General features: G+C 63.5%; 63 protein-coding genes and 1 tRNA gene (2 of these 64 running past the window's edge). 28 read left to right on the top strand and 36 right to left on the bottom strand.

Annotated features, from left to right (window positions below):
- Positions 1-159 precede the first annotated feature (159 nt).
- From MB818_RS04205 to MB818_RS04215, 3 genes are all read left to right on the top strand, one after another.
- Positions 160-471 carry an ETC complex I subunit gene (locus tag MB818_RS04205; RefSeq protein WP_234137369.1) on the top strand — a complete coding sequence of 104 codons (312 nt, stop codon included), beginning with the start codon at positions 160-162 and terminating at the stop codon, positions 469-471.
- A 7-nt stretch (positions 472-478) separates the two neighbouring features.
- Positions 479-955, top strand: coding sequence for a GNAT family N-acetyltransferase (locus tag MB818_RS04210; RefSeq protein ID WP_234137368.1), 477 nt, complete (start codon positions 479-481; stop codon positions 953-955).
- A gap of 35 nt (positions 956-990) precedes the next feature.
- Positions 991-1,067, top strand: a tRNA-Arg gene (locus tag MB818_RS04215).
- Between the two features lie 59 nt (positions 1,068-1,126).
- Here MB818_RS04215 and MB818_RS04220 read toward each other — a convergent pair.
- Complete coding sequence (locus tag MB818_RS04220) at positions 1,127-1,378, bottom strand: hypothetical protein (protein WP_234176408.1); 252 nt, start codon at positions 1,376-1,378, stop codon at positions 1,127-1,129.
- Between the two features lie 176 nt (positions 1,379-1,554).
- Here MB818_RS04220 and MB818_RS04225 point away from each other — a divergent pair, with 176 nt between their 5' ends.
- The gene (locus MB818_RS04225; protein WP_234142709.1) at positions 1,555-1,968 is read left to right on the top strand and encodes an excalibur calcium-binding domain-containing protein; all 414 of its coding nucleotides are present in this window, start codon (positions 1,555-1,557) and stop codon (positions 1,966-1,968) included.
- Positions 1,969-1,972: 4 nt separating this feature from the next.
- Here MB818_RS04225 and MB818_RS04230 read toward each other — a convergent pair whose 3' ends face one another.
- Positions 1,973-3,115, bottom strand: a complete 1,143-nt coding sequence (locus tag MB818_RS04230) for an alpha-D-ribose 1-methylphosphonate 5-triphosphate diphosphatase (RefSeq protein WP_234184417.1) — start codon at positions 3,113-3,115, stop codon at positions 1,973-1,975.
- A gap of 53 nt (positions 3,116-3,168) precedes the next feature.
- On the opposite strand from MB818_RS04230, the gene MB818_RS04235 reads away from it, so the two are divergent.
- Positions 3,169-3,852, top strand: coding sequence for a DUF1045 domain-containing protein (locus MB818_RS04235; protein ID WP_238904098.1), 684 nt, complete (start codon positions 3,169-3,171; stop codon positions 3,850-3,852).
- Here the strand turns inward: MB818_RS04235 and phnN are convergent.
- The 7 genes from phnN to phnG form a co-directional block, all read right to left on the bottom strand.
- Positions 3,834-4,382, bottom strand: a complete 549-nt coding sequence (gene phnN / locus MB818_RS04240) for a phosphonate metabolism protein/1,5-bisphosphokinase (PRPP-forming) PhnN (RefSeq protein ID WP_234216057.1) — start codon at positions 4,380-4,382, stop codon at positions 3,834-3,836. The genes MB818_RS04235 and phnN overlap by 19 nt on opposite strands.
- On the bottom strand, positions 4,379-5,062 hold the full coding sequence (gene phnL / locus MB818_RS04245; protein WP_234216058.1) for a phosphonate C-P lyase system protein PhnL: 684 nt from the start codon (positions 5,060-5,062) through the stop codon (positions 4,379-4,381). The genes phnN and phnL overlap by 4 nt, the downstream gene beginning before the upstream one ends.
- 67 nt (positions 5,063-5,129) lie before the next feature.
- The gene (gene phnK / locus MB818_RS04250; protein WP_238904100.1) at positions 5,130-5,900 is read right to left on the bottom strand and encodes a phosphonate C-P lyase system protein PhnK; all 771 of its coding nucleotides are present in this window, start codon (positions 5,898-5,900) and stop codon (positions 5,130-5,132) included.
- Between the two features lie 85 nt (positions 5,901-5,985).
- A complete protein-coding gene (locus MB818_RS04255) occupies positions 5,986-6,822 on the bottom strand; it encodes an alpha-D-ribose 1-methylphosphonate 5-phosphate C-P-lyase PhnJ (RefSeq protein WP_234162765.1) in 837 nt (278 codons plus the stop codon).
- Positions 6,819-7,910, bottom strand: coding sequence for a carbon-phosphorus lyase complex subunit (locus tag MB818_RS04260; RefSeq protein ID WP_238904102.1), 1,092 nt, complete (start codon positions 7,908-7,910; stop codon positions 6,819-6,821). The genes MB818_RS04255 and MB818_RS04260 overlap by 4 nt, the downstream gene beginning before the upstream one ends.
- 3 nt (positions 7,911-7,913) lie before the next feature.
- Positions 7,914-8,489, bottom strand: coding sequence for a phosphonate C-P lyase system protein PhnH (gene phnH, locus MB818_RS04265; protein WP_238904104.1), 576 nt, complete (start codon positions 8,487-8,489; stop codon positions 7,914-7,916).
- Positions 8,489-8,944 carry a phosphonate C-P lyase system protein PhnG gene (phnG, locus tag MB818_RS04270; RefSeq protein ID WP_234216061.1) on the bottom strand — a complete coding sequence of 152 codons (456 nt, stop codon included), beginning with the start codon at positions 8,942-8,944 and terminating at the stop codon, positions 8,489-8,491. Before phnG ends, phnH begins: the two co-directional genes overlap by 1 nt.
- A gap of 103 nt (positions 8,945-9,047) precedes the next feature.
- On the opposite strand from phnG, the gene phnF reads away from it, so the two are divergent.
- Genes phnF through MB818_RS04285 form a run of 3 tightly spaced genes read left to right on the top strand, consistent with a single transcriptional unit; the run spans position 9,048 to position 11,087 of the window.
- Complete coding sequence (phnF, locus tag MB818_RS04275) at positions 9,048-9,758, top strand: phosphonate metabolism transcriptional regulator PhnF (RefSeq protein WP_234176400.1); 711 nt, start codon at positions 9,048-9,050, stop codon at positions 9,756-9,758.
- 57 nt (positions 9,759-9,815) lie between these two features.
- Positions 9,816-10,595: a formate/nitrite transporter family protein gene (locus MB818_RS04280; protein WP_238904105.1), complete on the top strand. Its 780-nt coding sequence runs from the start codon at positions 9,816-9,818 to the stop codon at positions 10,593-10,595.
- Positions 10,596-10,604: 9 nt separating this feature from the next.
- A complete protein-coding gene (locus MB818_RS04285; RefSeq protein WP_238904107.1) occupies positions 10,605-11,087 on the top strand; it encodes a HugZ family pyridoxamine 5'-phosphate oxidase in 483 nt (160 codons plus the stop codon).
- On the opposite strand, the gene MB818_RS04290 is transcribed toward MB818_RS04285, so the two are convergent.
- The 4 genes from MB818_RS04290 to parA all read right to left on the bottom strand — a co-directional run bounded on the left by MB818_RS04290 (position 11,084) and on the right by parA (position 13,220).
- The gene (locus MB818_RS04290) at positions 11,084-11,662 is read right to left on the bottom strand and encodes an NYN domain-containing protein (protein ID WP_238904110.1); all 579 of its coding nucleotides are present in this window, start codon (positions 11,660-11,662) and stop codon (positions 11,084-11,086) included. The two genes, MB818_RS04285 and MB818_RS04290, sit on opposite strands and share 4 nt — an antisense overlap.
- 67 nt (positions 11,663-11,729) lie before the next feature.
- Positions 11,730-12,137 carry a universal stress protein gene (locus MB818_RS04295; protein ID WP_234137352.1) on the bottom strand — a complete coding sequence of 136 codons (408 nt, stop codon included), beginning with the start codon at positions 12,135-12,137 and terminating at the stop codon, positions 11,730-11,732.
- Positions 12,138-12,214: 77 nt separating this feature from the next.
- Positions 12,215-12,541, bottom strand: a complete 327-nt coding sequence (locus MB818_RS04300; RefSeq protein ID WP_234137351.1) for an antibiotic biosynthesis monooxygenase family protein — start codon at positions 12,539-12,541, stop codon at positions 12,215-12,217.
- Positions 12,542-12,590: 49 nt separating this feature from the next.
- Positions 12,591-13,220, bottom strand: coding sequence for a ParA family partition ATPase (gene parA / locus MB818_RS04305; protein WP_234137350.1), 630 nt, complete (start codon positions 13,218-13,220; stop codon positions 12,591-12,593).
- On the opposite strand from parA, the gene MB818_RS04310 reads away from it, so the two are divergent.
- The gene (locus tag MB818_RS04310) at positions 13,212-14,024 is read left to right on the top strand and encodes a hypothetical protein (protein WP_238904112.1); all 813 of its coding nucleotides are present in this window, start codon (positions 13,212-13,214) and stop codon (positions 14,022-14,024) included. The two genes, parA and MB818_RS04310, sit on opposite strands and share 9 nt — an antisense overlap.
- A gap of 49 nt (positions 14,025-14,073) precedes the next feature.
- Here MB818_RS04310 and MB818_RS04315 read toward each other — a convergent pair whose 3' ends face one another.
- The 5 genes from MB818_RS04315 to MB818_RS04335 all read right to left on the bottom strand — a co-directional run bounded on the left by MB818_RS04315 (position 14,074) and on the right by MB818_RS04335 (position 19,930).
- Positions 14,074-16,359 (bottom strand): glycosyl hydrolase family 28-related protein, encoded by a 2,286-nt coding sequence (locus tag MB818_RS04315; protein WP_234137348.1) that lies wholly within the window; start codon positions 16,357-16,359, stop codon positions 14,074-14,076.
- A 140-nt stretch (positions 16,360-16,499) separates the two neighbouring features.
- Positions 16,500-16,901 carry a DUF4864 domain-containing protein gene (locus MB818_RS04320; RefSeq protein WP_234165675.1) on the bottom strand — a complete coding sequence of 134 codons (402 nt, stop codon included), beginning with the start codon at positions 16,899-16,901 and terminating at the stop codon, positions 16,500-16,502.
- A 52-nt stretch (positions 16,902-16,953) separates the two neighbouring features.
- Positions 16,954-17,274, bottom strand: coding sequence for a DUF4389 domain-containing protein (locus tag MB818_RS04325; RefSeq protein ID WP_234137346.1), 321 nt, complete (start codon positions 17,272-17,274; stop codon positions 16,954-16,956).
- A 98-nt stretch (positions 17,275-17,372) separates the two neighbouring features.
- Complete coding sequence (locus MB818_RS04330; RefSeq protein ID WP_238904114.1) at positions 17,373-18,947, bottom strand: lysine--tRNA ligase; 1,575 nt, start codon at positions 18,945-18,947, stop codon at positions 17,373-17,375.
- A gap of 101 nt (positions 18,948-19,048) precedes the next feature.
- Positions 19,049-19,930 carry a LysR family transcriptional regulator gene (locus MB818_RS04335; protein WP_234137344.1) on the bottom strand — a complete coding sequence of 294 codons (882 nt, stop codon included), beginning with the start codon at positions 19,928-19,930 and terminating at the stop codon, positions 19,049-19,051.
- Between the two features lie 93 nt (positions 19,931-20,023).
- Here MB818_RS04335 and MB818_RS04340 point away from each other — a divergent pair, with 93 nt between their 5' ends.
- Both MB818_RS04340 and MB818_RS04345 read left to right on the top strand, forming a co-directional pair.
- Complete coding sequence (locus MB818_RS04340) at positions 20,024-20,482, top strand: cupin domain-containing protein (protein WP_234137343.1); 459 nt, start codon at positions 20,024-20,026, stop codon at positions 20,480-20,482.
- Positions 20,483-20,574: 92 nt separating this feature from the next.
- Complete coding sequence (locus MB818_RS04345) at positions 20,575-20,997, top strand: tellurite resistance TerB family protein (RefSeq protein WP_234137342.1); 423 nt, start codon at positions 20,575-20,577, stop codon at positions 20,995-20,997.
- A 48-nt stretch (positions 20,998-21,045) separates the two neighbouring features.
- Here the strand turns inward: MB818_RS04345 and dacB are convergent, their stop codons facing one another.
- A complete protein-coding gene (gene dacB / locus MB818_RS04350) occupies positions 21,046-22,536 on the bottom strand; it encodes a D-alanyl-D-alanine carboxypeptidase/D-alanyl-D-alanine endopeptidase (protein ID WP_238904116.1) in 1,491 nt (496 codons plus the stop codon).
- A gap of 84 nt (positions 22,537-22,620) precedes the next feature.
- On the opposite strand from dacB, the gene MB818_RS04355 reads away from it, so the two are divergent.
- Entirely contained in the window at positions 22,621-23,448 is an 828-nt protein-coding gene (locus MB818_RS04355; protein WP_234142667.1) for a DMT family transporter, read from the top strand.
- Here MB818_RS04355 and MB818_RS04360 read toward each other — a convergent pair.
- Complete coding sequence (locus tag MB818_RS04360; protein WP_234171992.1) at positions 23,401-24,042, bottom strand: nicotinate-nucleotide adenylyltransferase; 642 nt, start codon at positions 24,040-24,042, stop codon at positions 23,401-23,403. The genes MB818_RS04355 and MB818_RS04360 overlap by 48 nt on opposite strands.
- 33 nt (positions 24,043-24,075) lie before the next feature.
- A complete protein-coding gene (locus tag MB818_RS04365; protein WP_238904117.1) occupies positions 24,076-24,546 on the bottom strand; it encodes an MOSC domain-containing protein in 471 nt (156 codons plus the stop codon).
- A 156-nt stretch (positions 24,547-24,702) separates the two neighbouring features.
- On the opposite strand from MB818_RS04365, the gene ettA reads away from it, so the two are divergent.
- Positions 24,703-26,358, top strand: a complete 1,656-nt coding sequence (ettA, locus tag MB818_RS04370; protein WP_234137337.1) for an energy-dependent translational throttle protein EttA — start codon at positions 24,703-24,705, stop codon at positions 26,356-26,358.
- Positions 26,359-26,815: 457 nt separating this feature from the next.
- Complete coding sequence (locus MB818_RS04375; RefSeq protein ID WP_234162771.1) at positions 26,816-27,031, top strand: hypothetical protein; 216 nt, start codon at positions 26,816-26,818, stop codon at positions 27,029-27,031.
- Between the two features lie 12 nt (positions 27,032-27,043).
- Here MB818_RS04375 and MB818_RS04380 read toward each other — a convergent pair whose 3' ends face one another.
- The 4 genes from MB818_RS04380 to MB818_RS04395 all read right to left on the bottom strand — a co-directional run bounded on the left by MB818_RS04380 (position 27,044) and on the right by MB818_RS04395 (position 28,702).
- Positions 27,044-27,244: a YgaP family membrane protein gene (locus MB818_RS04380; RefSeq protein ID WP_234137335.1), complete on the bottom strand. Its 201-nt coding sequence runs from the start codon at positions 27,242-27,244 to the stop codon at positions 27,044-27,046.
- Between the two features lie 92 nt (positions 27,245-27,336).
- The gene (locus MB818_RS04385) at positions 27,337-27,762 is read right to left on the bottom strand and encodes a thioredoxin domain-containing protein (protein ID WP_234137334.1); all 426 of its coding nucleotides are present in this window, start codon (positions 27,760-27,762) and stop codon (positions 27,337-27,339) included.
- Between the two features lie 71 nt (positions 27,763-27,833).
- On the bottom strand, positions 27,834-28,163 hold the full coding sequence (locus tag MB818_RS04390; RefSeq protein ID WP_234165667.1) for a hypothetical protein: 330 nt from the start codon (positions 28,161-28,163) through the stop codon (positions 27,834-27,836).
- Positions 28,164-28,309: 146 nt separating this feature from the next.
- Positions 28,310-28,702, bottom strand: a complete 393-nt coding sequence (locus MB818_RS04395) for an acyl-CoA thioesterase (protein ID WP_234176368.1) — start codon at positions 28,700-28,702, stop codon at positions 28,310-28,312.
- 129 nt (positions 28,703-28,831) lie between these two features.
- On the opposite strand from MB818_RS04395, the gene MB818_RS04400 reads away from it, so the two are divergent.
- From MB818_RS04400 to MB818_RS04410, 3 genes are all read left to right on the top strand, one after another.
- Positions 28,832-29,206, top strand: coding sequence for a hypothetical protein (locus MB818_RS04400; RefSeq protein WP_234176367.1), 375 nt, complete (start codon positions 28,832-28,834; stop codon positions 29,204-29,206).
- Between the two features lie 70 nt (positions 29,207-29,276).
- A complete protein-coding gene (locus MB818_RS04405) occupies positions 29,277-29,834 on the top strand; it encodes a L,D-transpeptidase (RefSeq protein WP_234137330.1) in 558 nt (185 codons plus the stop codon).
- Between the two features lie 202 nt (positions 29,835-30,036).
- Complete coding sequence (locus MB818_RS04410; protein ID WP_011046198.1) at positions 30,037-30,243, top strand: cold-shock protein; 207 nt, start codon at positions 30,037-30,039, stop codon at positions 30,241-30,243.
- A gap of 41 nt (positions 30,244-30,284) precedes the next feature.
- On the opposite strand, the gene MB818_RS21955 is transcribed toward MB818_RS04410, so the two are convergent.
- Positions 30,285-30,413, bottom strand: a complete 129-nt coding sequence (locus MB818_RS21955) for a hypothetical protein (protein ID WP_255699898.1) — start codon at positions 30,411-30,413, stop codon at positions 30,285-30,287.
- A 71-nt stretch (positions 30,414-30,484) separates the two neighbouring features.
- Complete coding sequence (locus MB818_RS04415) at positions 30,485-31,120, bottom strand: arylesterase (RefSeq protein WP_234142657.1); 636 nt, start codon at positions 31,118-31,120, stop codon at positions 30,485-30,487.
- Positions 31,121-31,168: 48 nt separating this feature from the next.
- Between MB818_RS04415 and MB818_RS04420 the strand changes: the two genes are divergently transcribed.
- Together MB818_RS04420 and MB818_RS04425 are read left to right on the top strand one after the other, a co-directional pair.
- Positions 31,169-31,864 (top strand): ABC transporter ATP-binding protein, encoded by a 696-nt coding sequence (locus tag MB818_RS04420; protein WP_238904119.1) that lies wholly within the window; start codon positions 31,169-31,171, stop codon positions 31,862-31,864.
- Positions 31,861-34,377 (top strand): ABC transporter permease, encoded by a 2,517-nt coding sequence (locus tag MB818_RS04425; protein ID WP_238904121.1) that lies wholly within the window; start codon positions 31,861-31,863, stop codon positions 34,375-34,377. Before MB818_RS04420 ends, MB818_RS04425 begins: the two co-directional genes overlap by 4 nt.
- Position 34,378: 1 nt before the next feature.
- Here MB818_RS04425 and MB818_RS04430 read toward each other — a convergent pair whose 3' ends face one another.
- Complete coding sequence (locus tag MB818_RS04430; RefSeq protein WP_234142653.1) at positions 34,379-34,846, bottom strand: RrF2 family transcriptional regulator; 468 nt, start codon at positions 34,844-34,846, stop codon at positions 34,379-34,381.
- A 105-nt stretch (positions 34,847-34,951) separates the two neighbouring features.
- Here MB818_RS04430 and MB818_RS04435 point away from each other — a divergent pair, with 105 nt between their 5' ends.
- Complete coding sequence (locus MB818_RS04435) at positions 34,952-35,521, top strand: gamma-glutamylcyclotransferase family protein (RefSeq protein ID WP_234165662.1); 570 nt, start codon at positions 34,952-34,954, stop codon at positions 35,519-35,521.
- 79 nt (positions 35,522-35,600) lie between these two features.
- Here the strand turns inward: MB818_RS04435 and gltX are convergent, their stop codons facing one another.
- On the bottom strand, positions 35,601-36,926 hold the full coding sequence (gene gltX, locus MB818_RS04440; protein WP_238904123.1) for a glutamate--tRNA ligase: 1,326 nt from the start codon (positions 36,924-36,926) through the stop codon (positions 35,601-35,603).
- A 229-nt stretch (positions 36,927-37,155) separates the two neighbouring features.
- Here gltX and MB818_RS04445 point away from each other — a divergent pair, with 229 nt between their 5' ends.
- A complete protein-coding gene (locus tag MB818_RS04445) occupies positions 37,156-38,088 on the top strand; it encodes an MBL fold metallo-hydrolase (RefSeq protein ID WP_234137323.1) in 933 nt (310 codons plus the stop codon).
- Positions 38,089-38,098: 10 nt separating this feature from the next.
- Here MB818_RS04445 and MB818_RS04450 read toward each other — a convergent pair whose 3' ends face one another.
- The 4 genes from MB818_RS04450 to MB818_RS04465 form a co-directional block, all read right to left on the bottom strand.
- Complete coding sequence (locus MB818_RS04450; RefSeq protein WP_238904124.1) at positions 38,099-39,430, bottom strand: NAD(P)/FAD-dependent oxidoreductase; 1,332 nt, start codon at positions 39,428-39,430, stop codon at positions 38,099-38,101.
- Positions 39,431-39,545: 115 nt separating this feature from the next.
- On the bottom strand, positions 39,546-40,166 hold the full coding sequence (locus tag MB818_RS04455; RefSeq protein ID WP_234137321.1) for a hypothetical protein: 621 nt from the start codon (positions 40,164-40,166) through the stop codon (positions 39,546-39,548).
- Between the two features lie 187 nt (positions 40,167-40,353).
- The gene (locus MB818_RS04460; protein ID WP_234137320.1) at positions 40,354-40,947 is read right to left on the bottom strand and encodes a hypothetical protein; all 594 of its coding nucleotides are present in this window, start codon (positions 40,945-40,947) and stop codon (positions 40,354-40,356) included.
- 200 nt (positions 40,948-41,147) lie between these two features.
- Positions 41,148-42,806 (bottom strand): NAD+ synthase, encoded by a 1,659-nt coding sequence (locus MB818_RS04465; RefSeq protein ID WP_234137319.1) that lies wholly within the window; start codon positions 42,804-42,806, stop codon positions 41,148-41,150.
- Between the two features lie 153 nt (positions 42,807-42,959).
- Between MB818_RS04465 and MB818_RS04470 the strand changes: the two genes are divergently transcribed.
- Positions 42,960-44,381, top strand: a complete 1,422-nt coding sequence (locus MB818_RS04470; RefSeq protein ID WP_439653273.1) for an MORN repeat-containing protein — start codon at positions 42,960-42,962, stop codon at positions 44,379-44,381.
- Here the strand turns inward: MB818_RS04470 and MB818_RS04475 are convergent.
- Together MB818_RS04475 and MB818_RS04480 are read right to left on the bottom strand one after the other, a co-directional pair.
- Positions 44,378-45,904 (bottom strand): cryptochrome/photolyase family protein, encoded by a 1,527-nt coding sequence (locus MB818_RS04475; protein WP_238904126.1) that lies wholly within the window; start codon positions 45,902-45,904, stop codon positions 44,378-44,380. The genes MB818_RS04470 and MB818_RS04475 overlap by 4 nt on opposite strands.
- Complete coding sequence (locus MB818_RS04480) at positions 45,901-46,566, bottom strand: SDR family NAD(P)-dependent oxidoreductase (RefSeq protein WP_238904128.1); 666 nt, start codon at positions 46,564-46,566, stop codon at positions 45,901-45,903. The genes MB818_RS04475 and MB818_RS04480 overlap by 4 nt, the downstream gene beginning before the upstream one ends.
- A gap of 271 nt (positions 46,567-46,837) precedes the next feature.
- On the opposite strand from MB818_RS04480, the gene MB818_RS04485 reads away from it, so the two are divergent.
- Positions 46,838-48,412, top strand: coding sequence for a 2-isopropylmalate synthase (locus tag MB818_RS04485; RefSeq protein WP_234216070.1), 1,575 nt, complete (start codon positions 46,838-46,840; stop codon positions 48,410-48,412).
- An 89-nt stretch (positions 48,413-48,501) separates the two neighbouring features.
- Here MB818_RS04485 and MB818_RS04490 read toward each other — a convergent pair whose 3' ends face one another.
- The gene (locus MB818_RS04490) at positions 48,502-49,287 is read right to left on the bottom strand and encodes a 23S rRNA (adenine(2030)-N(6))-methyltransferase RlmJ (protein WP_234162777.1); all 786 of its coding nucleotides are present in this window, start codon (positions 49,285-49,287) and stop codon (positions 48,502-48,504) included.
- A gap of 163 nt (positions 49,288-49,450) precedes the next feature.
- Between MB818_RS04490 and MB818_RS04495 the strand changes: the two genes are divergently transcribed.
- Entirely contained in the window at positions 49,451-50,497 is a 1,047-nt protein-coding gene (locus MB818_RS04495) for a rod shape-determining protein (protein ID WP_234137314.1), read from the top strand.
- 79 nt (positions 50,498-50,576) lie between these two features.
- A complete protein-coding gene (gene mreC / locus MB818_RS04500; RefSeq protein WP_234137313.1) occupies positions 50,577-51,494 on the top strand; it encodes a rod shape-determining protein MreC in 918 nt (305 codons plus the stop codon).
- Entirely contained in the window at positions 51,487-52,023 is a 537-nt protein-coding gene (locus tag MB818_RS04505) for a rod shape-determining protein MreD (protein ID WP_234137312.1), read from the top strand. The genes mreC and MB818_RS04505 overlap by 8 nt, the downstream gene beginning before the upstream one ends.
- A gap of 22 nt (positions 52,024-52,045) precedes the next feature.
- Positions 52,046-53,970, top strand: partial view of a penicillin-binding protein 2 gene (mrdA, locus tag MB818_RS04510; protein ID WP_439653274.1) — the 5' portion only. 1 nt of this gene lie beyond the right edge of the window; 1,925 of the gene's 1,926 nt are visible here — the first part of the coding sequence; the start codon lies at positions 52,046-52,048; only part of the stop codon is in view: it crosses the right edge, with 2 bases visible at positions 53,969-53,970.
- A protein-coding gene (rodA, locus tag MB818_RS04515) for a rod shape-determining protein RodA (RefSeq protein ID WP_234137310.1) crosses the window boundary here: on the top strand, positions 53,968-53,970 show its beginning. It continues 1,137 nt past the right edge of the window; only the first 3 of its 1,140 coding nucleotides appear in the window; the start codon lies at positions 53,968-53,970; its stop codon lies beyond the right edge, outside the window. Before mrdA ends, rodA begins: the two co-directional genes overlap by 4 nt.

A 53,970-nucleotide genomic window follows, 5' to 3' on the forward strand; every position in this document is an offset into this window, starting at 1 on the left:
CAAATCTATCCGAAGGAGGGTCGGGTCCGGGCTGCCATTCTCGGCGCGGTGCAAGGCGTTGGCGCCTAGCATCAGGCGACGAGCGGTCGCGGAAATCGGCCTTGCCCGAGCCCGTCGATGCGCGCATATAGGAACCAGCCGAAGACGACGGAGTACATGATGCGCGCACGGATCTACCAGCCCGCCCGGAATGCCATGACCTCGGGCATGGCCAAGACCCGCAAATGGGTTCTGGAATACGCCCCCGGTTCGGCACGTGAGGTCGATCCGCTGATGGGTTGGACCTCGTCCAGCGACACGCAGTCCCAAGTCCGGCTTCGGTTCGACACCAAGGAAGAGGCGCTGGATTACGCAAAGTCGCACGGGATCGAGGTTACTGTTACCGAGCCGCACAAGCGCAAGCCCAACCTGCGCGCACGCGGCTATGGCGAGAATTTCGCGACCGACCGGCGCGGCCCCTGGACCCACTGAGGGCGCTTTGTCCGAATTCACCATAGAGCGGGCCAGCCCATCCGCACCCGAGGCGGCGGCGCTGATCGCGCGGCACGTGGCGTTGATGGCGTCTCAATCACCCGAGGAAAGCTGTCATGTGCTGGATGGCAGTGGACTGGACAGCCCCGACGTGGCGTTTTTCCTGCTGCGCCAGGCGGGCCCCGCAATTGGAATGGGCGCGCTCAAAACCCTTTCGGGCGGCGCGTTGGAGCTGAAATCCATGCATACCCTGGTCGAGGCGCGCGGCACGGGCGCGGGACGCGCAATGCTCGAATTCCTGCTCGACCATGCCCGCAACCAAGGCGCCTCCGGCATCTATCTGGAAACCGGATCGACCGATGATTTCCTGCCGGCCCGGCGTCTTTATGAAACCTATGGTTTCGCCGAATGCGGCCCCTTCGAAGGGTATGCCGAGGATCCCTGGTCCACCTTCATGACCCTCGATCTGCGCGGGGCCGCTTGACCCCCCATGTCTGCGTGGCATAACAGGCGCCAAGTGGTCCCATAGCTCAACTGGATAGAGCAGCTGACTTCTAATCAGCAGGTTCGGGGTTCGAGTCCTCGTGGGATCGCCATTATTCCTTGGCGCGGATGTGTATCCCGAAGCGAGCAAGACCGCTTCGGGACAGGTTTCTCACTTGCGGTGAATGGCGTTGATCTTGGTGATTCCGTCCTCGCCCGCGCTTTCGAAAACGATATGGACTTCGTCCCCGGCGGCCAGATCCTCTGGAATCTCGTCAACGAATTCCAGCGACCAGATGGTCTTGTCCTCAAGAACGATCAGGCTATCGACCCGGTCGAAGGCCAGGATAGTACCGGTCACCTCGTCAGCCAGAACAGGGATCGCGGTGGATAGCAGGGTTGCAGCAAGGATAAGGCTGCGCATGGGGGTGCTCCTTTGAGCATGGGTTGAAACCAGGTGATAGATGTGGTGACGCAAGGCAGGGCACAAGTACGGAGCCATTGTTTATTGTTGCAATTATTTCAAGTACTTAGAATAACTTCCCGATCCTGACCTTTGCGCGCCATGCCGCCGCCATATTCAGGTGTCACGATCCACCCATGACCGAGTTGCAAGCCATCCGAGAGGCGCTCTATCCCGAGGCCTCGAAAAAGCAGACCCGGCGCCAGCGCCGGGCAGAACGGACCCGTGCAAAGGCGTTGTCGCCCCTGCGCATCCTGTTGTTGTTGGCCAGCCTGCCGGTGATCGCGGGATCGACGGCCTTTGGTGTCTACATTCGTACCAGCCCCTATCCGCCAGAACTGGCCTTGCGCCATATCGCTGCGCTGGCCGGGTGCGAAGTCGCGGCTCTCGCGGGTCTGCCAGAGGCGCGGCGCGGCGAACCTGGCTATCACCTGCGTAACGACGCGGATCTGGACGGTGTCGCCTGCGGCACCACGCTGGCCTCGGCCAGCATGGAGGCTCAGGTCCCTGTGCAGCACGCGCCCGGACAGGCGAAATTTGTCCGGCCCTGAGCGCTCAGGCCACCCGTCGCCCCTGCGACCAGACCGATTGCAACGCTGGCACCCCTTCGCGCATGCGGAACCGGATCAGATCGGCGCGTAGCCCCGGCGCGATCTCGCCCCTATCATCCAAGCCGACCGCACGCGCCGGTGCCCGTGTCACCGTGGCCAGGCCACGCGCCATGTCGCCCCAGCACTCACCCAGACGCAGCGCAGACAACAACAGGGCCGATGGCACGTAATCCGAGCTGAGAATGTCGAGCAGGCCGCGTTCGGCCAATTCCGACGCCGCCACATTGCCAGAATGCGACCCGCCCCGGATCAGGTTCGGCGCCCCCATGATCACCTTTATCCCATGTGCATGGCAGGCCTCGGCCGCCTCGATCGTTGTGGGAAACTCGGCCAGCCGGATGCCGTGACCGGCTGATACCGCCACCTGTTCGGGCGTGGTGTCGTCATGGCTGGCCAGCACCGCCCCCAGCCGCGCGGCGGCCTTGACCGTCTCGGCCTCGTGCCGGGCGCCATTGCGGTCGCGCAGAATTTTCAGATGGCTGACATGTTGCAGGAACGTATCGTCGTCCATCGCGTTCTTGCCCTTCATATAGGCTTCGAGCTTGGCCATGTCGCGGAACTGCCGTTGCCCCGGCGTGTGATCCATCAGCGAAACCAGCCCGACCCGGTCCTCGGGCGTGAACTCGTCCAACTCCTCGACCAGGGTTTCCGAACAGACCTCGGCCCGCAGATGCAGGAAATGGCTGATCTTCAGCACCTCCGCCTCGCGCAGCTGCCACAGCTCGCGCGACAGGCTGCGGGCGTATTTCAGATAGCGTCCGGCGCCCGAAGGGATCGAGCCAACCCGCATCGCGTCGAACACCGTGGTGATGCCGGTGCCGGCCAGTTCCGCGTCATGCGCCAGGATCGCGGCGGCATGGGGCCAATCGACCTTGGGGCGCGGCTGGATATGGCGCTCCAGATTGTCGGTATGCAGCTCCACCAACCCCGGCGCCAGCATATCGCCGCTGCAATCGACGGCCCCGGCGGGCACGCGCGCGCCCTGGTCGATCTCGGTGATGGTTCCATCCACCACCCGCAGACTGCCGGTCACGGTCTCGCCGGGCAGAACCAGCGTGGCATTGGCAAGGATCATTTCATCTGTCATCTGAACTTCATCTGGTTGGGGCATGGGTGAAGGCCACGACATAGGAGGCCAATGTGACATTCCTGCGATACGCGATCTATTTCCTGCCACCTGCGTCCGAGGCCTGGACAGGGTTCGGTGCCGCCTGGCTGGGTTGGGACGTCGAGACCGGGCAGGAACTGGCACATCCCGAGGGTACCGGTCTGGATGTGGCCGTCCTGACCGCGACGCCGCGCAAATATGGGCTGCATGCGACGATGAAACCACCGTTTCGCCTGGCCGAGGGGCAGGATGCCGATGCGCTGCACCGGGCCTGCGCGGCGCTGGCCGCCTGCCGCCCGGCGGTGATGCTGGCGGGGCTGGAGATCGCCCGGCTGGGCCGGTTCCTTGCCCTGCGCCCAGTGGGGGACCTGACCGAGTTGAACGCGCTGGCGGCGGCCTGCGTCACCGAGTTGGACCGCTTTCGCGCGCCCGCCACGCCGCAGGAGTTGGAGCGCCGCCGCGCCGCCCGGCTGACCCCGGCGCAAGACGCGCATCTGACCCGATGGGGTTATCCTTACGTGCTCGACCAGTTCCGTTTTCACATTACCCTCACCGGTCGGCTGGACGATGACTTGCTGGCGCGGGCACAGGCCCTGTTGCAGGACCGGCTCGGCCCCTTGCTGCCGGTGCCCTTCACCCTGGGTGATCTGGCGCTGGTGGGCGAGGCCGGTGATGGCCGGTTTTACCTGATCCATCGCTATGCACTTTCCCGCTGAAGATGGGCCAGAACCGCCTCGACGGTGTCGTCGAGCGGGCCTGAATTGTCGATCGTGATCACCCGGCGCAGCCCCGCGGGCAGGGCCATGTCGGCACGCCCCAGCCGCCGCGCCTGATCGGCCACATCCTCGCGCCCGCGCGCGGCCAGCCGCGCGGCCAGCACCTCGGGCCGGGCCGTCAGGGACAACACAGCAAAGGGGTGGAACACGCCCTGCGCTTGCAGAAGCACTGCGCGCGACAGGTTGACCAGCAGCGCCCTTGCGCCCGCACGCTCTTCATCCGAGGGCATCGGGACACCATAACTCAACCCATGTGCCTGCCAACTGAGGGCAAAGACACCACCCGCACGCTTCGCGTCGAAATCTTGCTGCGAAACGCCGGTGAACACCTCACCGCCCGCCTGGTCCGGCCGGGTGATCACCCGCCGGATCAGATGAAACCCCGGATCGCGCGCGGCAAGTGCGGCCATGACGCTGTCCTTGCCTACACCCGAAGGGCCCACCACAGCGATGACCGGCACCTGCTTCATGCCACTGCCTCTGGCGTAAAACCCGAGACATCGACCACCCGGTCGCACACCCGCGCCCGCGCTTCGATATCGTGAAAGATACCGACGATGGCCGCGCCGCGCGCCTTGGCCTCCGCGATCAGCTCCAGAACCACCGCCCGGTTTTCCGCGTCCAGACTCGCCGTCGGCTCGTCCAGCAACAGTGCCGGATAGGCATGGGCAAAGCCGCGCGCGATGTTCACCCGCTGCTGCTCGCCCCCCGAAAAGGTGGTCGGGCTCAGCGGCCAGAGCCGTTCGGGAATGTTGAGCCGCCTGAGCAGCGCCTCGGCCCGCGCCCGCGCCGCCTCGGGGTCCACGCCTAGCGCCAAAAGCGGTTCGGCCACCACCTCGACCGTCGGCACCCTTGGCACAACCCGCAGGAACTGGCTGACATAGCCCAGCACCTCGCGCCTCAGCCGCAGGATCTCGCGCGGCTCGGCCCGGGCGACGTCCAGCCCGCCCACAAGGACAGAACCCGAGGCCGCCAAGTAATTGCCATAAATGACCCGCATCAGGGTCGATTTACCCGCCCCCGACGCACCGGTCAGCGCCACGCATTCGCCGGGCGCCACATGCAAAGAGGCCCCCTCCATCACCCGGATCACCGCGCCGCCCTGATTGTACAGGGTGAAACTCTTGCTCACATCACGGATATCGATCATCCCAAATCCCTTTCATTTCGCCCCAAATACTCCGGGGGAGCGCCAAAGGCGCGGGGGCAGCGCCCCCTCACACCTGCAACACGCTCGACACCAGCAGTTGCGTATAGCCATGCTGCGGATCGTCCAGCACCTGATCGGTCAGCCCGCTCTCGACCACGTGCCCGTCCTTCATCACCATCAGCCGGTCGGCCAACAGCCGCACCACCGCCAGGTCATGGGTGACGATGATGGCGCTCAGCCCCATCCGCCGCACCAGCCCGCGCATAAGGTCGAGAAGACGCGCCTGCACGCTCACGTCGAGCCCACCCGTTGGCTCGTCCATGAACACCAGTCGCGGCCCGGTCACCAGGTTGCGCGCGATCTGCAAGCGTTGCTGCATGCCGCCGGAAAAGGCCGAAGGCCGGTCGTCGATTCGGGCGCCATCGATCTCGACACGATCCAGCCAGTCGAGCGCGGCCGCGCGGATACGGCCATAATGCCGGTCGCCCACCGCCATCAGCCGCTCACCAATGTTTCCCCCCGCCGAGACCGACATGCGTAGCCCGTCGCGGGCATGCTGATGGACAAAGGCCCAGTCGGTACGGCTCAGCATCCGCCGCTCGGGTTCCGACATGGTGACCGTATCCACCGGTCCCGTATGGCGGGTGTCAAAGATCACCTGCCCCGCATCGGGCGCCAGGTGCCCGGCCAGACAGTTGAGCAGCGTCGACTTGCCCGAGCCGCTTTCCCCCACGATCCCCATCACCTCGCCGGGATAGAGATCGAAGCTCACATCCGTGCAGCCGATCCGCGCGCCATAGCGCTTTTCGATCCCCGCCACCCGCAACAAAGGACTCATCCCTCACCTCCCGCGCCCAGGATTTCTCCGAAATCCTGTTCAAAAAATTTCGTCGAAATTTTTTCCCCCGCTCGGACCGCACTGCTCATGCCGCCTCCTCGCGGCGTGTGCGGCAGTAATCGGTGTCGGAGCAGACGAACATCCGCCCGCCCGCATCATCCATGATCACCTCGTCCAGATAGCTGTCCCCGGCGCCGCAGAGGTCACAGGCGTGATCGGCCTTCGTTGCCTCGAACGGGTAATCCTCGAAATCGAGGCTCACGACGCGAGTATAGGGCGGCACCGCATAGATGCGCTGTTCGCGCCCGGCACCAAAGAGCTGGATCGCCGCCATCTCCAACTTTGGGTTGTCGAATTTCGGGATCGGCGAGGGGTCCATCACATAACGATCGGCCACCCGCACCGGATAGGCATAGGCGGTCGAGATCGCGCCATGCTGGCTGATATCCTCGTAGAGTTTCACATGCATCAGCCCGTATTCCTGAAGGCTGTGCATCTTGCGGGTCTCGATCTCGCGCGGCTCCAGAAAGCGCAGCGGTTCGGGGATCGGCACCTGATAGACCAGGATCTGATCCTCGGTCAGCTCCGCCTCGGGGATGCGGTGCCGGGTCTGGATCACCGTCGCCTCCTGCGTTGCCTCGGTCGTGGCTACCCCCGCCGTGCGTTCAAAGAACTTGCGGATCGACACCGCGTTGGTGGTGTCGTCGGCGCCCTGGTCGATCACCTTCAGCCGGTCCTCGGGCGTCAGCGTCGCGGCCGAGACCTGCACCCCGCCAGTGCCCCAGCCATAGGGCATCGGCATCTCGCGGCTGGCAAAGGGCACCTGGTATCCTGGTACCGCCAGCCCCTTGAGGATGGCACGGCGGATCATCCGCTTGGTCTGCTCGTCGAGATAGGCGAAGTTGTAAGCTTGATCAGTCATTCCGCGGCCTCCCTTGGCGCAATGCGCTCTTCCGCCTCTCGACGCAGTTTGCGGACCAGTTCCAATTCCGACTGGAAATCGACGTAGTGGGGCAGCTTGATATGCTCCAGAAACCCGGTGGCCTGGATATTGTCGCAATGGCTGAGCACAAATCCCTCGTCCTGCGCCGGGGCGCCGAGATTGTCCTCGCCCAGCTCCTGCCAGCGCAGGGCGCGGTCGACCAGCGCCATGGAGATTGCCTTGCGCTCGGACTGGCCGAACACCAGCCCATAGCCCCGGGTGAATTGCGGCGGTTCGGTCTTGGACCCCTTGAACTGGTTCACCGTCTCGCATTCGGTCAGTTCGACCTCGCCGATCTCGATGGCGAAGCCCAGTTCGGGGATCTCCATCTCGACCGTGACCCGCCCGATGCGCAGCTCGCCGACAAAGGCGTGGTTGCGGGCGTATCCGCGCTGGGTGGAATAGGCCATCCCCAGCACAAACCCCTCGTCCCCGCGCGCCAGAGATTGCAGGCGCAGGGCGCGGTCAGCGGGAAACTCCAGCGGTTCGCGGGTCAGATCGTGCGGCGCGGCCTCGCTCTCGGGTTCGCGCTGGATCAGCCCCTCCTGCCCCAGGAACTCGGTGATATGCGGCGTGGGTTCGCGGCGCGGGGGGGCGCTTGGCGCTGGCGGCACCGCGCCCTCGGCGGCCAGTTTGAAATCCAACAGGCGGTGGGTGTAGTCGAAGGTCGGCCCCAGAACCTGCCCGCCCGGCGCATCCTTGAACGTGGCCGAGATGCGCCGGTCGCAGGCCATCGCGCCGGTATCGACCGCGCGGCTCGCACCAAAGCGCGGCAGGGTGGTGCGATAGGCGCGGATCAGAAAGATCGCCTCGATCAGATCGCCACGCGCCTGCTTGATCGCCAGCGCGGCCAGGTCGGGGTCATAGAGCGAGCCCTCGGCCATCACCCGGTTGACCGCCAGGCTCAGCTGTTCGCGGATCTGGGCGAGGGACAGCTCGGCGACCTCAGGGTCACCCCGCCGCTCCTCGGCCAGCCAGGCATGGGCGTTCTCGATGGCGCGTTCGCCCCCTTTGACGGCAACATACATGGCCTAGCCCTCCGCGCGGATGGTGGTGCTGCGCGGCAGGGCCGCAACCCGGTCGCCGCAGGTGAAGAAGAAATCGCAGCCCAACGGGTAGAGCATCGCGTTGCCCTTCAACGTGCCCGCCTCCGGCAGCGACAAGCGGGCGGTGTCGCGGATGCCCGGACCGCTCAGCACCGCGCCCGCGTTCTCCAGTGTTTCACATTCGACGATCAGCGTGGCCGAGCGGTCGGGATATTCCGGCGTGCCGATCCGGTAGCGCGACAGCGGCATCAGCGCATCCCAGCTGCCCAGCGCGAAATCGGCCTCTGCCGCATCGACCAGCGGTGCACCAGTGTGAAAGCTCAGCCATTGCCGCACCTCGGGTGTGTCCGCCGCCCCGGCCAGATGCACCCGCGTTTCCGGGTCGCAGAGCGTCAGCAACAGCGTGCCCGCCGCGACGGAGAGGGGGGCTGGCGGCGCGGCGCCTGCGATCCTGCGAATGTCCCCCGGCCGCGCCATGGCGGTCATCGCGGCGCGAAAGGCATGCGCCGCATCGACAGGCGCGTCGCGAAAGCCACCGGCATAAAGGCCCGATCCGTCCATCAGTCCTCTCCCCTGACCAGCGTGAAGAATTCGACCTTGGTGGCGGCGGCCCGGGCGGCGCGGGTTTCGGCGCGCTCGGCCATCTGGGCCGCCAGCGGATCCAGCACGCGTGTGCGAATACGTTCGGCGGCCTCGGTCTGCATCAAGGCGTCAATCAGCGCCGCTGCCTCGGCCTTGGCCCGCGAGCGGCCCTGTACATAGGCATGACCCACCGTGCCATCGCTCAGCGCTAGCGCGCAGCGGGTTACGGTCATCTCGCCCAGGTTGAAGGGGGCGCCGGTACCACCGGCGCGCCCCCGCACCATCACGCCACCGGTCTCGGGCGGGCGCAACCAGTCAAAGGTGGGGCGCTCCTCAACCCGGTCCCAGAGCGCCATCAGCGCCGCCTCGGGCGCGCGGGCCAGAAGGCCCATCCAGCCCTGCCGCGCCGCCGTGTCCTTTTCTTGATCCGCCATGAAAACCCCTTGGCCCGGTTGTCTACATTCTCTATACAACTAGACAAATATTAGCGGATCACCGCCCATCCCGCAATCCACCCAACGATGAAGTTTTGATGACATGAGCCGCATCCCCGTCTGGAAGACCATCGCGCTGAGCCTGACCGAAGACATCGCCGAAGGCCGCTATGGCGAAGGCGACCAGCTGCCGACCGAGGCGCAGCTGGCCGCGACACATGGCGTCAACCGGCACACGGTGCGCCGGGCACTGGCCGATCTGGCCGATCAGGGGCTGGTGCATGCGAGGCGCGGCGCGGGTGTCTTTGTCGCCGCCCGGCCCACCGACTACGCCATCGGCAAGCGGGTGCGGTTTCACAAGAATATCGCCGCCGGGGGCCGCATTCCGGGCAAACGTATCCTGACCCTGCTGACCCGTGCCGCCGATGCGGCCGAGGCCGACGCGCTGGGCCTGCCCGCGGGCGCGCAGGTGCATGTCTATGACGGGTTGTCACTGGCCGATGGCCAGCCCATCGCCGTGTTCCAGAGCGTGTTTCCTGCCGCCCGCTTTCCGGGCCTGCCCGAGGTGTTGACCGAAACGCGCTCGGTCACCGCCGCCCTGCAACGGCTGGGGGTTGCCGATTTCACCCGGGTCTCGACCCGGCTCACCGCCCGACCTGCTAGTGCCACGCAAGCGCTGCACCTGCGGCTGAACGAGGGGGCGCCGCTGATGTTCTCGACAGGGATCAATGTCGATCCCGACGGGCAGCCTGTGGAATACGGTCGCACCTGGTTTGCCGGTGACCGGGTGACGCTGACCGTGGGCGAGGACTGAGCCGCCCTTTGATCGGCATCAATGTACAGGCAGCGCAACCATGGCTAGGGTGCCTACATGAGCGATACCAACCCCACCGGGCTAGATGCCTATAAACCCGCCGAAATTGCCCGCCTGGTGGAAAATGCAGGCGTGGCCAAGGCCGGGCTTGGCGCCGCCCAGACCCTGACGCTTGCGGTGCTGGCAGGCGCCTTCATCGGCTTTGGCGGCGCCGCCTATACGATGGTGATGACCGGCGCGGATGCGGGCTTTGGCCCGGCGCGATTCCTGGGCGGGGTGGTGTTCTCGCTGGGGCTGATCCTGGTCATCGTTGGCGGCGCCGAGCTGTTCACCGGCAATGCGCTGATGGTGATGGCAGCGGTGGACCGGCGGATCGCTCTGTCCGCCCTGTTGCGCAACTGGGGCCTGGTCTATCTGGGTAATCTGCTGGGCGCGGTCGGGCTGGCGCTGGCCTTTGGCCTTTCCGGCCTGCTGGACGGGCCGATGGGCGAGACCGCCCAGACCATCGCGCGCGGCAAGGCGGCACTGGAACCCGGCGCGGCCTTCATGCGCGGGGTGCTCTGCAATGCGCTGGTCTGCCTCGCGGTCTGGCTGACCTTTGCCGCGCGCACGGCGGCGGGCAAGATTCTGGCCATCCTCTGGCCGATCTCGGGGTTCGTCATGCTGGGGCTGGAACACTCGGTGGCCAATATGTACCTGATCCCGCAGGGCATGCTGGCCGGGGCTGAGGTGACATTCGGCGCGGCGCTGTCGAACCTGCTCTGGGTCACACTGGGCAATATCCTCGGCGGGGCGGGCGGCGTGGCGCTGGCCTATCGCTTTGCCTATCTGCGATAGCCCCCGGCCATGACCGACCCCTATCAGACAGCAGATGCCGAAACCCGTGCCCAGGCCCGCGCCCTGATCGACACCGCGCGGCACGCCGCGCTGGCGGTGCTGAAACCGGGTAGCCTGACCCCTTCGATCAGCCGCATCGCGCTGGCCACCGATGCGCAAGGTATGCCCATCTCGCTGATTTCATCTCTTGCCGCCCATACCGCCGCTTTGGAGACGACCCCGGCTTGTGCCCTGCTGATCGGAGAGCCGGACGGCAAGGGTGACCCGCTGACCAATCCACGCCTGACCCTGCATTGCACCGCGCGACAGGTCTTACGCGGCACATCCGAGCACGATACCTTGCGGGCCCGCTATCTGGCCCTGAGACCCAAAGCGGGGCTTTATGCCGATTTCGGTGATTTCCGCTTTGTCCGTTTCGTCGTCACCGATGGCCTGCTGAACGCGGGTTTCGGCAGAGCGGTGCGGTTGAGCGCCAAAGATCTCGCGGCCTAGGCCCGCTTGCGCTCAGGCTCCTCGGCGAAACGTAGCGACACGCCTTGATCCGAGGCGCTGCCACGCAGGAACAGGTCAGGGTCGGCGACCTGCGGATAGGTTTCGACCCAATCGCGGAACCGATCGTTGGTCACGATCCGGGCGCCCAGATCACCGGCCTGCTCGATCAGCAGCGGATCCGCAGGCGTCCCCTTGGGCGCCACATTGATCAAAGAGGCCGGATAGCGCAGCGCCCGCGACAGCTCGTGCGGGCCCATGTATTGTGATCCGACCAGATAGCCGACATTTGCATCGAACCACAAAAGCGGGGTCCAGCCATTGCGCACCAACCCTTCGACGCATTGGCGCACCGTCTGCAGGTTGGGTGTCTCTTCCCGCCAGTAGAGCACGTTCGAGCCGTCGATGATGATCCAGATTGGCGCTTTGCGCAGTCTGAAACGCAGCACCAGAACGACCCCGATAACCACGCCCAGCGTCGCCGCCAGCAGCGCCGGCGTCAGTATCGAGCCAAAGGTCAGCAGGGACCATCCGAGCAAAAGAAGCGATGCGGCAAGAAGAGTGAGGGAGGCAATCATGAGGTGTATAGATTGCCCAATAGATCTCCTTTAGCAAGAAAATTTCACCCGGATCGCACTCACTGGTTCAGCGTACTACATGCACCGCGCATCTTGCATGGCGCACCACCTGAGTCGCGGTCGACCCCAGCAGCAGATCCTGCATGCCGGGACGATGCGAAGAGATGATGATTAGGTCGGGATTGTTGGCCTCGGCCCAATCCAGAATTGAACGGCCCGAATGCCCCTCGATCAGTACGCCGGCGGCGTTGGGCAATTGGGCAGCCAGCGCATCAAGCTCCTTCTTCAGCGCCTTGCGCGCCTCGGCCAGATAGTCGGTCGGCATATATGAGATCGCATACGCAGGGATATGTTCGACCACGTGCAGCAGGGTGACTCGTGCCTCAGGCGTGGCTAGCAACCGTGCCAGCTTCAGCGGGCCGGAAACATCGCGTTCGGCATCGAACGAGATCGGAACAAGGATGTTGTGATACATGTGTCGCGCCTCCGTTTGGGTACAGCGACTATGCCCCGTCGGCGGCGCGCAATCCTTGATCCAGATCACACCCCGGTTCAGTCGCTGTCGAAGGTTTCGGCCACCTCATACATCACCGGTTCGAAACTTTTACACATCTCGTTGATGCGCCGGTTGCGCTCGCGCATCTCGGGGGTCCGCAGCATGGCAAGGAAATCCTCGCGCCGCTGCCATTGCGAATAGTTGGCGATGCGGGTTTGGGCATCGTTCACATGCAGACCGGCCGCGACGAACCCGGGCTGTTTCGAGATGAAATCGGCATAGGCCTCGGTCAGCGCCTCGAGCAGGTCCTGACAGGTGCCGGGCGTCATCTCAAAGGTAGTGATAACGGTCTGCACAGGGGCGGCTTTGACGATCTTGGGCATATTGCTTCTCCTGCGAATGCAAGATCAGCCTAGCACAGGTTGCGCTCGCTCATAACCCCATCGCGGTTTCGATTTCCCGCATCAAACCAGTTACTTCGGCATGTGCGGGCCCCTTAGGGGCCTCCAGCGCAGCGCGACCGTAGCCAAGCGTTTCGGCATAGGTCACGCGGTTTGCCATCGCCGATTGCGCCAGCTCGGCGTTCAGTTCATGCGCCTTGGCCACCACATCCAGCGCCAGCCGGGTACCGGGGCGGTTGCGGGTCATCACCATCAGCGCCGGCTTGTCCTCACGCTCAGCCAGATAGAGCACCATTTCCACCGCCCAGAGATCCAGATGCGAGGTCGCCACCGGGATCAGCACCAGATCAGCCTCACGCAGGGCCGGGCGCAGGTCGCTATCGGCCTTGGGCGGGGTGTCGATGATGACGATGTCATGGTCCTTGGCTAGCTTGCGCACCTCATAGCTAACGCCCCAAGCCGAGGCCGTCGAGAATTCCAGCCCTGGATCGCCGCCTGCCTCAAGCCGCGCCATGAACCAGCGCCCGGCAGAACCTTGCGGGTCGGTGTCCATCAGCGCCACGCGCTTGCCTGCTCGGGCAAAGGCAACGGCCAAGTTCACGGCCAGCGTGGTCTTGCCAGACCCGCCCTTTTGCTGTGCGACCGTAATGACATGTCCCATGCGACGATTCCCTATGCTGCAATGCAGCATACCACCGGCAAGCCCGCCCACAACGGTAAAATTCAGCCCTTCCTGCGGCACAACCGCACTAACGGTTCGTTAACCAAGCTCCGCCAAGCTTGCGACGGAGGGGTCGCAATGATACAAGTGCTCTTTGCCTTGTGGTTCTGCATCGTCGCCGCCGGACCGGCAGCCGCGGGAGCGTGGCTGCGAGAAAAGGGGCATGGTTTCACGTCTGTTTCGGCCACCCTGTACCGATTTCAGGGCATCTATGACTACAAGACGGCGGTTTATGCCGAATGGGGCATGGCCGAACGGTTGACAGTCGGGCTCGACATCAACGAACAACCGGGCCTGACCGGACACGCCCTCATCTTTGCAAGGTATCCGCTCTGGGACAAGGCCTCGAAGGGGCGGTTTGCCGCCGAACTGGGTTTGGGTGCGCACCACTGGTTGGGCGACTGGGCGATGATGCACAAGCTCACCCTATCCTACGGAAAGGGGGTGCATACGTCGTGGGGTGACGGCTGGCTGGCCATCGACACCGCTTGGGAGCAGCGCCGCGGCACCCGCACAGATATCTACAAGCTCGATCTAACTGTCGGACTATCCACCGCAAGGCGCATCGATCCGATGTTGCAGGTTGAAACCTCTTATGTCCTGGACCACCGGCTTTTCTGGACTGTTACACCCTCACTCCTGATCGATGGCGGAAAGGGCAAGACATGGGTACTGGGCCTTGAACACAAATCCGATCTGCCTGGGGGGCTGAACATCAAGTTCAGTCTTTGGCGCGAATTCTAAACGAAAGGGGGCCGCCAATCGCGGCCCCGGCATTCCCTGTCTGTCTGATCTACTTGTCCGCGCGAACTGTCACCAACACGGTGCCCGAAACCGGCTCACTCCAACGCAAACGCAGCTGATCCTGACTAGTCCCCTGCTGTACTTGCGCATACGGTGCCAGGTACCGAATGCCTCCGTCCGAGGCGGCCAACGGCCCCTGCGGCGTCACCCCATCGACCCCCCGAGTTTCGGCACCGAACGGCAATGTTGCGTTGGTCTCTATCAACCAGTTTTCCGACGCACTGGTCTGCTCGAATTCCAGCCGCAAAGGATTAGCGCTGCGCGTAGTGACGCCGTGATAGGTGTTGCCCTGATAGATCAAGTCCTTGGTTCGATCGAAGTTGAGACCAGCAAAGCTCGTATCGATCCGCTCAGCCCGGTCGATATAGCCGTTGATCGACCGGAACTTGTTGCCTGTCACGGTCATGCCATTGATGAAGTGTCCGACCCCGTGCGGCTTGATCACGATATAGCTGAACCAAGGTGCCACCTCACCCGACAAGAAAATGTTGTCGGTGATACTCATCGCACTGAACGAAAACCCGCCGTCAAAATCAGGGATCGGGTCCTGTTCGTTGGTCCATTCCAGATAACAGTTGTCGACATAATTCTCGGCGACGGTGGTGCTGGAATAGGTTCCGACCAACACGATACCTGCTGTGCGGGGCCCATTGGCGACCGCATCACCCTGAAAGAAGTGGTTGCCCAAGATCATGTGATTCTGCCCCGCCATGACGGCAAAGTGACGAAACCTGGTGGCGCGGCAATGACGCAACTTCACATCGTTTGCATTGGCGTTGAACCCGATGCTGGTTCGATCCGGGACATTGAGCGGTTCTTCGGCAGACAGGAACTGACACCCGTCGATAAGCATCCCCTGACAGCCACCGCCGATCGAGGTGATGCCACGATCCTTGGGCCGACTGACAAAACAGTCATACAACGCAAAGGTCGAACCGAACGGCGCCAGACGGATCGCACTGCAATGGGTGTTACATTGGAACTCGATGTTCTGCATGTTAAACTTCGACAGCGAGCTGAAGCCGCTGAAATCCAACATGTATTTGAAGCTCCGAAAGGTGAATACCTGGGTGCCTGCCGCATCGTAGAGCGGCGCGTTCAACGTTATTTCTCCGGCCCCCACATTCTTTGACCGAACGTATATTTCGCGCCCGACCCCAGCGCCCGTCACCAAGGACCCTACCGGAATATTGGCGATGTTGATCACATTGCTTAGCTTGCGCTGATCGCTGGGATCATAAGTCGCTTGCGAGGTAAAGGTTTCGGTCTCCCAAGCCGGACCAGCCACAGCGACCAGTTGACCGTTTCGGATTACCCGGCGGGTCGAATAGCTGGTCCGATTGGGAACCGCCGCCTGCATGTCTATGGGCGCGGTAACTGACACATTACGTCCACCCATATCGAGTGATTCGTGATCCGATCCGTTCAGCAGCGCCTGAAACGCCTTGCGAAAGGCCAGCTCCTCGTCGCCAAAGGCTGAGATATAGGTCGGCAGATCAAAACTCTTGGTCAGCAGCAACATCTTGTCGGTGGGCATCGTCAAGGTGCCCTCAAACTCAACTTCCGCCGCCAAACTTACCGTTTCGGCCAGGAAGTAACTGCCCTCAGGTACGAACAAGCGACGCCCACCGGCGGCAGCATCTGCGGCCTCGAACGCGGCTGTATCGTCGGTGATCCCATCGCCAACCGCGCCATAGTCGCGGACGTCAACCTGGCTCAGCATATCTCGCAAGAATGCGCTGGTGATGTCGGTAATCTCGATATCGTCGATCCGAACGACACCACCGTTCGCCCCAACGAGGTCGATGCCAAAATGACCAAAAAGCGCAGAGCGGCCCCATACCATGTCGACGCCACCGCGATTGCCGGACCCCACGATGCCCGTCACCTCGACCACATCGCCATAGCTGGTCAGCGTGATAGAGGGTCCCTGTTCCGTCACGCCGCTGACATGCGCACCGCCTGCCGCACCGGCCCATCCCGCGACCCGAACGCTGGGCAGGTTTCCACTGATCGCCTTGATCCGGACCCTAATCTGCAAGTAGCAGCCCGGCTGCAACGGCGTCTGCCCCATGTAGCGCAGCTTTTGGACGGAAGCGGTCTTCTGCAACTCCAAGCAGCCGCCAAAATCAGCATCAGCTGGGACAAAGGCCGCATTCGGCGCCCCATCATAGGTATCAGACCCCGGTGTGCCGTCGCCGCTTGACCACACGTTCAAGCCCAGCTGAAAGGCGGGCGGCATGAAGTTGATGCCGTCGGTGATTGCCTTGTTCATACAAATCCCTTTCCCAATCGCGCCGCTGACGACCTGTCAGCGCGCTTTCATGTGACGGGTCCGGGCCGCACCCGAACGCGCCAAATGGATAGAACAAAGGGATTAATCCCGGCTCATAGCACCGTGACGGTGACGTTGCCTCAAACCGAGGGGGGCGGCGTCTCCAGAACCTGCACCGCGTTGATCTTCCAGCCACTTTCCAGGTTAACCATCTGGTATGCAAGGAGATGCGCGCGACCCTGCTGATCGGTTACCTGCACCAGTTGCCATAGGTCGCCGCCGCGCGCCTCTAAACCCAGATAGCGAATGCCGGCGGGACGCCAGACCATGGGATACCCGTTGCGTACCATGGCACCGAACTTCTCGGGCGTTCCAAAAATGTTGCGAATCGTCGGGCTGGCGAACGTAAACGCTCTGGCAAAATCATCTGCTAGAAATGCCTTGATTTGGTCATTGATGACTGCCTCGATCTCGTCGCTCTGGGCCTGTGCCGGCCCCGCCAGACCGACACAACAGGCCAGTATGAGCAGAAGTTGACGCATTGTGTGTCTCCTCTTTCCCTGAGGAGTACTACGAAGCGCAAAGCGCGCCGGATCAGTCCAGGTCGGTCCAGGGCCAGGGTTTGACATTGCTGGCCGCTGTCTGGAACCGCGCTGCCTTGGCAATCCAGATACCCAGGTCGGTTCCGAAATCGGCAAGCCGTTCATTCGGCTGGCTTTTGCTGACGGCCATTATGATGAATTGCACCACCGTGACCACCGCCAGAATGGTCTGGGCAAGATTGATCATGATCGCGATCAGGATCATGTGCAGCAGCCGCCACCAAAGGTTTTCAGAGTCTTTCGGTTCGGGCTGTTCACCATGCATCCGACCTTGAAACTTGTCTTCATCCGGTATCGTCACACCAACCTCCATGCCCTTGGTCGGGGGCAGAGTATCACAGATGGCGGCGCCCGCCAGCGGGCGCCGCCATCCTTCCGAAGAAGCTCCGCAAGGAGCTGATGAGGGCTGGTTCAGACCAGCTCGCCCGCCAGCGCCTTGTCGATCAGCGCGATGGTCTCGGGGATGCCGTAGAGCGCGATGAAGCCGCCAAAACGCGGCCCCTGCGACGCGCCCAGCAGCACCTCGTAAAGCGCGCCGAACCAGGCGCGCAGCGGGTCGAACCGGTCACGGCCCACCGCATAGACGATGGATTGCAGCGCCTCGTCTTCAACCGGCCCGTCATAGGCGGCCAATTGTGCGCGCAACTCAACCAGCGCCTCGCGCTCGGCCTCGGTCGGCGCCCGGTAGACCCGCGTCGGCTTGACGAAATCGTTGAAGTAGCGCACCGCGAACCCGGCCGCCTGATCCAGATCAGGATGGCTTTCGGCGCTGGCCTCGGGCGCATAGCGGCGGATGAAGCCCCACAGCGCCTCCTTGTCCTCGGCCCCCGACACGCTGGCCAGGTTCAGCAGCATTCCAAATGGCACGATCAGGGTCGAGGCAGGCACATCGCCGCCGTGGATGTGCCAGACCGGGTTGTTCAGCTGCGCCGCCAGTTCCTGGGTCGGATAGGCGCGCAATTGCTGGTGATACTCGTCCACCGCCTTGGGGATCACGTCGAAATACATCCGCTTGGCGGTCTTGGGCTTTTGGTACATGAAATAGGCAAGGCTTTCCGAACTGGCATAGGTCAGCCATTCGTCGATGCTCACCCCGTTGCCGCTCGATTTGGAAATCTTCTGCCCGTTCTCATCGAGGAACAGCTCATAGGTGAAATGCTCAGGCGCGGGCACGCCCAGCACCCGGCAGATGCCATCATAGATCGGCGTATTGGTCGAGTGATCCTTGCCGTACATCTCGAAATCGACGCCCAGCGCCGCCCAGCGCGCGCCAAAATCGGGCTTCCATTGCAGCTTCACGTTGCCGCCCGTCACCGGCAGCGTCCATTCGCGCCCGTCCTCGTCGTCAAAGGTGATGGTGCCGTCCTTGGCGTTCACCTCTTTCATCGGCACGTACAGAACCCGCCCCGTCTCGGGATGGATCGGCAAAAAGATCGAATAGGTCTGCTGCCGTTCCTCGCGCAGCGACTTCAGCATGATCTTCATGATGTCGTCATAGCGTTCGGCCGCACGCAGCAGGATCTCGTCGAACTGACCCGACTTGTAGAACTCGGTCGCCGAATAGAACTCGTACTCGAACCCGAAGGTATCGAGGAACCGCCGCAGCATGGCGTTGTTGTGATGGCCAAAGCTTTCGTATTCGCCAAACGGATCGGGAACCGAGGTCAGCGGCTTTTGCAGATGCTCGCGCAGCATGTCCTGGTTGGGAACGTTACCCGGCACCTTGCGCATGCCGTCCAGATCGTCCGAGAAACAGATCAGCCGGGTCGGAATATCGCTGATCTCCTGAAACGCGCGGCGGATCATCGTGGTGCGCGCCACCTCTCCGAACGTGCCGATATGCGGTAGGCCCGAGGGGCCATAGCCGGTCTCGAACAGCACATACCCCTTCTCCGGCGGCGCCTTCTCATAGCGTTTGAGCACCCGCCGCGCTTCTTCAAAAGGCCAGGCCTTGGACGCAAGTGCGAGTTCACGCGAGTTGGACATGTCAATCTCCATCGGGGAAGGAAGGGCGCCCCATGCGCCCGGCCCGGCTGTCCTATTGTGCCAGTGCAGCATGAGTCAATAAATGCTGGCGCCAAACCGCGCTATTTGTGACTTTTTTCGACGATCCAGTCGAGGATACCAAGCACATGCGGCGGAGCGGCCAAACCCTCTCGCGCAGCGATGAAATAGCCGCGCGCGGATACCGCCTCGGGACCCTCCAGCCGGACCAGCGCGCCGGCCTCCAGAAACCGATCCAGCACCCCGTCCCAGCACAGACAAACCCCCTGCCCCGCCAATGCCGCATTGACCAGCATCGCATAAGAGCTGAAGTCCAGAACCCGGGCCTTGTGCGGCATCGGCACCCCGACCGCGCGAAACCAGCTTGGCCAGTCATGCCACTGACTGCGCGCCGTTTCCATCGTCAACAAGGTCATGCGGGCGAAATCGTAGCTGTCGCCATTCATCTCGCGCCGATCCAGATAGAGTGGACTGGCGGCCGGAAACACACCCTCGCCCAGCAACCGCGTCTCTCCGCCGCCCTCGGCCAGCCCGAACCGGATTGCGATGTCGCCTGGCCGGGTGGCCTCGCCATACTCCTGGCTTATAATCCTGATCGTCACATCCTCAAAGGCGGCCTCCAGATCTCCCAGTTGCGGGATCAACCAGAACGCGACAAAGCCTGACGGCGCGGTTACCGTCACCACCTTGCCCTGTGCCGACTGTCTGATTTGTGCCACCGCGGCCTCGATCTGGCCAAACCCGCCTTGCAGCGCCCGCAACAAATCTCTGCCCGACTGGGTCATTCGAACCGGCTTGTGGCTACGATCAAACAGCGGACAGCCCAGGTCGGCCTCCAACATGGCAATCCGGCGCGAAACGGCGGGCTGTGAGACGTTCAATTCCGCCGCCGCGGCGGTTAGTGTTCCGCGTCGTGCAGCCGCGTAAAAAGCCGTCAGTCCCGAGAAGCTTGGCAAGCGATCCATATCATAACCTCAGCGTATAATGTGATGCAGTTTTACGCGATTGCGCGTGACCGGCAAGCACGACTATGAGGGCGCAAAGGGAAGGAGCCCATCATGACCGACATGCTCGACAGTTTCGCCGCCGATCTGACCGCAGCCACTCCGCTGCACCAGCCCGGCAACCTGCCGCATCCGCCGCATGCCATTCATGCCGATCATGTCCCGCTCTCGGGTGGGACCGACCCCACCTTTGGCGAAGTGCGCTGGCGGACCCTGATCAATGGCACGCCCACCGCACCGCGCGACATGGTGCTGGGCATTGCCGAATTCGGCCCGGGCCACCAATTGCGCCCGCATCGCCACACGCCACCAGAGTTCTACCTTGGCCTCGAAGGCTCGGGCACCGTCACCATCGACGGCGTGCCGCACGAGATCCGCCCGGGCGTCGCGCTCTATATTCCCGGCGATGCGGAACATGGCACCGTTGCCGGCCCCGAAGGTCTGCGCTTTGCCTATGGCTTTGCCTCGGCCAGCTTCGAGGCGATCGAGTATCGCTTTACCGCCAGCGCCTGATTGCCGCAAACCGTCTGGCGCGCAAGGAGTTGAACCCCCCGCGCGCCAACCCTATCCTGCCCTGCGACGCAACCCCATTGGCAGGACCGATCATGACCGAGCAACCGACCCACCCGATGACCCCGCAGGATTGCCTGGTCGCGATCATGATGGCGATTTCCGCCTCGGACGAAAACATCCGCACCGCCGAACTGGTCAAAATCCAGTCGGCGGTGAACATGCTGCCGGTTTTTGCCGACTACGACATTGACCGGATGAAACAGGTCAGCCAGGTGGTGTTCGACCTGTTCGAACAAGAGGACGGGCTGGACGCTCTTTTTGGCCTGGTCCGTGACAACCTGCCCGAACGCCTGTTTGAAACCGCCTATGCCCTGGCCTGCGACGTCGCTGCCGCCGACGGCACCCTCGCTGAAACCGAACTTCGGCTGCTCGAGGAAATCCGCTACGAACTCAATATCGACCGGCTGCACGCCGCAGCCATCGAGCGTGGCGCCCGTGCCCGTCACGTGGTCTGAGAGCACTTTGCAAGGTTAGCACCGGGCGCTTGACGCGCGGCCCGTGCCTCAACTGCCGTATATCGCGCCCCATCGCTCGATCAGCGCTTGCTGAAGCTTCTTCGACCGCGCATTCCAGCCGCGCGCGCCTTCCGGGCGCTCGCGGTCTTCGGGCGGGATCGCCGCGCGCCGGTCGGTATCCGCGGTCAGGATCGCAAAGGCCAGCACCGTACCATCCGCTCCGGTCATGAAGCCACCCAGCCCCGAGACAAAATTCAGCGTCCCGGTCTTTGCCGCCACCTTGATCGGATGCCCCTTGAGCACCCGGCCCTTTGGATCGCGCATCGGGATATCCTTCAGCAGGTGCGGCAACCGCCCGGTCTTGCCCGCCTGCACCAGAACCGCCACCAGATCCCGCGCCGTCATCCGCGACGCATCGCCCAGCCCCGAGTGATCGACCAGCCGCGAGCCGCGCAGGCCAAACCGCTCCGCCGCCCAGACCGTCATCTCTTCAGCCGAGGCACGCAACGTGGCCGGGCGCTTGCCCCTTGCAACGGTTGCCGCCAACCCAACCATCTCGGCGGTGAGATTGGTGGAGTATTTCAGCATGTCTCGCAGAATTTCTTCCAGCGGCGCACTGTCGTGATGAACCAGCATTCGTGCGCTCGCGGGCAATGACCTGACGACCTCGACCCGCCCCAGGACAATACCGTTCGACCGCGCCAGCGTCTGGAACACGTCCCCGGCATAGAGCGCCGGCTTGCGCACCGGCAGCCACCGCGCACCGTCCTGGCCCAGCGCCTGGCTCGCCACCGTCCAGCTGTCGATCCGCTGGCGCTGCTCATAGGTATAGATCGGCAGCGCCCGATTCACCACCTTCATTTCGGCTATCGCAACCACAGGTCTGATCTTGCTGCTGCGGGCGTCCATGCTGACGTTCCAGCCCTTGCCAGCCCGCTTCCACTCGAAATGCACGCGGTTGAAATTCAGCGCGATGCCTGACACCGAGGGGCTATAACCCACATGCTCGGGCTGTTCGGGGTCAATGCTGTAAACCTCAGGCAAGGCACCGTCATAGACCTTGAAAGCACCGCGCACCTCGCGCAATCCGCTCTCCTTCAGTGCCCGCGCCAGCGCGGCCAAGGCATCGGTATCAAGCGTGGGGTCGCCACCGCCTGCAAGGATCAGATCGCCCTTGAGCACCCCGTTCTCAACCGGGCCATCGGCCAGAACACGCGTCCGAAACCGATAAGCCGGCCCCAGCGTCTCCAGCGCATAAAGCGCGGTCAGCGCCTTGGCGACACTTGCCGGCGGCAGGGCCAGCCCCGGCTCGACCGTTTCCAGCTCCAGCCCGGTCTCGGCATCGGCAACCGCAAAGGCGACGCGCCCGGACAGGCCCGAACCCGACAACACCGCTTCGGGACCGGCAAGCGCCTGCGCGTCCTTGGGTCTGAGCGGTGGGCGCAGCGACAATGCGGGGGCTTCGGCATGGGCCGCGGAATGGCTCAGCGCCGCGCCAAGCCCCGCCAGGAAAACACGTCTGGAAATCACTTCAACCATGCCGCAATAAAAACCCAGTGACCCGCGCCGCACAAGCGGTGGTTTCGCATTTCGCCCCCGCTTTCATCATGTTACGGCGCGGGCATGGGCCGCGCCATCGGAATCATGTTCATCGCCATGTCGCTGATCCCCGCGGGGGACCTGGCTGGCAAGTTGCTGACCGGGACTTATGGGGCGGCGCCCATCTATGTGGCCTGGTCCCGCTTTACGCTGGGGTTGTTGCTGCTGGTGCCTTTCGTGCCGACCTCCGCATGGCGTCTGCTCGCCAATTGGCGGATCTGGTTTCGGGCGTTGCTGCTTGCCGGTGGCATCCTGTCGATACAATCCGCCCTGAGGACCGAGCCTCTGGCCAATGTCTTTGCTGCCTTCTTTGTCGGACCGATCCTCAGCTATGCCCTCTCGGCTCTTCTGCTACGAGAACCCGTGACTGCGCTGCGAACGCTCCTGATGCTGCTCGGCTTCTGTGGCGTATTGCTGGTGGTCCGCCCGGGGTTCGGCGGTTCACCCGGTCTGATGCTTGCCCTGCTGGCGGGCTGTTTCTATGGCGGGTTCCTGACCGCGTCGCGCTGGCTCAGCCCGCTGGGCTCGCCACTGGCGCTCAGCCTCACGCAGTTGGCCATTGCCGGGCTGGTGCTGATGCCCTTTGGCCTCGCCGCCCTGCCCCCCTTCACACCGCAGGTGGCGGGGTTAACACTGGCCAGCGCACTGGGCTCGATGCTGGGCAACCTGCTCTTGCTGGTGGCCTATGCCCATGCCCCGGCAACCCGGCTTGCGCCGCTGGTCTATTTCCAGCTTCTTGCCGCGACCGGGTTGGGCTGGGCAGTGTTCGGCGATCTGCCCGATCTGTGGACATGGGCGGGATTGTCACTGGTCCTGGGCGCCGGTCTTGCCTCGGCCCTGCTGCGCCGCTGACCAGCCGCCCGCCGCCCGGATCCGGGTCGAGCTGACATCGACCATCGGCACATTGACGAAACACCAGGCCGGAGCCTGCGAGCGCCCCAGCAGGTGCCGCGCGTGACCGTCGATCCGATAGGGTGCATAGGCCCGCGCCGCCGGTGACATCCGGGCCGAGATCCGATCCCCCGGCCGCGCCAGCACACCGACCGGCACCGTTTCCATGATCTGACGCCAGTCCTGCCAACGGTGCAGCTGCGCCAGGTTGTCGGCGCCCATCAGCCAGACAAACCGCACCCGCGGATAAATCCGCCTGAGCGCCGCAATCGTATCTGCCGTTGCCCGCGTGCCCAGATGGGTCTCGATATCGGTGACATCCACGCGGGGATGCCGCATCATCGCGCGGGCCGCTTCCATACGCCGATCCAGCGGCGCCGGACCTCGTGTCTTGAGCGGGTTGCCGGGCGTCACCAACCACCAGATCCGGTCCAGCCCGAACATCTTCAGCGCTTCGCGCGTCACATGCACATGCCCCGCATGCGGTGGATCGAACGACCCGCCAAACAGCCCGATCACCTGCCCGGGCCGCGCATATGGAAAACCCTGTCTCATGAACTGCTTGCTTGGCGCTTGCGTCCCGCCTTGTCAATCGGCAGGCCGCACCGCATCGCCCAGCCTGATCAGGCCCGGCTCCAACACCTCGGCGCACCAGCCGCCATGCCCGCGCACCGCCGAATAGCCGCCGGAGCCAAATGTCTCCTCCATCCGGGAACAGGGCGCACAGATCACCGTCAAGCGCAGAACCGCCCCGCCCAGCCGCAAAGGCCGATCCTTGAGCGCCGCCAGGTTGATCCCCTCGACCACGATATTGCGCCGCAGGTCGAACGGAGAGACCGCCCCGCGACCCAGATACGACCCGATGGCACCCAGATGCTCGCCCTGCACCAGCGTCACCGCCCGCTTGCCGGGCCGCCCGTGATCGCCCGCCAGACCAGCAAGCCCGACAGGAACCGCGTCAACCGCGACCAGCGCCGCGCGCCGCTCGGGCCGCAGCCCGATCCAGCCGACCCGCCCCGGCTGCGCCCAGCCGACTATAAGCTCTGTCAAACCGCTCATCGCTATCCCCGAAACCGCGCGCTTCATGCTGCATGGGGGCCAGGCCGGATACAATGCACAGCTGCGTCATCTTCGGCTACGCCAGCGATTGCCCCCATCCTCGCCATTCGCTATCACACCGGCCAACCCGACTTTCCCCGACCCAGAGGACACGACATGGCCGCCTATCAATATGTCTACCACATGCAGGGTGTTTCCAAGAGCTACCCCGGTGGCAAGAAATGCTTCGAGAACATCCACCTGAGCTTCCTCCCCGGGGTCAAGATCGGCGTCGTCGGTGTCAACGGTGCCGGTAAATCGACCCTGATGAAGATCATGGCCGGCCTCGACAAGGATTTCACCGGCGAGGCCTGGGCCGCCGAGGGCGCCAAGGTCGGCTATCTCCCGCAGGAGCCGCAACTCGACCCGAACCTGACCGTGCGCGAGAACGTCATGCTGGGCGTCAAGGCCAAGAAGGACATCCTCGACCGCTACAACGAGTTGGCGATGAACTACAGCGACGAGACGGCCGACGAGATGGCGCAATTGCAAGACCAGATCGACGCCGAGAACCTCTGGGATCTCGACAGCCAGATCGACGTCTCGATGGAGGCCCTGCGCTGCCCCCCCGACGACGCCGATATCGCCAACCTCTCGGGCGGCGAGAAACGCCGGGTCGCGCTGTGCAAGCTCCTGCTCGAAGCGCCCGACATGCTGCTGCTGGACGAACCGACCAACCACCTCGACGCCGAAACCATCGCCTGGCTGCAACAGCACCTGATCGACTACAAGGGCACCATCCTGATCGTCACCCACGACCGCTACTTCCTGGATGACATCACCGGCTGGATCCTGGAACTCGACCGCGGCCGGGGCATCCCCTACGAGGGCAACTATTCCGCCTGGCTGGAGCAGAAAGCCAAGCGCCTGGAACAGGAAGCGCGCGAGGACAAGGCCAAGCAAAAGACGCTGGAACGCGAACTGGAATGGATGCGGCAAGGGCAAAAGGCGCGTCAGGCCAAGTCCAAGGCCCGCATCCAGGCCTATAACGAGATGGCCAGCCAGTCCGAGCGGGAAAAGGTCGGCCGCGCCCAGATCGTCATACCCAACGGCCCGCGTCTGGGATCGAAGGTGATCGAGGTCAACGGCCTGTCGAAGCACATGGGTGACAAGCAACTGATCGAAGGGCTCGACTTCTCGCTGCCCCCCGGCGGCATCGTCGGCGTCATCGGCCCCAACGGTGCCGGTAAATCGACGCTGTTCAAGATGATCACCGGGCAGGAAACCCCCGACGCCGGCACCATCGAGATCGGCGATACGGTCAAGCTCTCCTATGTCGACCAGTCGCGCGACGATCTGAAAGATGGCGATACCGTTTGGGAGGCGATCACCGGCGGCGCCGAGATCATCCAGCTGGGCGATGCCCAGGTGAACAGCCGCGCCTACTGCTCGTCCTTCAACTTCAAGGGCGGCGACCAGCAGAAAAAGGTCTCGCTGCTGTCAGGCGGCGAACGTAACCGGGTGCACATGGCGCGTCTGCTGAAAGAGGGCGGCAACGTCATCCTGCTCGACGAACCGACCAACGACCTCGATGTCGAAACCCTGCGCGCGCTCGAAGACGCGCTGGTCGATTTCGCCGGCTGCGCCGTTGTCATCAGCCACGACCGCTTCTTCCTCGACCGCATCTGCACCCATATCCTCGCCTTCGAGGGCGACGCACATGTCGAGTGGTTCGAAGGCAACTTCGAGGATTACGAAGAGGACAAGAAGCGCCGCCTGGGACCGGATGCGCTGGAACCCAAGCGGTTGAAGCACAAGAAGTTCGTGCGGTAGATCACGCCGCATTTATCAACCCAGCGCAAGCCTGCGCCCGTTTGGTGGGCGCACTCGCAACGGGTCGAAAGAGCTAGAAACACAAGGGCGTCGCTACGATCCGAACGTAGCGACGCTATACATCCCGGCTGCTGAAACGCCCCATGTTCCTGTCCTAAGTTGCATGGAAATTAGGCCGCCACCATCATTTCAAAGACAGAAAACTGCGCTGAAGCCGTGTCGGCCGACCCGCGCCTCGAAGCTTGTGGGCATGACCCGCCGACGCCCGGCTTGCCGTGGTCGAGTGCGCTACAAAACCGGGCTTCCTGGCGCCGGGCATTCCGGGCCAGAGAGCGAGCGACATGCTGCGACGCAGTCCCCCCGGGATTAACATATTTTGAACACATTCTTCCCTAGACTGTTTCAGCATTGAGGCGCGTGAAATGCGGTGCCTAAGGATGTGTGGGAGAGAAAACGAATGGCTTGGATCGGAGTATTCCTGGGGACCTTTGCCGGTCTTGCCTGCAGTATCCTGGGCGTTCTGATTTGGAACCTGCCACTCTGGGCCGCCCTGCTACTCTATCCGGTGACCGGATCCGCCATCGCGGTTTCCGTAGTCGTGTTCTTCTTGTTGCGCGAAGCGCAAAGTCCTGCCGCAGAACCGATGGCCAGCGGCAGAACCGTCAACGGTTAAACGAGGCCTTGCTCAGAACGCGGTCCCGGCCTTGAACCCCAGCTTCTTCAGAACCATGGCCGCCGGACAGAAACCGGTGACCGAAGACTGGATCAGGTTCACGCCGATGAACACGGTGAACCACATCCACAAGGGCGAGACCAGCGTGGTCAGCAAGACGCTGAGCAACACCATGAAGCCAGCAAACATCATCACGGCACGATCGAGGGTCATTCATCCAACTCCTGTCAATTGCCGGGCGACGCGCCCGGCCTTGAGGTACATATAACCTGGCCAGAAATCACATTCAAGTATAAGAATGTTTTCTAGCCGCGCACCCAACCGACGATCTGCCCGGACTGCATCGCGCCTGACTGGCGTTTCTTTTCCTTGCCACGTTCAAAGGCGACCATGGTCGGAATGCCGCGAATGCCGTATCGGCCTCCGGTGGACTGGTGTTTCTGAGTGTCGAGCTTGACCAGCCGCGCCTGCCCCGCCAGCGCCCCGGCCGCCTTGGCGTATTCCGGGCCCATCATTCGGCAAGGGCCACACCATGGCGCCCAGAAATCGACCACCAGCGGCAGGTCGTCGTTCTTCTTTGCCTTTTCGAGGATCGCGGGATCAACATCCCGCGCCTGACCCGTGACCAGCCCCTCGCCGCATTTCCCGCATTTGGCGCCAGCGGTCAGCCGGGCCTCGGGTACGCGGTTGAGCTGGCCACAAGCCAGACATGTCAGTGTCTTGTCACCCATCTCGGCTCTCCGAAAGCATCACATTCGGAAAGTGACATAGGTTTCAGAAGATCACCCTGCAAGGGTCGCCCTCATGCCATGCCACGTGTAAAAGTCAGCGGGGAATGCGCCTTGTCGCGCCCGCGGCGCAGCAGGCGGCGGGCCACGATCCAGACCAACGGTACCGCACCGATCGCGACCGGCAGCCCCCAGACAAGGCTCAAACTATCGGGCCACAAGATGCCAGCCGTCAGATAGCCGGCGCCTATCGGCGCCAATGACGTCGCGAATAACGACGCTGCCGAGGCGAACAACTGTCCCCGTGCCCAGGCCGGTGCGGCCGGGTCATGCGCCCGACCATAAGCCCAGGCATAGATCAGCACTGCCAGCGAAAGCCCGGCAATACCCACCAGAATCTGCATGATGATCTCCACGATCCGGGCGCCGGATGCCCGTCGGGTCCACGCTGGCCCGTCACTCTGAGTCGGGCGCCCGAAGCGATATGATATGCAGCTTTGGCAAACTGAAAAGAGGGCTTCGTCCGCCCTGTTCCGCCGTTCGGCGGCAATCAGCCTGCGGCGGTGCCGTCCACCGGGCGGGGTCTGCCCTGCTCGTCGATCGCAACGAAAGTGAACACCGCTTCGGTCACCTTCTCGCGCAGTCCCTGCCGGTCGCGCAACGCCCAGGCCTCGATCTCGATCGCCATCGAACTGCGCCCGACACGCACCACCTGGCAGTAAATGCACAACACGTCACCGACGCCCACGGGCCGGATGAACTTCATCGCATCCACCGCAACCGTGGTCACCCGCCCCCCTGCGCGGGCGCCAGCGGTCAGGCCAGCGGCGATGTCCATCTGGCTCAGCACCCAGCCACCAAAGATGTCGCCGTTCACGTTCACATCGCGCGGCATCGCAAGTGTGCGCAGGGTGAGTTCACCATTGGGTTGCGGGTCGTTCATCGCAGGGAGTCCCTATTTCTGCATCGCGGCTAGAGAGAGCCTAAACCAATTTGTGAAAGACTGCGCAATCATGTTCACGACTATGTTCACACCCATTTCGCAACGCCCAACCATACCCAAATACCCAGTATGACACGTTTCGATCACATCCTCATTCCGGGCTTCGTATTGCTCGCCTCGGCGCTCCTCATTCAGATCAGCGGGTTGACTCTCTTACTTGGCGCACATCCCTGGTGGGCGCAAAAGGTGATCTGGATTGGCCTGCCAATAGGCATCGGCTTGGCGATGACAGCATGGGCCTTGCGGTTACCGCGCCCGCTGCGACAGCTTGGTTTTGGTCTGTCGACGTTTGTCGCGTTTCTGATCGCCGAAGCAGGCAAAACCCAATTCACCGCATCAGTTGCCGAAAACATTGCAGCCGGACAAACTTGGTATCTTGGCTGGATCGCAACCTGTGCCCTGATCACCGCAACGCTCGCATCACTTTTCCGCTATTCCCAGTAAACCGATTGACCCCTTGCCCCGGCCACCGGAAAATGCCTGTCACGACGTTCTTCTAGTTGCGAGGCCAGACATGATCACGCGCCGGACATTCATCGCCGCTTCGGTTGCGGCCGGTACGCTGCCATGGGCGGTGCAGGCCAACGCCAGTGCAGAGTTCGACCCAACACCACAATTCGTGCGGATCAAGAAAGCGTTCGAACCCGGACATTTGCTGATCCTCCCGCGTTCTTTCTACCTCTACTACGTGACCGAGGAACGTCAGGCGATCCGTTACGGATGTGGCGTCGGCAAGGCCGGGCTGGAGTTTACCGGCAACGCCACCATCGACGTCAAAAAGGAATGGCCCACGTGGCGCCCGACGCAAGAGATGATCGAGCGCGACCCGCGAACCTATGCCAAATTCGTGGACAACTCCTATGTTCAGCCCGGCGGCCCGGGGAACCCGCTGGGGGCAAGGGCGCTCTACCTGTTCCAGAACGGTGTCGACACCTATTTCCGCATTCATGGCACCACTCAGCCCGAAACCATTGGACAGGCTGCATCGAACGGCTGTATCCGCATGCTCAACGAGCACGTGATCGACCTGTACAACCGGGTGCCTCTCGGCACGCTCGTGACGGTGCTCTGACGCTCGGATTTCAGCGCCAGACCGGCGGTAATGCGAGATTCTTCTTGCCAAACGCGTAAGCGCGACCCATTTCTGGGGGCGCAACGTTACGCTATCGACCATACTGCTCCTTTTCCGGCTCAGTCCTCGATTTCGCATTGACCGAGCCGATCTGCCGCATATCGCGGGCAGGGAATTGAAAGAACAGACAGGAGATATGACGATGGCCACCGGCACCGTCAAATGGTTCAACACCACCAAAGGCTTCGGCTTTATCGCCCCCGAAGAAGGCGGCAAGGATGTGTTCGTGCACATTTCCGCCGTTGAACGTTCGGGGCTGACCGGCCTCGCCGACAACCAGAAAGTCAGCTACGAGTTGAAGCCCGGACGCGACGGCCGCGAATCCGCGGTCGACCTGAAGCTGCTCTGAGCTTTTGCGCGTCGGGTCCGCCTTGCCGGACCCGGCCCTTTCTAAGGGGCGGACCAATCCACATCCGTCGCCTTCTTGATCCGCAACCGGCCCTTGGGCCAGAGGCGCATCAGCGCTTGAAGCTGCGTTTCATCGCCAATCAGCCAGATCGACACATCTGCGAGTGTCAATAGCACTCCCATCCGGTGAGGATTCGGCGCGTTACGCCAGCTGCCGGGTCAGAAAGAAGCGTCCCGGCATCTCATTCCTCCGCCGACCGGATAAGGTCCAGCACATGCGGACCCAGCGCCGCGACGATTCGCGCCACACCTTCGGCATTGGGGTGGATACCGTCGCCCTGCATCAAGCCTGACACCGCCGAGGGGTCGCCCTCAGCCGCGAGCCCGGCAAAGAAGCTCGGCGCAAAGAGCGCGCCGTACTGGGCCGCCAACTCGGGATAGATGGCATCGAACGCCGCCTTGTACTCGGCGCCGTAATTGCCCGGTGCCTGCATGCCTATCAGCAGCACCTCGACCCCGGCCTGTTGCGCCTCGGTCAGGATTGTTGCCAGATTGCCGCGCGCCACCTCGGGCGCGATGCCACGCAGCAGGTCATTGCCCCCCAGCGCCACGATCATCGCATCCACCTCGGGCGTCAGGGTCCAGGCCACACGCGCCGCGCCGCCCGCCGTGGTATCGCCCGAGACGCCTGCATTGATCAGCGTGACCTCGGCCCCCTCAGCCACCAGCCAGCGTTGCAACTGGGGTACGAAGCCCTGATCCTGCACGAGGCCATAGCCCTGGGTCAGGCTGTCGCCCAGCGCGGCGATCACCACCGGTTCGGCCGTTGCAGCCGCGCCCCACCCCGTCAACAGAAGCCCGATCAAAGCCTTGCGCATATCCCTCGACGCTCCATATGCCCTAGAATACCCAAGCAAAGGCCCATCATGACCGACCCTGCCATTCTCCTAGAAGATGCCCGTTTGTCGCTCGAAGGCAATGCCGGGCGGGTCGATATCCTGCGCGGTATCTCGTTGAGTGTATCGGCGGGGCAGACGCTGGGGCTGGTCGGGCCATCGGGATCGGGCAAATCCTCGCTGTTGATGTTGATGGGCGGGCTCGAACGCGCCACCGGTGGCCGGGTGCAGGTGCTGGGCCACAATCTGGGCGCGATGGACGAAGACGCATTGGCCCGCTTCAGACGCGACCGGATGGGCGTGGTGTTCCAAAGCTTTCACCTGATACCCACCATGACCGCGCTGGAAAACGTGGCGACGCCGCTGGAACTGGCTGGCCACCGAGACGCATTCGACCGCGCGGCGGCCGAGCTTGCGGCGGTGGGTCTGTCCCACCGCGCCGGGCATTATCCGGCGCAACTCTCGGGCGGCGAGCAACAGCGCGTCGCACTGGCCCGTGCCGCGGCCCCGCGCCCTGCAATCCTGCTGGCCGACGAGCCGACCGGCAATCTGGACGAGGTCAATGGCGCCGCGATCATGGACCTCTTGTTCGGCCTGCGCGACCAGTATGGCGCAACGCTGGTATTGGTCACCCACAGCGCCCGCTTGGCCAGCCGCTGCGACCGGGTAGTCCGCCTGCGCGATGGCCGTATCGAGGACAACGAAAGCCGCGAGGCCGCGCAATGAGCCTGCGACTGGCCGCCCGCCTCGCCAGGCGCGAGTTGCGCGGCGGGCTGCGGGGGTTCCGCATCTTTCTGGCCTGTCTGGCGCTGGGTGTCGCCGCCATTGCCGCCGTCGGCTCGGTCCGCAGCGCAATCGAGGCCGGGCTGACCCGCGAGGGTGCTGCCCTTCTCGGCGGTGATGCGCAGATGAGTTTCACCTATCGTTTTGCCACCCCCGAGGAGCGGGTGTGGATGCAGACCCGCGCCAACCGGGTTTCGGAACTGGTGGATTTCCGCTCGATGGCCGTCGTGGGCGACGAGCGCGCCCTGACCCAGGTCAAGGCGGTGGACCTTGCCTATCCCCTGCTTGGCAGTGTCACGCTGGACCCGGACCTGCCGCTTGATCAGGCGCTGGCGGGCACCGATGGCCTGCCCGGTGGAGTGATGGAACCGGTTCTGTCCGACCGGCTGGGGCTGCAACCCGGTGATCGCTTTCGGCTCGGCACGCAGGATTTTGTCCTGATGGCACGGCTGATGCAGGTGCCGGACGGTGTCGCAGACGGCTTTGCCCTCGGGCCACGCACGCTTGTGCGAACCGAGGACCTGACGCAATCCGGCCTGTTGGCGCCGGGTACCCTCTTTGACACCAAATACCGGCTCGACCTGCCCCCCGAGAGCGATCTGGCCAGCATCTCGCAAGAGGCCCGCGCGCGCTTCGCCGACAGTGGCCTGCGCTGGACCGATGCGCGCAATGGCGCCCCTGGCATCGCCGATTTCACCCGGCGATTGGGCGCGTTCCTGATCCTTGTCGGACTCTCTGGCCTGGCTGTGGGCGGCATCGGAGTCTCGGCGGCGGTACGCGCCTATCTGGCTGACAAGACCGCCACCATTGCCACGCTGCGCACGCTGGGCGCCGACCGGCGCACCGTGTTCCAGACCTATTTCCTGCAAATCGGCGCGTTGTCGGGCCTTGGCATCCTGCTGGGGCTCGCGCTTGGCGGGTTCGCGCCCCTGCTGCTGGCGCCGCTGATCGAGGCGCAACTGCCGGTGCCTGCTGTCTTTGCGATCTACCCAAGGCCGCTGGCCGAAGCCGCGATCTATGGCCTGCTGACGGCGCTGGTCTTTACCCTCTGGCCTCTGGCCCGGACCGAGGAGGTGCGCGCCGCGACCCTGCTGCGCGATGCGCTGTCCCGCGCCCCGCTGCTGCCGCGATTTCGCTATGTGCTGGCCACGGGCGCCGGACTGGTCCTGCTGTGCGGGCTGGCCGCATGGTTCAGCGGGGCCGTCACCCTGACACTCTGGACCCTGGGCGGCATCGCCGGGGCGCTCCTCTTGCTCGCCGTGGCCGCCGGTGCGGTGCGGGCGCTCAGTCGTGCCGCCGCCCCGCTGGCGCGTGGCCGCCCGGCACTTCGCTGGGCGCTGGCCTCGATATCCTCGCCACGGCAGGGGGCGGCGCCAGTGATGCTGTCGCTGGGCCTTGGCCTGTCGGTGCTGGCCGCCGTGGGCCAGATCGACGGCACGCTGCGCAACGCGATTTCCGGCAACCTGCCCGATGTGGCGCCCTCGTATTTCTTTGTCGATATCCAGCGTAACCAGATGCCCGGCTTTACCGCCCGGCTGCGAAACGACCCCGGGGTCAGCCGCATCGAAAGCGCGCCGATGCTGCGCGGCATCATCACGCGTATCAACGATCTGCCCGCGCGCGAGGTCGCCGGCAACCATTGGGTCCTGCGCGGCGATCGGGGGGTGACCTATTCCGCCGAACTGCCCGACACCACCCGGCTGACCGAGGGCGCATGGTGGCCCGAAGATTACGCAGGCCCGCCCCTGATCAGCTTTGCCGCCGAAGAGGCGGCCGAGATGGGCCTGCAACTGGGCGATACCCTGACCGTCAATATCCTGGGCCGCGATATCACCGCCCGTATCTCGTCATTTCGCGAGGTCGATTTCTCGACCGCGGGCATGGGGTTCATCATGGCGATGAACCCTGCTGCCCTGTCCGGCGCCCCCCATAGCCATATCGCCACGGTCTATGCCGACGAGGCCGCCGAGGCCGCCATTCTACGCGATCTGGCCAGCAGCTATCCCAATATCACCGCAATCCGGGTGCGCGACGCCATCGACCGCGCCTCGGGCCTGCTGGCCGGGTTGGCCAGCGCCACATCCTATGGCGCAGGCGTCTCTTTGCTGACCGGGTTTCTGGTCCTGATCGGTGCCGCCGCCGCAGGTCAGGGCGCACGCATCTACGAGGCGGCGGTACTGCGCACCCTGGGCGCGTCGCGCCGCCGTATCCTGCTGAGCCTTGCACTGCGCAGCGCCCTTCTGGGCGCCGCTGCCGGAACCATCGCGCTGGCCGCAGGCATCCTGGGCGGCTGGGCGGTCAGCCGCTTTGTCTTCGAGACATCATTCTCGGTGATCTGGCCTTCGGCACTGACCATCGTGCTGGGGGGCGTATCAGCGGTACTTGCTGCAAGCCTTGTGTTCTCTCTGTCCCCGCTCGCCACCCGCCCGGCGCGCGTCCTGCGTGCCCGAGAATGAATCAGCCCGCCTGGGACACGCTCTGCCGCGCGCAGACCACCGGATTGAGGATCTTGAGCAGGTCGGTGTTGTCACAGACCAGCGCATCCAGCGTGATCTCGTCCAGCGAAGCATAGAACGCCTGCGCCGCATCCCTCAGCGCCAGCCGAAGGCGGCAGGCATCGGTCAGCGGACAACTGTTGTCGGCATCGGCGAAACACTCGACCATCGGCAGGTTGCCCTCGACATGTCTGAACACCTCACCGATGCGGATCGCATCCGCGGCCATGCCCAGACACATGCCGCCATTGCGGCCGCGCTGCGTGGTCAGGAACCCCAACTGGCTGAGCTGGTTGATTACCTGGGCCAGATGGTTCTCGGAAATGTTGCAGACTTCGGCAATCTCGGACTTGGTCACCAGCCGGTCCGGATGCGCGGCGCAGTACATCAGCAGCCGAACCGCAATATTGGTGCGCTTGGTAATGCGCATGATCGGGTCCTCCCCCGTGGGATTTCATCTGCAAGCCTTATTGCACAACCCGGGAAAAACCTGTTTGACATACATCAATTGCACCGGATCGGCGGCGAGGCACCTATGGCAGACCCCTATTTCTTCGGCTACGGCAGCCTGGTGAACCTGGCAACCCACGACTTCCCCGATCCGCGCCCGGCCCGCCTGCATGGCTGGCGGCGCGTCTGGCGTCATACAGACCTCAGACAAGTGGCCTTTCTGACGGCACTTCCGGATGCGGATTGCAGCATCGACGGCATGATCGCCCATGTGCCCAATGACGACTGGCAGGCACTCGATGCGCGCGAATGGGCCTATGACCGCGTCGCGGTCACCGACCACGTGCGCCACGACCTGAAGCAGCCCACCGAGATCGCGGTCTATGCGGTGGCACCGGAAAAACAGAGCGTGCCGAGCACCCGGCACCCCATCCTCCTCAGCTATATCGACGTGGTGGTGCAGGGCTATCTGCATGCCTTCGGCCGCGAGGGCGTGCGTGATTTCTTTAACACCACCAGCGGCTGGGAAGCACCCATTCTCGACGACCGCTCCCAGCCGCGCTACCCGCGCCACCAGCAACTCAAGGCAGAAGAGACCGATCTGGTGGACCGGTCCCTCATCGAAATCGGCGCCCGCATCGTCGCGGTGAGCTGAACGCGCAGCCCTTCATTTCGCCGCAAATACTCCCGCCGGAGGCGACAAGATTTTTCGTCGAAAAATCTTGCGCTCCCGCTCAGCCGCGCGCGCGGATCACCTGCATCAACGGCAGCAGCGTAGCCATTTCCGGGCCGCGCTCCATACCGGTTACCGCCTTGCGCAGCGGCATGAACAGCCCCTTGCCCTTGCGGCCGGTGGCCTCTTTCACTGCCTGGGTCCAGGCACCCCAGCTGTCACCGTCAAGCGGCCCTTCGGGCAAGAGCGCCATGGCCTCGGCCACAAAGGCGCGATCTTCGTCGGCGATCAGCGGCTCGGCTCCGTCCCTGCACAGCGCCCACCACCCTGCCAGATCGTTCAGCGTGGTGATGTTCTCGCGCGCCATCAACCAGAAAGGCGCGGCCATATCCTCGGGCACGCCCGCCGCTGCCACGTCTGCCGCGACTGCCTCCAGCGGCAGCGCCTGCAGGTAGCGCCCCGTCAGCGGAAACAGATCCTGCACATCGAACTTGGTCGGTGCCGCGCCAAACCGGGTCACGTCGAACCCCTCGATCAGCTCGGCCATGTCGCTGCGCAACTCGACCGGATCGGACGAGCCGAGCCGCGCCATCAGGCTGAGCAGCGCCATCGGCTGCACTCCCTGTTCGCGCAGGTCGCGCAGGGCCAGCGTGCCCAGGCGCTTCGACAACGCCTCGCCCTGCGGGCCGGTCAGCAGCGAATGATGCGCGAAGCGGGGGTGTTCGAACCCGAGCGCCGCCATGATCTGGATCTGGGTCGCGGTGTTGGTCACATGGTCCGAGCCGCGCACCACGTCGGTGACACCCATATCGGTATCATCCACCACCGACGCCAGCGTATAGAGAACCTGACCGTCGCCCCGGATCAGGACCGGGTCGCTGACACTGGCCGCGTCGATCGAGATATCCCCGAGGATGCCGTCAGTCCACTCGATCCGCTCCTGATCCAGCTTGAAACGCCACACCCCGTTACCGCGCTCGGCACGCAGGGCGTTTTTCTCACCCTCAGACAGCGACAGCGCCGCCCGGTCATATACCGGTGGCTTGCCCATGTTGAGCTGCTTCTTGCGCTTCAGATCCAGTTCGGTCGGGGTCTCGAACGCCTCGTAGAACCGGCCCATGTCGCGCAGCTTGTCGGCGGCCTCGGCATAGCGGTCCAGCCGCTCGGACTGACGCTCCACCCGGTCCCAATGCAGGCCCAGCCAGTCGAGATCCTGCTTGATTGCGTCGACATATTCCTCTTTCGACCGCTCGGGGTCGGTGTCGTCGATCCTCAGGATGAAGGTACCGCCCGCCTTGCGGGCGATCAGATAGTTCATCAGCGCGGTGCGCAGGTTGCCCACATGAATGTAACCGGTGGGCGAAGGGGCGAAACGGGTGGTGGTCATGGACATCTCCTGTTGCCGATCCCCTTGTCACAAGGGCCGACAATTGTCCAGTTCGGCCCCAGTCACCCGCATCACACAGACAACATCACTGTTTCGCTTGTCGCCGATCCGGCCGATCATCCGGCACCACCTCAAATCCGCACAGATTTATGCACGAATGCCGAGGTTGCCGGGGGCGCGAGCTGCCCTATCCTTTTGGGTGTTTCACACATAACTGGGGAGGTCTGACATGACCCTGAAGCTTTCGCGCCGCGCCGCCTTGACCGGTGCCGCATCCCTGCCGCTTGCCGCCGCCGCGGCGCCCGTCCTGGCCGGTGCCCATGGCGGCAAGGCGGCGGCCCCCATCGCCCGCTCGTTCAAGCTGGGCAGCCTGGGGGTGACCACCCTTCTTGACGGCAGCCTGCCGCGTGACGGGGCCAAGGACATCTTTGGCGGTGGCGCATCGGACGAGGATTTCGCGCGTGTCTCGGCCGAGAACTTCATCCCTGCCGACACGGCACAATTCTTCTTTACCCCTACGCTGGTCGATACCGGGGCCGAACTGGTGCTGTTCGACACCGGTCTGGGCCAGGGCGGCATCACCCGCGCGCTAGAAGCAGCTGGCGTTGCGCCCGAAGCCATCGATGTGGTGGTAATCACCCATATGCATCCCGACCATATCGGCGGCATGATGACCGATGGCGCCCCCACCTTTGCCAATGCCCGTTATGTCACCGGCGCCGCCGAATACGATTTCTGGTCCAAGGCCGAGGCCGGCAACCGTGTCGGTGACCTCGTCAAGTCGCATGTAACGCCGCTGGCGGAGAAAATGACCTTTGTCGAGCCGGGCGCCTCGGTCGCCGCCGGGGTAACGGCGGTTGATGCCTCGGGACACACGCCGGGCCATATGGGTTACATGCTCGAGAGCGACGGGCAACAGCTGATGCTGACCGCCGATCTGGCGAACCATTATGTCTGGTCCTTCGCCCATCCTGAATGGGAGGTACGGTTCGACATGGACAAAGCCAAGGCAACCGCCTCGCGCCGTCAGATCCTGGGCATGCTGGCCGCAGACCGGGTGCCGATGATCGGCTATCACATGCCTTTCCCCGCGGCAGGTTACGTGGAAGCGCGCGGTGACGGTTTCCGCTTCGTGCCCGTCAGCTATCAGTTGATGGGCTAAGGCTCCAGGCTCAGTACCCCGGATCGGGCGCCACCCGGCTGCCATCGCTGAACCGCGACAGGCGAAACTCCCACGGGTCCACCACCGGGGGTTCTCTTGTCGCCAGATCGGCGATCAGCCGCCCGGCGCCCGGTCCAATCCCGAACCCGTGACCGGAAAACCCGGTCGCAATGAACAGGCCCGGCAGATCCGGGACACCCGAGATTACCGGGATCGCATCCGGGGTCACGTCGATCATCCCGGCCCAGCTTTGCATGATCTCGGCCCCGTCGAGCATCGGAAAGGCGCGGCGGGCGGCAGACCACGCGCGGCGCAGGTGTTTCTGCGACGGCTCCGGGTCGAGTATCCGGGTCAGCTCGAACGGGGTAACATCGCCCGGCTGCCACTGGCGCGCCATCTGCGCCTCTTCCAGCCAGCGGCGCGATAGCCGAAAGCGCAGCGAACGCCATTCCTGCCGGTAGGCGGGCAGGAAGCTATAGGCCAAGCGCAAGCTGTCAGGTACCAGCTCGACCGTGTTCTGACTGCCGGCAGCGATGGTGAACCCTCCATCGGCGCGACGGCGCATGGCAAACGCGTCAGACCAGTAGGCGGCATTCGGACCATCGGGCATCGGCGAACTGCGCAACACGGTGTTCAGCACCTTGAGTTGCGGCAGCGACACGCCAGCATTGCCGGCAAAGAGGCGTGACCATGCCCCTCCCGCCAAAATCACTCTGGAACAGCCCACCCGGCCCCGTTCGGTATAGACCCCTGTCACCCGGCCCGCCTCGACATCGACCGAACGCACCGCACAGGCCGTCAGGATTTGTGCACCCCGGTCACGGGCGCCCTCGGCAATCGCGGGGGCGGCCCATTGCGGCTCGGCCCGGCCGTCCTGCGGCATGAACAGCGCCGCTTGCGGAGGTTTGCGATGACCGGGCAGATGGGCGGTAAGCTCGGCGCCTTCGATCATCCGGGCCCGCGTGTCCAGCCCATCCACATGGCGCGCCCAGCGCTCCAGATTCCCGGTACTGCGCCGCCCCGAAGCGGCAAACAGGATGCCCGAGCGCACAAAACCGGTGTTGCGTCCCAGACGCGCATCCAACCCGTGCCAGATCTCCAGCGCCGCCTGCATGAGCGGTATCTCGCGCGGGTCGCGCATGCCCAGCCGCACCCAACCCCAGTTGCGTGAGCTTTGTTCAGCGCCGATCTGACCCTTTTCGCACAACAGGACCGAGACGCCTCGTTCCGCCAATTCCAGCGCCGCCGAGACCCCGATGATGCCACCACCAACCACAACGACCTCGACCTGCTTGGGCAGGGCAAGGTCGGAATAGAAATCGGTCGGGCGGGGTCCGGGCATTCAATCTCAATCAAGTGACACAATCGGTGCCAGAGATGTAGCCCGGCCTACCCGAACGAAAGGGTCAAAAATGACGCGCCGGATCACATCCCGGATAGCTGTGGCAAAACTGCACTTACGGTTCGGCATCCTTGCTGCGCAGACGTTCATACAGCCTGTCAAACGGATCCGTCTGCATTTTTTCCGGCCTTCCAGTATCGGTCTCAAAATCTGGCAAGTACAATCCCGAGACCCAGCTCTCCGGCAAATGGGTCAGCCAACGTTCCATCGCGCTAGTTTGCCTAGCAGCCCAGCCTCTCAAATATTCGGCGCGACTTGGGCTGTGTCGGGACAGCAGGTCGTAACCAAGAAGGCAAATCTCCACCGAGCGATCATGGCCAAGCGTGAGATACGGGATCACCAGGATAGCCACCAACAGCCCGAAAAAGACCAGCAACAAGATCGGCCAGCCGATCAATATGGCCAGGACAAGAATTACGAGCGAAACCCGCCACCCCGGCGGATTACCCAGAAATGAGCGCCGAACCGAGGCGGAGACTGGACTATCAGGCCGTATCGGTGCCGTGCCCTGCTCCCGCTCCTGAACACAATCCCGGTTCGCTTGCTGTCGAGGGGCCGAAACGTCACTTTCCAGAAGGGTTCGAATTGTCGTGTCGATCAACTGTTCATCGACATCACGCCCCTTGGATTGGTTCATGTTTTCAGCGGACAAGTGAAGCTTATGCGGCGCTTTCATGTGACTGTCCCCAAGCGAGTTCAGCTTCTTTCCCACCTTCGTCTTTATTCAGACGCTATTCACTGCTCGGGCAAAATCGCCATTTATGTGGTCTTAACTTACCTATATCGACTTTAAAAAGGCAAATAGGGCGCCGTTTGGGCCGAATTGTGACAGAATGGAGAATTCCATCACAATTGCGCCTCCGTCAGACTTCGGCCTGATCCAGGCGGAGTCTGTCGAACGGATCCTGCTGCATTTTTTCAGCGCTCTCAGGCGTGGGCCCCAAATCCGGAAGATAGAGCCCAGCGGTCCAACGGTTCGGAAGGCGTGCTAGCATTCGCTCCATTCCGGCGACACGCCGCATGGCCCATCCGCGCAGCGCCTCCGCCTGAGCAGGGCTGAGCTGGTGGAAGCGCGAGAAACCGCTCGCGACGACCTTGCCAATGCGTTTCCGGCCCAACACAAGACAGGCAACAACGGGAAGAATGATCGCCAGCCCTAAGAAAGTCGGCAATAGCCACGGCCAGCCGATCATCAACGCCAGCGCAAGAATTGCGGCCGAGTGGCGAAGTTTCGGTTGATAGCGCGGCTTGCCTAACGAGGCTTCTTCGCTCTCGGGCTCGAATGGCAAAGCGGGAGCGAGCTCCGGCAGCGTCTTGCGCGGCTTCAGCTTAGGCGCCGCGATCTCTTCGCGTATGATTTCCTGGACAACACGATCGATATCGGCTTCGTCCAGTTCTCTCGGTGGCGATTTCAGCATTTTTACGCCTTTAGGGGGCGCATTCAGCGGGTTCAACATGGCACACATCCCAGACACGAGTTATGTTCCGCCCCAGGCTGAGTTCGTTAAAACAGGTGTGGGGCGATGACTTTGGACATTCTGCCATCCCCTCGCCTCTGAAGCCCTCAAAATGTCACATTTGGGTCAAATTCGCCATAAATCGAACCGAAGCGGATGACAGTCACCTCGAAGAACCCACGATTGTCCACGACAATAGATCAACTCGGGTCACGCCAGCGATTCACGATGGGATAACGACGGTCCAGCCAGAAGGCACGCGGGGTCAGCCGCGCGCCGGGGGCCGACTGATACCGCTTGTATTCGCTGATATAGATCAGATGCTCGACCCGGCGGACGACATCGCGGTCGAACCCTGCGGCCACGCAATCGGCGATGGAGCCGTCCTGATCGACCAGAATATCCAGGATCGCGTCCAGTTCGGGATAGTCCGGCAGGCTGTCGCTGTCCTTTTGATCCGCGCGCAACTCGGCGCTGGGAGGCTTGTCGATGACCGAAGGCCGGATCACCTCGCCCGCCGGTCCCATCATCCAGGGCCGGTGGTTGGCGTTGCGCCAGCGGCAGGTTTCGAACACCCGCGTCTTGTAGAGATCCTTGATCGGGTTATAGCCGCCCGCCATGTCGCCATAGATGGTGGCATAACCCACTGCTACCTCGGACTTGTTGCCGGTGGTCAGCAGCATTTCGCCGAACTTGTTGGAAAGCGCCATCAGCAACAGGCCGCGCAGGCGGGACTGGATGTTCTCTTCGGTCAGGCCCGGTTCGGTCCCGGCAAAGAGCGGTGCCAGCGTATTGGTCACCGCCGCCCGGCTTTCAGAGATCGGGACATAGTCGTATCGAACGCCCAGCGCCTGCGCCACCGCCTCGGCATCCTCCAGCGACTCGGTGCTCGTGTATTCCGAGGGCAACATGACGCAGCGCACGTTTTCTGCACCCAAGGCGTCGGCCGCTATTGCCGCCACCAGCGCCGAATCCACACCGCCAGAGAGGCCCAGCAGCGCCTTGGCAAAGCCGGCCTTGCGCATGTAATCGCGCAGGCTTTCGACCATCACGCGGTAATCCTGCTCCCAGGCGTCGGGCAGCAGCGCCACTTCTCCCTTGGCGATCCGCCAGCCCTCGGGTCCGCGCTCCAGATCGACATGCGTGATTGCCTCGTCAAAGACCGGCATGCGAAAGGCCAGCGCGCCGCCTGGATTCAGGCCGAATGTGCCGCCATCGAACACCTGATCGTCCTGCCCACCCACCATGTTGAGATAGATCAGCGGCAGGCCGGTTTCGACCACCCGCGCCACCATCTGGTTGATCCGAGTATCGTACTTGTCGCGGTAATAGGGCGAGCCATTGGGCACCAGCAAAAACTCGGCCCCGGTTTCGGCCAGAGTCTCGGCCACGTCCTCGTGCCAGGCATCCTCGCAGATCGGGCTGCCGATGCGGGTGTTGCCCACCGAATACGGCCCCCCCAGCGGCCCGGCATCGAAAATGCGCACCTCGTCGAACACCGTCTCGTTGGGCAGGTGGGTCTTGAGCGAGCGGCTGACGATCTTGCCACCCCGCAGGATCAGGTAGGCGTTATAGAGCTTGCCGTCCTCGACCCAGGGGCCACCTATGGCCAGCGCCGGGCCATCGGCGCACTCCTCGGCCAGCGCCTCGACCATGGCTATGGCGGCATCATGAAACACCGGCTTCATCACCAGATCTTGCGTGTTGTACCCGGTCACGAACATTTCGGGCAGCGCCACCAGGTCGGCCCCCGCCGCGCGTCCCCGCTCCCAGGCCATGCGGGCCTTGGCGGCATTGCCAGCCAGGTCGCCCACGGTGGGATTGAGCTGCGCCAGAGTGATACGGAAACGGTCGGCCATGATGCCCCCTTGCCCTTGCTCCTGATCTGCCGATTTATCAGATCGACGCGCGAGGAAAAGCCAAATGCGGCAAAAGACATTGCCCCTTGCCCGGACCTGCCTTAATTTCGCGGTGCCGCATTCAGACGGTCGACAGGGCAGACAGAGGCACCAATGACCAGAAACCGCAGACGCATCGCATTTGCCGCCATCCTGGCCATGGCCCCTGCGGCCTATGCCCAGCAGAACCAGGTCCTGACCACGCAGGACGAGATCGGCGGCGTCTACGAGGGCACGTTCCGGGGCGGCCTGCAACATGGCACCGGCACCTATCGGCTGCCCAACGGCTATGAATACAGCGGCGAATGGGTCGATGGCGAGATCCGCGGCCGCGGCGTCGCGCGCTTTCCCAACGGGTCGGTCTACGAGGGCAGCTTTGCCCAGGGTAAGCCCGAAGGCATGGGCAAGATCACCTTTTCCGATGGAGGTACCTACGAGGGAGAATGGTCGGACGGTGTGATCAACGGCCAGGGTGTCGCGATCTATGCCAACGGTGTACGGTACGAAGGCGGGTTCCGTGATGCCAAACATCATGGCAAGGGCGTGATGCAAAGCCCCGGTGGATATGTCTATGATGGCGACTGGGTCGACGGCCAGAAAGAGGGGTTGGGCAAGATCACCTATCCCGACGGCGCCGTCTACGAGGGCGGCATCGTCGCGGGGCAGCGTCATGGCGAGGGCACGCTGACCCTGCCCGACGGGCTGGTCTATGTGGGCTTCTGGGCCGATGGGCAGATCAACGGCAAGGGCACGCTGACCCAGGCCAATGGCGATGTCTACGAAGGCGACCTGATCGCTGGCCGTCGCGAGGGCAAGGGCAAGGTCACCTATGCCAATGGCGATGTCTATCAAGGTGATTTCACCGATGACCGGCGCGAGGGTCAGGGCATCTTCACCGGCACCGACGGCTACAGCTATGCCGGCTCCTGGGTTGCGGGTCAGATCGAGGGCCAGGGTCGCGTCACCTATCCCGATGGCTCTGTCTACGAGGGCAATTTCCGCGCCGATCTGGCCGATGGCCAGGGCAAGATCACCTATCCCGACGGGTCAAGCTATGAGGGCGATTGGGTCGCCGGCGTGATCGAGGGCACCGGGACCGCGATCTATGCCAATGGCATCGTCTACAAGGGCACCTTCAAGAATGCCAAGAACGACGGCCAGGGCATCATGACCTATGCCGACGGCTATCGCTACGAGGGCGAGTGGCAGGACGGGGTCCGCCACGGACAGGGCAAGGCCACCTATCCCGACGGATCGGTCTATACCGGGCAATATGTCAACGGCCAGCGCGAGGGCGACGGCGAGATCGTGATGGCCGACGGGTTCCGCTACAAAGGCCAGTGGCAGGCGGGCAAGATCAGCGGCATCGGTGTCGCCACCTATGCCAATGGCGATGTCTACGAAGGCCATTTCCGTAATGGTAAGCGTCAGGGCGAAGGCACCATGAAATATGCCAGCGGCCAGGAAGAAAAGGGCAACTGGGACAATGGTGCGCTGACCAAAGGTGAACCGGCCGCCGCCGCGTCTGACGGCTAGACGATATCTCCGCCGTCAAGCCGGGCCAGCAGGGTGTCGGCATCCGACAGGATGGTCCGGCGCTGATCCGGGTCCATCCGCTCCCACGTCCGGTACATGTTACCCATGCGAGGATTGCTCGCAAACCGGTCGCGATGGCGGTCCAGAAAGCTCCAGTATAGCAGGTTGAAGGGGCATGCCCGGTCTCCGGTCTTGGCCTTGACGTCATAGGCGCATGTCTTGCAGTGGTCCGACATCCGATTGATGTAGGCGCCGCTCGACACATAGGGCTTGGACGCCACGATCCCGCCATCGGCGAACTGGCTCATGCCAATGGTGTTCGGGGCCTCGACCCACTCGAAAGCATCGGCGTAAACGGCCAGATACCATTCGTGGACCTGTTGCGGATCAACACCCGCCAGAAGGGCGAAGTTACCGGTGATCATCAAGCGCTGGATATGATGGGCATAGGCCTCGTCCCGCGTCTGCGACACCGCCTCGCGAATACAGGTCATCCGCGTCTCGCCGCCCCAGTAGAAGGTCGGCAGATCACGCTGGTGTCCCAGCGCATTGGATGCCGTGTATCCCGCCCCCTCGAGGAAATAGATGCCCCTTACGAATTCGCGCCAACCGATGATCTGCCGAATGAAGCCTTCGACGGCGTTCAAGGGCGCATGGCCTTGGCGCCAGGCCTGTTCGGCAGCACGGCAAACCTCCAGCGGCTCCAACAGACCGAGATTGAGATAGACCGACAGGACGGAATGATACAGAAACCGTTCCCCCGTCAGCATCGCATCCTGGTAGTCACCAAAAAGAGGCAGCGCCTCGGTGATGAAATGGTCAAGCGCCTGCAACGCCTGTACCCGGTCGGTGGCGAACCAGAACGGGCGCAGAGTACCGAAACTGGCATCAAAACGGGCCGCGACAAGATCCAGAACCTCGGCAGTGACGCTATCAGGTGCGAATTGCATCGGGGCCGGAAACTGGTGGCCGCTCGGGGGTCGCTTGCGGTTTTCGGCATCATAGTTCCAACTGCCGCCAGCAGGCTGATTACCCTCCATCAACAACCCAGTCTTGCGGCGCATGTCGCGATAGAACCATTCCATGCGCAACTGGCTGCGCCCCTTTGCCCAGTCCTCGAAATCGCGCCGGGACGCGATGAACCGCGTATCGGGAAGTAGCCTCACCTTGAGCGGCAGCTCTCGAAGCTGCCCGATCAACCGCCACTCGCCGGGCGTGGTGACCAGAACCTCGGTCGCGCCGGTTTCACCGGCCCGGCGCAGCAATTCGTCGTCAACGGAACCGCCCGTATCCGGATCGTCGAGCCGAGAATACGCGACCCGCCACCCTGCCCGGCGCAGCTGTTCGGCAAACTTGCGCATCGCCGCCAGCACCAGCGCGATTTTTTTGGGGTGATGCGGAACATATTCGGCCTCGGCGGCGACCTCGGCCATGACAACGCAATCGGTGTTTGGGTCCGCCTCGGCCAGCGCGGAGAGGCCGGCGCTCAATTGATCACCCAGAACAAGGATGAGTCGGGTCACCAGGGAACCTCTTTCCCGGCCCAATCATAGAACCCACCACTCTGCTCGGGTGTAAGCCCCTCGATCACGCGCAACAGGTTCGACGCCGCTTCGTTCGGCAAGACCGCCGGATGGCGGCCAAGGTATTTCTCGGTAAAGGCGGTGGCGACTGTACCGGGATGCAAGGCGACACAGACGGCCTGCTTGTGGCTGCGCGCAAGCTCGATGGCTGCGGTTCGGACGATCTGGTTCAACGCCGCCTTGGACGCGCGATAGCTGACCCATCCGCCCAACCGGTTGTCACCGATCGACCCGACCCGCGCGGAAAGCACCGCGCATACGCTACGGGATTCTCTCGGCAACAGTCGGCCCGCCTCACGCAGGACAAGGGCCGGGCCGATGGCATTCAGGGCGAATTGGTCGGCCATGGCCTGCGCCGACAGGGCGCGCAACGATTTCTCTGGCCCGGCACCGTTGATTTCCAGCGCGCCGGTCGCCACCAAAACCAGATCATACGGGGTATCGAGCCCTTGCAAGATCCGCGCACTCCTCTGATCATCGGTCAGGTCCAGCCCATCGGCAGAGCGCGACAGGCCGGTCACGGAAATGCCGCGCGCTTCAAGCTGCGCCGCAATGGCCGCACCGATCCCCCCCGAAGCACCAATAACAAGAGCCTTTTTCATGCTTCCGCAGCTAGCTGGACTGGCAACGACTTCAATATCAGCGCCACGTCCGAGACAGCATTTTCTCCCTTTCCATTCCCGCGCGGGCCGGTATAACCTTGCCGCATGATCAACCGCGCAGACATAGCATCGACCGGCACCGCCATTTCTGGCGCCGCTCTGCGTGGCCTACTGATCCTAATCCGCCTCTGAGCGTGCCCTTTCGGCGCGCCCGCTCAGAGGAGGAGGCTTGCGCGCCATTTGGCTTAGGACAGATACGAAAGTTACCGACATGACCCATGCGACCGACCAAGACCGCGTCTTGATCTTTGACACCACCTTGCGCGACGGCGAGCAGAGCCCGGGCGCCACCATGACCCATTCAGAAAAGCTCGAGATCGCCGAGATGCTCGACGAGATGGGGGTGGACATCATCGAGGCCGGGTTCCCCATCGCCTCGGAAGGCGATTTCAAGGCGGTGAGCGAGATCGCCAAGCGTTCGAAAAACAGCCGCATTTGCGGGCTGGCGCGCGCCAATTTCGCCGATATCGACCGCTGCTGGGAGGCGGTGAAACACGCCGAACAGAACCGCATTCACACGTTTATCGGGACGTCACCGCTGCACCGCGCCATTCCCAACCTGACCCAGGACGAAATGGCCGAGAAGATCCATGAAACGGTCAGCCACGCCCGCAACCTGTGCGAAAACGTGCAATGGTCGCCGATGGATGCGACCCGGACCGAATGGGACTACCTGTGCCGTGTGATTGAAATCGCGATCAAGGCCGGTGCCACAACGATCAACATCCCCGATACCGTGGGCTATACCGCCCCCGCCGAGAGTGCAGACCTGATCCGGCGGCTGATCGAAACGGTGCCGGGTGCCGACGATGTGATCTTTGCCACCCATTGCCACAACGACCTCGGCATGGCGACGGCCAACAGCCTTGCCGCCGTGGCAGGTGGCGCGCGCCAGATCGAATGCACCATCAACGGGTTGGGCGAACGCGCCGGCAACACCGCCCTGGAAGAGGTGGTGATGGCAATGAAGACCCGCCACGACATCATGCCCTGGCACACCGGGATCGACACCACCAAGATCATGGCGATCTCGCGTCGGGTGGCGACCGTGTCCGGGTTCAACGTGCAGTTCAACAAGGCCATCGTGGGCAAGAACGCATTCGCCCATGAAAGCGGCATCCACCAGGACGGGATGCTGAAGAACCGCGAGAATTTCGAGATCATGCGGCCAGAGGATATCGGCCTCTCGGGCACCTCGTTGCCACTGGGCAAGCATTCGGGGCGCGCGGCGCTGCGCGACAAGCTCGAACACCTCGGCTATGAGGTGGGCGACAACCAGCTCAAGGACATCTTCGTTCGGTTCAAGGAACTGGCCGACCGCAAGAAAGAGGTGTTCGACGACGATGTGATCGCGCTGATGCGCTCGGGCGAGAATGCCGAACAGGACCATTTGCAGCTGGTCTCGATGAAGGTGATCTGCGGCACCGGTGGCCCGGCCGAGGCGACGGTCGAGATGGAGATCGACGGCAAGGATGTCAGCGCGACCGCGCATGGCGACGGGCCGGTAGATGCCAGTTTCAAAGCGATCCGCGAGCTGCATCCCAACAAGGCACATCTGCAGCTCTACCAGGTGCATGCGGTGACCGAAGGCACCGACGCCCAGGCCACGGTCAGCGTTCGGCTGGAAGAGGACGGGATGATTGCCACCGGCGAGTCCGCCAATACCGACACAGTGGTGGCCAGCGCCAAGGCCTATATCAACGCACTCAACCGTCTGATCGTACGGCGCGAGAAGGCTGGCCCCGGCGCCGATACGCGCGAGATCAGCTACAAGGACCTGACCTGACGCCTTGGTAGATCGGAATTCTGCAAGAATTCCGAAACGGAAAACTTCGTTTTCCGGGCCGTTTTCCGGCTCGGAAAACGGTGCCTCTCTCAGAGCTGAGCGAACAGGCCCGAAAGGCGCGTCGCCTCGGCGGAAAGACCAAAGGGCGTATTGATCACGAACATACCCGACCCCACCATCCGATGCCCCTCGCGGGCGGGCGCAAAACGGACCTCATGCCGCAGGACCTTGGGAAGGCCTTGCCGCTCTAGCGCCGCCAGCATCACCTTGTGCCGCTCATCGGTCAGGATCGGATACCAAAGCGCGATCACGCCCACATTCCACTTGCGGTGCAATTGCGCGATCACCGCCGGCATCCGGTCGTAGTCGGATTTAACCTCGTAGCTGGGATCGATCAGCATCATCCCCCTTCGAGGATCGGGCGGCAGCAGCGACTGCGCCATTTCGAACCCGTCCCGCCGATACACACGTGCCGGAAAACCTGCCATCGTCTGTTCCAGCGCCGCGTTTTCCTGCGGGTGCATCTCGGCGAGGTGCATCACATCACCGGGACGAAGCAGGTGCGCCGCCACCAGCGGTGAGCCGGGGTAGGCCGCACCGCCGTGATCCGCCCGAACTGCGGCCAGCACCCGCATTATCGGATGCCCCGAAACGAACCATTCCGCCTCTTCGACCCGGCCGATCCCGACCCTCGCCTCACCCGTGCGCACCGCCTCGGCCGCATCCAGATGATAAAGCCCGCGTCCGGCATGCGTTTCCAGATAGCTCAACGGCTTGTCCTTACGGGTGAGATAATCTAGCGCTACCGCCAACAGCGCGTGTTTCTGGACATCGGCCAGGTTTCCGGCGTGATAAATGTGCTGATAAGATAGCATTTGCCTGTTCTGTCCCCGCGTCATGTCCGCTTGCGCGGCGGATTGGTGCTGATCCGAGCAGATTCGGCCCTTTTCCACAGTGCGTCTGCGCCCTATAAGTCATTCGTCGCAGGCCCGTCGAGTCGTGGGCATTGCAAGAATTCTGGTAGACAGGACCACTCACATGGGGATCTTCGATAGTCTGGGCAGCCTGTTCGCAGCGGACATGGCGATCGACCTAGGCACGGCTAACACACTGGTCTATGTCAAGGGACGCGGTGTCATTTTGTCCGAACCCTCGGTGGTGGCCTATCACGTCAAGGACGGGGTCAAGAAGGTTCTTGCCGTGGGCGAGGACGCCAAGCTGATGCTGGGTCGCACCCCGGGCAGCATCGAGGCAATCCGCCCGATGCGCGAAGGCGTGATTGCCGATTTCGACACCGCCGAAGAGATGATCAAGCATTTCATCCGCAAGGTGCACAAGCGCTCGACCTTCTCGAAGCCCAAGATCATCGTCTGCGTTCCTCATGGCGCCACCCCGGTTGAAAAGCGCGCGATCCGTCAATCGGTGCTGAGCGCCGGTGCCCGCCGCGCCGGGCTGATCGCCGAACCCATCGCCGCTGCCATCGGCGCCGGCATGCCGATCACCGACCCGACCGGCAACATGGTCGTGGACATCGGCGGCGGCACCACCGAGGTCGCAGTTCTGTCGCTGGGTGACATCGTCTATGCCCGCTCGGTTCGTGTCGGTGGCGATCGGATGGACGAGGCGATCATCAGCTACCTGCGCCGTCAGCAGAACCTTTTGGTGGGGGAAAGCACCGCCGAACGCATCAAGACCTCGATCGGCACCGCGCGCATGCCCGATGACGGGCGCGGCCAGTCGATGCAGATACGGGGGCGCGACCTGCTGAATGGCGTTCCCAAGGAAATCGAGATCAGCCAGGCCCAGGTGGCCGAGGCGCTGGCCGAGCCTGTACAGCAAATCTGCGAGGCGGTGATGACCGCGCTGGAGACCACGCCGCCCGATCTGGCCGCCGATATCGTCGACCGCGGTGTCATGCTGACCGGCGGCGGCGCGTTGCTGGGCGATCTTGACCTGGCCCTACGCGAACAGACCGGGCTGGCGGTTTCGATTGCCGATGAAAGCCTGAACTGCGTCGCACTCGGCACCGGCAAGGCGCTGGAATACGAAAAGCAGCTGCGCCACGCGATTGACTACGACAGCTAAGCCGCGCAGGATCCCGGGGTATTCGGCGGTTTAAGCGGCTGCCGTCCGGCGGCCCGGACTATTGGCGGAAAGGACCTCTTTGGCACGCGACCGCTCACAGCGCGAGGACTATGCCGGCCCCCTGCGCCGTCTGTTGCTCGGGGTCGTGTTGCTGTGCCTGCTGGGCATCTTCCTGGTTTGGCGTATCGACAGCCCGCGAGTCGAACGGTTCCGCGCCCAAGTCGTCGATACGGTCATCCCCTCGATGGACTGGGCCATGGTGCCGGTCACCGGCACGATCAACCTGATCCGCGACTTCCAGAGCTATCAGCGGCTGAGCGAGCAGAACCGTGAACTGCGCAGCGAGCTGCGCCAGATGCGGGCCTGGAAAGAGGCGGCACTACAGCTCGAGCAAGAAAACGCCCGGCTGCTGGATCTCAACAATGTCCGGCTCGACCCGCGCCTGACCTATATCACCGGCGTTGTCATGGCCGATAGCGGTTCGCCCTTCCGGCAATCAGTGTTGCTGAACGTCGGTGCGCGCGACGGGATCGTCGATGGGTGGGCGGCGATGGACGGGATCGGGCTGGTGGGTCGGATCTCGGGCGTGGGCCAGTCCTCGGCCAGAGTCATCCTGCTCATCGATGCGGCCAGTTCGATCCCCGCCACGATCCAACCCTCGGGACAGACCGCCCTGATCACCGGTGACAATACTGCAGCACCCGTGATCGATTTCCTGGAAAACCGCGAATTTGTTCGGCCCGGCGACCGGGTCGTTACCTCGGGCGATGGTGGCGTGTTTCCCGCCGGGCTGCTGATCGGGCAGGTGGCCGAGGACCGCAACGGGCGCCTGCGCGTGCGACTTTCGGCCGACTATGAGCGGCTGGAATTCCTGCGCGTATTGCGCCATCACGGCACCGAGCAGATCGAAGATCATGGCGGCGTGGTCGGGCCGCCGGCACCGGTCGCGCCCAACACCTCCTCTCTGGCAAACCCTGCAGAGGCCACCGATGGATAGTCTGGCTCCCTCGCGCATCTGGCTGATGCGTTTGTGCTACGCCGGGCTGGCGACAGTGATCTTGTTCTTTCACCTGTTGCCGCTCGACACATTGCCAAAAGGCTGGGCGGAACCCGACCTGTTGCTGGCGCTGACGTTGGCATGGGCGCTACGCCGTCCCGATTTCGTGCCAGCGCTGCTGATTGCTGTGGTGATCCTGCTGGCCGATCTGCTGTTGCAGCGTCCTCCGGGCCTGTTGGCGGCACTGATATTGGCGGGAGCAGTGTTCCTGCGCAGCCGTTTCGGAGGACATGGCGAATCCGGTTTTGCCGCCGAGTGGCTGGCAGTGGCGGTGGTTATGGCGGTAATCGCCCTGCTCTACCGGATCGTCCTTGCGATCACCTCGGTCGATCAGGCGCCTCTGTTCCTAGCAACCTCGCAACTGCTGCTGACAATCCTGATCTATCCGCTGGTGGCCGGGTCCAGCCAGGCGGTGTTCGGTGTGCGCCGCCTGACGCCCGCCGATGCCGAAGCACTGGGAGCCCGTTGAGTTGAGACGATCGGCGCGCGACATGGACAAGGTACAGCGGGTCCTGACCCGCCGCGCCCTGTTGCTTGGCGGTGCGCAGGCGGCCTTTGTCGGCGGGCTGGCGATGCGCATGCGCTACATGCAGGTCGATCAGGCCGACCAGTTCCGCCTGCTGGCCGAGGAGAACCGGATCAACATCCGCCTGATCCCGCCAACACGGGGTGAACTGTTCGACCGCAACGGCGCCATCATCGCCCAGAACACCCCCTCGTACCGGATCGTCATGGTGCGCGAGGATGCGGGCGATGTGGATGAGGTGATCGAAAACCTGAAGCGGGTGATCCCGCTGGACCCCGAGGAACTGGACCGCGCCCTGGCCGAGATGCGCCGCTCGCCGCCATTCCTGCCGGTCACGCTGGCCGATCAGATCAGCTGGGAGCATATCTCGAAAGTGGCGGTGAACGCCCCGGCCCTGCCCGGCATCACGCCCGAGGTCGGCCTGACCCGTGTCTATCCGCAGGCCGGTGATTTTGCCCATGTGGTGGGCTATGTCGGCCCGGTCAGCGATTACGACCTGAGCCAGATCCAGGATCCCGAACCGGTGCTGCGCATTCCGCGTTTCCAGATCGGCAAGGTCGGGCTGGAGGCCAAACAGGAAGACCTCCTGCGTGGCAAGGCCGGCGCCAAACGGGTCGAGGTCAACGCCAACGGGCGCGTCATGCGCGAGCTGGACCGGCGCGAGGGCAAGCCTGGCGCCGACCTGCAGCTGACCGTCGACTCGGCGCTGCAATCTTATGTGCAGGCCCGGCTGGGACAGGAAAGCGCGGCGGCCGTGGTCATCGACTGCGAAACCGGCGATCTGCGCGCCATCGCCTCGGCCCCCAGTTTCGACCCCAACCTGTTCGTGCGCGGTATCTCGGTGGCCGACTACCGCGGCCTGACCGAGGACCCCTACCGCCCGCTGGCGAACAAGTCGGTTCAGGGGGCCTATCCGCCCGGCTCGACCTTCAAGATGATCACCGCCATGGCGGCGCTTGAGGCAGGGATCACCAGCCCCGAGGAGACGGTCTATTGCCCCGGCTTCCTTGAGGTCAGCAACCGCCGCTTCCATTGCTGGAAACGCGGTGGCCACGGTCATATGAACCTGGAAGAGTCGTTGGAGCAGAGCTGCGACGTCTATTATTACGACGTGGCACTCAAGGTCGGCATCGACAAGATCTCGGCCATGGCCGAGGAATTCGGCATAGGCGTAAGGCATGACATTCCTATGTCTGCAGTGGCGCGCGGGCTGGCCCCGAATCGCGATTGGAAGGCACGGGTGCATGGGCAGGACTGGCTGGTCGGCGATACCGCCAACGCCTCGATCGGTCAGGGTTTCATGCTGGCCTCACCTTTGCAACTGGCGGTGATGACCGCCCGGATCGCCACCGGGCGCAAGGTGGCGCCCCGGCTGGTGAAATCCATCGACGGAGTCGAGCAGCCTTCGGGCGCGGGAGAGCCGATGGCGGTGAACCAGGCCAATCTGCGCCGCCTGCGCAAGGGCATGTACGCGGTCAGCAACAACCGCCGTGGCACCGCCTATCGCAGCCGCATCCTGGCCGATGACAACCGGATGGCAGGCAAGACCGGCACCAGTCAGGTCCGCAACATCACCGCCGCCGAACGCGCCGCCGGGGTGATCCGCAACGAAGACCTGCCTTGGGAACGGCGCGACCATGCGCTGTTTGTCTGTTTCGCCCCCTTCGACAACCCGCGTTTCGCGGTTTCGGTGGTGGTCGAGCACGGTGGCGGTGGGTCCACCGCCGCGGCGCCTATCGCGCGCGACATCCTGCTTCAGGCACTTTATGACGGTTTTCCACCGCTCGAGGCCTATCCGGCCAAGGACCGCAGCCGGATTGAGGCACAGCAAGAGCGGTTGCGCCGCGAGTTGCGCCCGGTTACCCGGCCCGAGGACAAGGACCGCGCATG

The organism is Ruegeria alba, assembly GCF_022321465.1.
Taxonomy (GTDB): domain Bacteria; phylum Pseudomonadota; class Alphaproteobacteria; order Rhodobacterales; family Rhodobacteraceae; genus Ruegeria_B; species Ruegeria_B alba.

Excerpts from the sequence above, each read along its gene's own strand:
- MB818_RS04205 (WP_234137369.1), top strand. The coding sequence starts at position 160 with ATGCGCGCACGGATCTACCAGCCCGCCCGGAATGCCATGACCTCGGGC.
- MB818_RS04220 (WP_234176408.1), bottom strand. The coding sequence starts at position 1,378 with ATGCGCAGCCTTATCCTTGCTGCAACCCTGCTATCCACCGCGATCCCT.
- MB818_RS04225 (WP_234142709.1), top strand. The coding sequence starts at position 1,555 with ATGACCGAGTTGCAAGCCATCCGAGAGGCGCTCTATCCCGAGGCCTCG.
- MB818_RS04230 (WP_234184417.1), bottom strand. The coding sequence starts at position 3,115 with ATGACAGATGAAATGATCCTTGCCAATGCCACGCTGGTTCTGCCCGGC.
- phnN (WP_234216057.1), bottom strand. The coding sequence starts at position 4,382 with ATGAAGCAGGTGCCGGTCATCGCTGTGGTGGGCCCTTCGGGTGTAGGC.
- phnL (WP_234216058.1), bottom strand. The coding sequence starts at position 5,062 with ATGATCGATATCCGTGATGTGAGCAAGAGTTTCACCCTGTACAATCAG.
- phnK (WP_238904100.1), bottom strand. The coding sequence starts at position 5,900 with ATGAGTCCTTTGTTGCGGGTGGCGGGGATCGAAAAGCGCTATGGCGCG.
- MB818_RS04255 (WP_234162765.1), bottom strand. The coding sequence starts at position 6,822 with ATGACTGATCAAGCTTACAACTTCGCCTATCTCGACGAGCAGACCAAG.
- MB818_RS04260 (WP_238904102.1), bottom strand. The coding sequence starts at position 7,910 with ATGTATGTTGCCGTCAAAGGGGGCGAACGCGCCATCGAGAACGCCCAT.
- phnH (WP_238904104.1), bottom strand. The coding sequence starts at position 8,489 with ATGGACGGATCGGGCCTTTATGCCGGTGGCTTTCGCGACGCGCCTGTC.
- phnG (WP_234216061.1), bottom strand. The coding sequence starts at position 8,944 with ATGGCGGATCAAGAAAAGGACACGGCGGCGCGGCAGGGCTGGATGGGC.
- phnF (WP_234176400.1), top strand. The coding sequence starts at position 9,048 with ATGAGCCGCATCCCCGTCTGGAAGACCATCGCGCTGAGCCTGACCGAA.
- MB818_RS04280 (WP_238904105.1), top strand. The coding sequence starts at position 9,816 with ATGAGCGATACCAACCCCACCGGGCTAGATGCCTATAAACCCGCCGAA.
- MB818_RS04285 (WP_238904107.1), top strand. The coding sequence starts at position 10,605 with ATGACCGACCCCTATCAGACAGCAGATGCCGAAACCCGTGCCCAGGCC.
- MB818_RS04290 (WP_238904110.1), bottom strand. The coding sequence starts at position 11,662 with ATGATTGCCTCCCTCACTCTTCTTGCCGCATCGCTTCTTTTGCTCGGA.
- MB818_RS04295 (WP_234137352.1), bottom strand. The coding sequence starts at position 12,137 with ATGTATCACAACATCCTTGTTCCGATCTCGTTCGATGCCGAACGCGAT.
- MB818_RS04300 (WP_234137351.1), bottom strand. The coding sequence starts at position 12,541 with ATGCCCAAGATCGTCAAAGCCGCCCCTGTGCAGACCGTTATCACTACC.
- MB818_RS04310 (WP_238904112.1), top strand. The coding sequence starts at position 13,212 with ATGTCCCATGCGACGATTCCCTATGCTGCAATGCAGCATACCACCGGC.
- parA (WP_234137350.1), bottom strand. The coding sequence starts at position 13,220 with ATGGGACATGTCATTACGGTCGCACAGCAAAAGGGCGGGTCTGGCAAG.
- MB818_RS04315 (WP_234137348.1), bottom strand. The coding sequence starts at position 16,359 with ATGAACAAGGCAATCACCGACGGCATCAACTTCATGCCGCCCGCCTTT.
- MB818_RS04320 (WP_234165675.1), bottom strand. The coding sequence starts at position 16,901 with ATGCGTCAACTTCTGCTCATACTGGCCTGTTGTGTCGGTCTGGCGGGG.
- MB818_RS04325 (WP_234137346.1), bottom strand. The coding sequence starts at position 17,274 with ATGGAGGTTGGTGTGACGATACCGGATGAAGACAAGTTTCAAGGTCGG.
- MB818_RS04330 (WP_238904114.1), bottom strand. The coding sequence starts at position 18,947 with ATGTCCAACTCGCGTGAACTCGCACTTGCGTCCAAGGCCTGGCCTTTT.
- MB818_RS04335 (WP_234137344.1), bottom strand. The coding sequence starts at position 19,930 with ATGGATCGCTTGCCAAGCTTCTCGGGACTGACGGCTTTTTACGCGGCT.
- MB818_RS04340 (WP_234137343.1), top strand. The coding sequence starts at position 20,024 with ATGACCGACATGCTCGACAGTTTCGCCGCCGATCTGACCGCAGCCACT.
- MB818_RS04345 (WP_234137342.1), top strand. The coding sequence starts at position 20,575 with ATGACCGAGCAACCGACCCACCCGATGACCCCGCAGGATTGCCTGGTC.
- dacB (WP_238904116.1), bottom strand. The coding sequence starts at position 22,536 with ATGGTTGAAGTGATTTCCAGACGTGTTTTCCTGGCGGGGCTTGGCGCG.
- MB818_RS04355 (WP_234142667.1), top strand. The coding sequence starts at position 22,621 with ATGGGCCGCGCCATCGGAATCATGTTCATCGCCATGTCGCTGATCCCC.
- MB818_RS04360 (WP_234171992.1), bottom strand. The coding sequence starts at position 24,042 with ATGAGACAGGGTTTTCCATATGCGCGGCCCGGGCAGGTGATCGGGCTG.
- MB818_RS04365 (WP_238904117.1), bottom strand. The coding sequence starts at position 24,546 with ATGAGCGGTTTGACAGAGCTTATAGTCGGCTGGGCGCAGCCGGGGCGG.
- ettA (WP_234137337.1), top strand. The coding sequence starts at position 24,703 with ATGGCCGCCTATCAATATGTCTACCACATGCAGGGTGTTTCCAAGAGC.
- MB818_RS04375 (WP_234162771.1), top strand. The coding sequence starts at position 26,816 with ATGGCTTGGATCGGAGTATTCCTGGGGACCTTTGCCGGTCTTGCCTGC.
- MB818_RS04380 (WP_234137335.1), bottom strand. The coding sequence starts at position 27,244 with ATGACCCTCGATCGTGCCGTGATGATGTTTGCTGGCTTCATGGTGTTG.
- MB818_RS04385 (WP_234137334.1), bottom strand. The coding sequence starts at position 27,762 with ATGGGTGACAAGACACTGACATGTCTGGCTTGTGGCCAGCTCAACCGC.
- MB818_RS04390 (WP_234165667.1), bottom strand. The coding sequence starts at position 28,163 with ATGCAGATTCTGGTGGGTATTGCCGGGCTTTCGCTGGCAGTGCTGATC.
- MB818_RS04395 (WP_234176368.1), bottom strand. The coding sequence starts at position 28,702 with ATGAACGACCCGCAACCCAATGGTGAACTCACCCTGCGCACACTTGCG.
- MB818_RS04400 (WP_234176367.1), top strand. The coding sequence starts at position 28,832 with ATGACACGTTTCGATCACATCCTCATTCCGGGCTTCGTATTGCTCGCC.
- MB818_RS04405 (WP_234137330.1), top strand. The coding sequence starts at position 29,277 with ATGATCACGCGCCGGACATTCATCGCCGCTTCGGTTGCGGCCGGTACG.
- MB818_RS04410 (WP_011046198.1), top strand. The coding sequence starts at position 30,037 with ATGGCCACCGGCACCGTCAAATGGTTCAACACCACCAAAGGCTTCGGC.
- MB818_RS04415 (WP_234142657.1), bottom strand. The coding sequence starts at position 31,120 with ATGCGCAAGGCTTTGATCGGGCTTCTGTTGACGGGGTGGGGCGCGGCT.
- MB818_RS04420 (WP_238904119.1), top strand. The coding sequence starts at position 31,169 with ATGACCGACCCTGCCATTCTCCTAGAAGATGCCCGTTTGTCGCTCGAA.
- MB818_RS04425 (WP_238904121.1), top strand. The coding sequence starts at position 31,861 with ATGAGCCTGCGACTGGCCGCCCGCCTCGCCAGGCGCGAGTTGCGCGGC.
- MB818_RS04430 (WP_234142653.1), bottom strand. The coding sequence starts at position 34,846 with ATGCGCATTACCAAGCGCACCAATATTGCGGTTCGGCTGCTGATGTAC.
- MB818_RS04435 (WP_234165662.1), top strand. The coding sequence starts at position 34,952 with ATGGCAGACCCCTATTTCTTCGGCTACGGCAGCCTGGTGAACCTGGCA.
- gltX (WP_238904123.1), bottom strand. The coding sequence starts at position 36,926 with ATGACCACCACCCGTTTCGCCCCTTCGCCCACCGGTTACATTCATGTG.
- MB818_RS04445 (WP_234137323.1), top strand. The coding sequence starts at position 37,156 with ATGACCCTGAAGCTTTCGCGCCGCGCCGCCTTGACCGGTGCCGCATCC.
- MB818_RS04450 (WP_238904124.1), bottom strand. The coding sequence starts at position 39,430 with ATGCCCGGACCCCGCCCGACCGATTTCTATTCCGACCTTGCCCTGCCC.
- MB818_RS04455 (WP_234137321.1), bottom strand. The coding sequence starts at position 40,166 with ATGAAAGCGCCGCATAAGCTTCACTTGTCCGCTGAAAACATGAACCAA.
- MB818_RS04460 (WP_234137320.1), bottom strand. The coding sequence starts at position 40,947 with ATGTTGAACCCGCTGAATGCGCCCCCTAAAGGCGTAAAAATGCTGAAA.
- MB818_RS04465 (WP_234137319.1), bottom strand. The coding sequence starts at position 42,806 with ATGGCCGACCGTTTCCGTATCACTCTGGCGCAGCTCAATCCCACCGTG.
- MB818_RS04470 (WP_439653273.1), top strand. The coding sequence starts at position 42,960 with ATGACCAGAAACCGCAGACGCATCGCATTTGCCGCCATCCTGGCCATG.
- MB818_RS04480 (WP_238904128.1), bottom strand. The coding sequence starts at position 46,566 with ATGAAAAAGGCTCTTGTTATTGGTGCTTCGGGGGGGATCGGTGCGGCC.
- MB818_RS04485 (WP_234216070.1), top strand. The coding sequence starts at position 46,838 with ATGACCCATGCGACCGACCAAGACCGCGTCTTGATCTTTGACACCACC.
- MB818_RS04490 (WP_234162777.1), bottom strand. The coding sequence starts at position 49,287 with ATGCTATCTTATCAGCACATTTATCACGCCGGAAACCTGGCCGATGTC.
- MB818_RS04495 (WP_234137314.1), top strand. The coding sequence starts at position 49,451 with ATGGGGATCTTCGATAGTCTGGGCAGCCTGTTCGCAGCGGACATGGCG.
- MB818_RS04505 (WP_234137312.1), top strand. The coding sequence starts at position 51,487 with ATGGATAGTCTGGCTCCCTCGCGCATCTGGCTGATGCGTTTGTGCTAC.